The 57125-nt window shown below is 61.1% G+C and carries 53 protein-coding genes, 1 tRNA gene and 1 pseudogene (1 of these 55 running past the window's edge); 26 read left to right on the forward strand and 29 right to left on the reverse strand.

What is annotated here, in order from left to right; genetic code table 11:
- Positions 1–119: 119 nt before the first annotated feature.
- From ACW9IB_RS15730 to ACW9IB_RS15740, 3 genes and pseudogenes are all read left to right on the forward strand, one after another.
- Complete coding sequence (locus ACW9IB_RS15730) at positions 120–521, forward strand: YbaN family protein (protein WP_457414371.1); 402 nt, start codon at positions 120–122, stop codon at positions 519–521.
- Positions 522–800: 279 nt separating this feature from the next.
- Positions 801–1940 (forward strand): annotated as a pseudogene (locus tag ACW9IB_RS15735) (PDC sensor domain-containing protein); the annotation flags it as partial.
- Positions 1941–2042: 102 nt separating this feature from the next.
- Positions 2043–2798, forward strand: a complete 756-nt coding sequence (locus ACW9IB_RS15740) for a methyl-accepting chemotaxis protein (protein WP_457414413.1) — start codon at positions 2043–2045, stop codon at positions 2796–2798.
- Positions 2799–2933: 135 nt separating this feature from the next.
- Here the strand turns inward: ACW9IB_RS15740 and ACW9IB_RS15745 are convergent, their stop codons facing one another.
- Positions 2934–3497, reverse strand: a complete 564-nt coding sequence (locus ACW9IB_RS15745) for a nitroreductase family protein (RefSeq protein ID WP_457414373.1) — start codon at positions 3495–3497, stop codon at positions 2934–2936.
- Positions 3498–3636: 139 nt separating this feature from the next.
- Here ACW9IB_RS15745 and ACW9IB_RS15750 point away from each other — a divergent pair, with 139 nt between their 5' ends.
- From ACW9IB_RS15750 to ACW9IB_RS15770, 5 genes are all read left to right on the forward strand, one after another.
- The gene (locus tag ACW9IB_RS15750) at positions 3637–5064 is read left to right on the forward strand and encodes a di-heme oxidoreductase family protein (protein WP_457414375.1); all 1428 of its coding nucleotides are present in this window, start codon (positions 3637–3639) and stop codon (positions 5062–5064) included.
- A 31-nt stretch (positions 5065–5095) separates the two neighbouring features.
- Positions 5096–6160, forward strand: coding sequence for an imelysin family protein (locus tag ACW9IB_RS15755; protein ID WP_457366176.1), 1065 nt, complete (start codon positions 5096–5098; stop codon positions 6158–6160).
- A 2-nt stretch (positions 6161–6162) separates the two neighbouring features.
- Positions 6163–7260: a DUF1513 domain-containing protein gene (locus ACW9IB_RS15760; RefSeq protein WP_457414415.1), complete on the forward strand. Its 1098-nt coding sequence runs from the start codon at positions 6163–6165 to the stop codon at positions 7258–7260.
- 145 nt (positions 7261–7405) lie between these two features.
- Positions 7406–8536, forward strand: a complete 1131-nt coding sequence (locus ACW9IB_RS15765) for an efflux RND transporter periplasmic adaptor subunit (protein ID WP_457366175.1) — start codon at positions 7406–7408, stop codon at positions 8534–8536.
- A 3-nt stretch (positions 8537–8539) separates the two neighbouring features.
- Positions 8540–11575, forward strand: coding sequence for a multidrug efflux RND transporter permease subunit (locus ACW9IB_RS15770; RefSeq protein ID WP_457414377.1), 3036 nt, complete (start codon positions 8540–8542; stop codon positions 11573–11575).
- 61 nt (positions 11576–11636) lie between these two features.
- On the opposite strand, the gene ACW9IB_RS15775 is transcribed toward ACW9IB_RS15770, so the two are convergent.
- The 5 genes from ACW9IB_RS15775 to colR form a co-directional block, all read right to left on the reverse strand.
- Complete coding sequence (locus ACW9IB_RS15775; protein ID WP_457366173.1) at positions 11637–11864, reverse strand: hypothetical protein; 228 nt, start codon at positions 11862–11864, stop codon at positions 11637–11639.
- Positions 11861–12580, reverse strand: coding sequence for a lipopolysaccharide kinase InaA family protein (locus tag ACW9IB_RS15780; RefSeq protein WP_457366172.1), 720 nt, complete (start codon positions 12578–12580; stop codon positions 11861–11863). The genes ACW9IB_RS15775 and ACW9IB_RS15780 overlap by 4 nt, the downstream gene beginning before the upstream one ends.
- Positions 12581–12584: 4 nt before the next feature.
- Complete coding sequence (locus ACW9IB_RS15785; protein ID WP_457414379.1) at positions 12585–13265, reverse strand: class I SAM-dependent methyltransferase; 681 nt, start codon at positions 13263–13265, stop codon at positions 12585–12587.
- A 189-nt stretch (positions 13266–13454) separates the two neighbouring features.
- Positions 13455–14735, reverse strand: coding sequence for a sensor histidine kinase (locus ACW9IB_RS15790; protein WP_457414381.1), 1281 nt, complete (start codon positions 14733–14735; stop codon positions 13455–13457).
- The gene (gene colR, locus ACW9IB_RS15795; RefSeq protein WP_457366169.1) at positions 14725–15408 is read right to left on the reverse strand and encodes a two-component system response regulator ColR; all 684 of its coding nucleotides are present in this window, start codon (positions 15406–15408) and stop codon (positions 14725–14727) included. Before colR ends, ACW9IB_RS15790 begins: the two co-directional genes overlap by 11 nt.
- 254 nt (positions 15409–15662) lie before the next feature.
- On the opposite strand from colR, the gene ACW9IB_RS15800 reads away from it, so the two are divergent.
- The 3 genes from ACW9IB_RS15800 (at position 15663) to ACW9IB_RS15810 (ending at position 19163) form a co-directional block, all read left to right on the forward strand.
- Complete coding sequence (locus tag ACW9IB_RS15800) at positions 15663–16361, forward strand: response regulator transcription factor (RefSeq protein WP_457366214.1); 699 nt, start codon at positions 15663–15665, stop codon at positions 16359–16361.
- On the forward strand, positions 16351–17649 hold the full coding sequence (locus ACW9IB_RS15805) for a sensor histidine kinase (RefSeq protein WP_457414383.1): 1299 nt from the start codon (positions 16351–16353) through the stop codon (positions 17647–17649). Before ACW9IB_RS15800 ends, ACW9IB_RS15805 begins: the two co-directional genes overlap by 11 nt.
- 83 nt (positions 17650–17732) lie before the next feature.
- Positions 17733–19163, forward strand: a complete 1431-nt coding sequence (locus ACW9IB_RS15810; RefSeq protein ID WP_457414384.1) for a glycosyl hydrolase family 8 — start codon at positions 17733–17735, stop codon at positions 19161–19163.
- Positions 19164–19238: 75 nt separating this feature from the next.
- Here ACW9IB_RS15810 and groL read toward each other — a convergent pair whose 3' ends face one another.
- The 5 genes from groL to ACW9IB_RS15835 all read right to left on the reverse strand — a co-directional run bounded on the left by groL (position 19239) and on the right by ACW9IB_RS15835 (position 23866).
- Positions 19239–20885 (reverse strand): chaperonin GroEL, encoded by a 1647-nt coding sequence (gene groL / locus ACW9IB_RS15815; RefSeq protein ID WP_457366166.1) that lies wholly within the window; start codon positions 20883–20885, stop codon positions 19239–19241.
- 50 nt (positions 20886–20935) lie between these two features.
- The gene (locus tag ACW9IB_RS15820; protein ID WP_016971149.1) at positions 20936–21232 is read right to left on the reverse strand and encodes a co-chaperone GroES; all 297 of its coding nucleotides are present in this window, start codon (positions 21230–21232) and stop codon (positions 20936–20938) included.
- A 245-nt stretch (positions 21233–21477) separates the two neighbouring features.
- Positions 21478–21954 carry an FxsA family protein gene (locus tag ACW9IB_RS15825; protein WP_457414385.1) on the reverse strand — a complete coding sequence of 159 codons (477 nt, stop codon included), beginning with the start codon at positions 21952–21954 and terminating at the stop codon, positions 21478–21480.
- A 66-nt stretch (positions 21955–22020) separates the two neighbouring features.
- The gene (locus tag ACW9IB_RS15830; protein ID WP_457414386.1) at positions 22021–22752 is read right to left on the reverse strand and encodes a HugZ family pyridoxamine 5'-phosphate oxidase; all 732 of its coding nucleotides are present in this window, start codon (positions 22750–22752) and stop codon (positions 22021–22023) included.
- A gap of 106 nt (positions 22753–22858) precedes the next feature.
- Complete coding sequence (locus tag ACW9IB_RS15835) at positions 22859–23866, reverse strand: DUF481 domain-containing protein (RefSeq protein ID WP_457366162.1); 1008 nt, start codon at positions 23864–23866, stop codon at positions 22859–22861.
- A gap of 201 nt (positions 23867–24067) precedes the next feature.
- On the opposite strand from ACW9IB_RS15835, the gene ACW9IB_RS15840 reads away from it, so the two are divergent.
- From ACW9IB_RS15840 to ACW9IB_RS15855, 4 genes are all read left to right on the forward strand, one after another.
- A complete protein-coding gene (locus tag ACW9IB_RS15840; protein WP_457414417.1) occupies positions 24068–24382 on the forward strand; it encodes an MGMT family protein in 315 nt (104 codons plus the stop codon).
- 43 nt (positions 24383–24425) lie between these two features.
- Positions 24426–25958: an AmpG family muropeptide MFS transporter gene (locus ACW9IB_RS15845; RefSeq protein ID WP_457366161.1), complete on the forward strand. Its 1533-nt coding sequence runs from the start codon at positions 24426–24428 to the stop codon at positions 25956–25958.
- Positions 25959–26152: 194 nt separating this feature from the next.
- On the forward strand, positions 26153–27868 hold the full coding sequence (locus ACW9IB_RS15850; RefSeq protein ID WP_457366160.1) for a proline--tRNA ligase: 1716 nt from the start codon (positions 26153–26155) through the stop codon (positions 27866–27868).
- Between the two features lie 20 nt (positions 27869–27888).
- Positions 27889–28842 (forward strand): hypothetical protein, encoded by a 954-nt coding sequence (locus ACW9IB_RS15855; protein WP_457366159.1) that lies wholly within the window; start codon positions 27889–27891, stop codon positions 28840–28842.
- 67 nt (positions 28843–28909) lie between these two features.
- On the opposite strand, the gene dinB is transcribed toward ACW9IB_RS15855, so the two are convergent.
- Entirely contained in the window at positions 28910–29968 is a 1059-nt protein-coding gene (gene dinB, locus ACW9IB_RS15860) for a DNA polymerase IV (RefSeq protein ID WP_457414387.1), read from the reverse strand.
- A gap of 277 nt (positions 29969–30245) precedes the next feature.
- On the opposite strand from dinB, the gene ACW9IB_RS15865 reads away from it, so the two are divergent.
- The 3 genes from ACW9IB_RS15865 to ACW9IB_RS15875 all read left to right on the forward strand — a co-directional run bounded on the left by ACW9IB_RS15865 (position 30246) and on the right by ACW9IB_RS15875 (position 34524).
- Positions 30246–30322 (forward strand) — tRNA-Met (locus ACW9IB_RS15865).
- A gap of 279 nt (positions 30323–30601) precedes the next feature.
- Entirely contained in the window at positions 30602–33244 is a 2643-nt protein-coding gene (gene mprF / locus ACW9IB_RS15870) for a bifunctional lysylphosphatidylglycerol flippase/synthetase MprF (protein WP_457366157.1), read from the forward strand.
- Positions 33244–34524: a virulence factor family protein gene (locus tag ACW9IB_RS15875; RefSeq protein ID WP_457414388.1), complete on the forward strand. Its 1281-nt coding sequence runs from the start codon at positions 33244–33246 to the stop codon at positions 34522–34524. Before mprF ends, ACW9IB_RS15875 begins: the two co-directional genes overlap by 1 nt.
- A gap of 182 nt (positions 34525–34706) precedes the next feature.
- On the opposite strand, the gene recJ is transcribed toward ACW9IB_RS15875, so the two are convergent.
- Positions 34707–36416, reverse strand: coding sequence for a single-stranded-DNA-specific exonuclease RecJ (gene recJ / locus ACW9IB_RS15880; RefSeq protein ID WP_457414390.1), 1710 nt, complete (start codon positions 36414–36416; stop codon positions 34707–34709).
- 114 nt (positions 36417–36530) lie between these two features.
- Entirely contained in the window at positions 36531–37073 is a 543-nt protein-coding gene (locus tag ACW9IB_RS15885; RefSeq protein WP_457366154.1) for a YaeQ family protein, read from the reverse strand.
- Positions 37074–37219: 146 nt separating this feature from the next.
- On the opposite strand from ACW9IB_RS15885, the gene ACW9IB_RS15890 reads away from it, so the two are divergent.
- Positions 37220–38419, forward strand: a complete 1200-nt coding sequence (locus ACW9IB_RS15890; RefSeq protein WP_457414392.1) for a CaiB/BaiF CoA transferase family protein — start codon at positions 37220–37222, stop codon at positions 38417–38419.
- Positions 38419–39303 carry a TIGR02285 family protein gene (locus tag ACW9IB_RS15895; RefSeq protein ID WP_457414393.1) on the forward strand — a complete coding sequence of 295 codons (885 nt, stop codon included), beginning with the start codon at positions 38419–38421 and terminating at the stop codon, positions 39301–39303. The genes ACW9IB_RS15890 and ACW9IB_RS15895 overlap by 1 nt, the downstream gene beginning before the upstream one ends.
- A 170-nt stretch (positions 39304–39473) precedes the next feature.
- Here ACW9IB_RS15895 and ACW9IB_RS15900 read toward each other — a convergent pair whose 3' ends face one another.
- Positions 39474–39758, reverse strand: coding sequence for a DUF3509 domain-containing protein (locus ACW9IB_RS15900; RefSeq protein WP_457366151.1), 285 nt, complete (start codon positions 39756–39758; stop codon positions 39474–39476).
- 314 nt (positions 39759–40072) lie between these two features.
- Here ACW9IB_RS15900 and ACW9IB_RS15905 point away from each other — a divergent pair, with 314 nt between their 5' ends.
- A complete protein-coding gene (locus ACW9IB_RS15905) occupies positions 40073–40273 on the forward strand; it encodes a hypothetical protein (RefSeq protein ID WP_457414396.1) in 201 nt (66 codons plus the stop codon).
- A gap of 86 nt (positions 40274–40359) precedes the next feature.
- Here the strand turns inward: ACW9IB_RS15905 and thrC are convergent, their stop codons facing one another.
- The 9 genes from thrC to ffh all read right to left on the reverse strand — a co-directional run bounded on the left by thrC (position 40360) and on the right by ffh (position 48916).
- Positions 40360–41769: a threonine synthase gene (gene thrC / locus ACW9IB_RS15910; RefSeq protein WP_457414397.1), complete on the reverse strand. Its 1410-nt coding sequence runs from the start codon at positions 41767–41769 to the stop codon at positions 40360–40362.
- Between the two features lie 102 nt (positions 41770–41871).
- Positions 41872–43176 (reverse strand): homoserine dehydrogenase, encoded by a 1305-nt coding sequence (locus ACW9IB_RS15915; RefSeq protein WP_457366149.1) that lies wholly within the window; start codon positions 43174–43176, stop codon positions 41872–41874.
- 116 nt (positions 43177–43292) lie between these two features.
- On the reverse strand, positions 43293–44024 hold the full coding sequence (locus ACW9IB_RS15920) for a thioredoxin fold domain-containing protein (RefSeq protein ID WP_010207987.1): 732 nt from the start codon (positions 44022–44024) through the stop codon (positions 43293–43295).
- A gap of 155 nt (positions 44025–44179) precedes the next feature.
- Complete coding sequence (gene xerD / locus ACW9IB_RS15925) at positions 44180–45076, reverse strand: site-specific tyrosine recombinase XerD (protein WP_457366147.1); 897 nt, start codon at positions 45074–45076, stop codon at positions 44180–44182.
- 109 nt (positions 45077–45185) lie between these two features.
- Entirely contained in the window at positions 45186–45536 is a 351-nt protein-coding gene (gene rplS / locus ACW9IB_RS15930) for a 50S ribosomal protein L19 (RefSeq protein ID WP_003175895.1), read from the reverse strand.
- A gap of 45 nt (positions 45537–45581) precedes the next feature.
- A complete protein-coding gene (gene trmD, locus ACW9IB_RS15935) occupies positions 45582–46355 on the reverse strand; it encodes a tRNA (guanosine(37)-N1)-methyltransferase TrmD (RefSeq protein ID WP_177326528.1) in 774 nt (257 codons plus the stop codon).
- On the reverse strand, positions 46337–46873 hold the full coding sequence (gene rimM / locus ACW9IB_RS15940; RefSeq protein ID WP_457366145.1) for a ribosome maturation factor RimM: 537 nt from the start codon (positions 46871–46873) through the stop codon (positions 46337–46339). The genes trmD and rimM overlap by 19 nt, the downstream gene beginning before the upstream one ends.
- Positions 46874–46878: 5 nt before the next feature.
- Positions 46879–47130: a 30S ribosomal protein S16 gene (gene rpsP, locus ACW9IB_RS15945; protein WP_003209587.1), complete on the reverse strand. Its 252-nt coding sequence runs from the start codon at positions 47128–47130 to the stop codon at positions 46879–46881.
- A gap of 409 nt (positions 47131–47539) precedes the next feature.
- Entirely contained in the window at positions 47540–48916 is a 1377-nt protein-coding gene (ffh, locus tag ACW9IB_RS15950; protein WP_457366144.1) for a signal recognition particle protein, read from the reverse strand.
- Between the two features lie 234 nt (positions 48917–49150).
- Here ffh and ACW9IB_RS15955 point away from each other — a divergent pair, with 234 nt between their 5' ends.
- The 3 genes from ACW9IB_RS15955 (at position 49151) to ACW9IB_RS15965 (ending at position 52848) form a co-directional block, all read left to right on the forward strand.
- Positions 49151–49963, forward strand: coding sequence for a cytochrome C assembly family protein (locus tag ACW9IB_RS15955; RefSeq protein WP_457366143.1), 813 nt, complete (start codon positions 49151–49153; stop codon positions 49961–49963).
- Between the two features lie 12 nt (positions 49964–49975).
- Positions 49976–51214 (forward strand): transporter associated domain-containing protein, encoded by a 1239-nt coding sequence (locus tag ACW9IB_RS15960; RefSeq protein ID WP_457414398.1) that lies wholly within the window; start codon positions 49976–49978, stop codon positions 51212–51214.
- Positions 51215–51537: 323 nt separating this feature from the next.
- Entirely contained in the window at positions 51538–52848 is a 1311-nt protein-coding gene (locus tag ACW9IB_RS15965) for an MFS transporter (protein ID WP_457366141.1), read from the forward strand.
- Between the two features lie 108 nt (positions 52849–52956).
- On the opposite strand, the gene purT is transcribed toward ACW9IB_RS15965, so the two are convergent.
- From purT to ACW9IB_RS15990, 5 genes are all read right to left on the reverse strand, one after another.
- Positions 52957–54138, reverse strand: coding sequence for a formate-dependent phosphoribosylglycinamide formyltransferase (purT, locus tag ACW9IB_RS15970; protein WP_457414399.1), 1182 nt, complete (start codon positions 54136–54138; stop codon positions 52957–52959).
- A 69-nt stretch (positions 54139–54207) separates the two neighbouring features.
- Positions 54208–54675, reverse strand: a complete 468-nt coding sequence (locus tag ACW9IB_RS15975) for a VUT family protein (protein ID WP_016971941.1) — start codon at positions 54673–54675, stop codon at positions 54208–54210.
- A 180-nt stretch (positions 54676–54855) separates the two neighbouring features.
- Entirely contained in the window at positions 54856–55071 is a 216-nt protein-coding gene (locus ACW9IB_RS15980) for a DUF1289 domain-containing protein (protein WP_457414400.1), read from the reverse strand.
- Positions 55068–55592, reverse strand: coding sequence for a gamma carbonic anhydrase family protein (locus ACW9IB_RS15985; protein WP_457414402.1), 525 nt, complete (start codon positions 55590–55592; stop codon positions 55068–55070). The genes ACW9IB_RS15980 and ACW9IB_RS15985 overlap by 4 nt, the downstream gene beginning before the upstream one ends.
- A 35-nt stretch (positions 55593–55627) precedes the next feature.
- Positions 55628–56230: a CoA pyrophosphatase gene (locus tag ACW9IB_RS15990; protein WP_457366137.1), complete on the reverse strand. Its 603-nt coding sequence runs from the start codon at positions 56228–56230 to the stop codon at positions 55628–55630.
- Between the two features lie 126 nt (positions 56231–56356).
- Between ACW9IB_RS15990 and ACW9IB_RS15995 the strand changes: the two genes are divergently transcribed.
- Both ACW9IB_RS15995 and ACW9IB_RS16000 read left to right on the forward strand, forming a co-directional pair.
- Positions 56357–56905 carry an NUDIX hydrolase gene (locus ACW9IB_RS15995; RefSeq protein WP_457366136.1) on the forward strand — a complete coding sequence of 183 codons (549 nt, stop codon included), beginning with the start codon at positions 56357–56359 and terminating at the stop codon, positions 56903–56905.
- A gap of 28 nt (positions 56906–56933) precedes the next feature.
- On the forward strand, positions 56934–57125 hold the 5' portion of the coding sequence (locus ACW9IB_RS16000; protein ID WP_457414403.1) for a L,D-transpeptidase family protein. Its footprint extends 312 nt past the window's final position; 192 of the gene's 504 nt are visible here — the first part of the coding sequence; its start codon is at positions 56934–56936; its stop codon lies beyond the right edge, outside the window.

Here is a 57125-nt window from a genome sequence, read left to right on the forward strand (position 1 = left end):
TTGGTTGGGGAGTGGGGTGGGGAGGTGGGTAGTGCGTTGGTTGACACACTGTGTTTGCGCGCAAGCCCGCTCCCACATTTAGATCTCATTTCAAATCGATTTTCTGTGATCCCCCACCTATGACCGGCAAACCCCAACCCCCGTCGAAAATCGCGCAGCTCCTGTTCGGTCTGCTGGCCTACGTCAGCCTGGGCATCGGGTTGGTGGCGATTGTCGTGCCGGGCTTGCCCACTACCGAATTCATCCTGCTGGCCGCCTGGGCCGCCACCAAAAGCTCGCCACGCCTGAGTGCCTGGCTGGAAAACCACCGCTTGTTCGGGCCGATCCTGTTCAACTGGCGCAACGGCAAGATCATCGCCCGCCGGGCCAAGATCAGCGCCACGGTCAGCATGCTGTTGTGCGCCGGCTTGATGCTGGTGATGCTCGATCACGGCTGGCCCGTCTACCTGGCGATTGCCGGCATGGGCCTGGGCAACCTGTGGATCTGGTCACGCCCCGAGCGGCTTGCACGGCCCGTATAACGCCGCCTCCAGGGTTTTCCTACCACTCATCGCCTGCTCCTCATGAAACCCTCGCCCGCGCCGATTCCACAGACATGGCGCCGAACGGACTTGGCTCGCCCAGCTTGCATTCCAACAAGTCCATTCGCGAGTGAACCTATGTTCAATACCCTCTCCATCCGCTTGAAAATCGTGCTGCTGTCCGGGCTGTGCCTGCTGGGCGTGATTGCGTTGATCATCAGCATCAACCTCTACGAGACCAACCAGAACGACCAGTTGATCAGCGATTCGAGCTCGCGAATGCTCACCCAGAGCGTGCAGAACCTGTTGCAGGCCAAGGCCGCAGAGCAAGCCGTGCAGTTGCAGAAAACCTTCGGCGAAAGCCTGACCGTCATCACGGCACTGGCCGACCAGGTCAAAGACCTGCGCGCGACGGCGACCAGGCGCGGGCTGGAGGCCGGGGCGCTGCGTGAAGAACTCAACCAGCGCCTCAAAACCACCTTCGAGCGCAACAGCAAAGTGCTGGGCATCTGGCTGTCGTTCGAACCCAATGGCCTGGATGGCAAAGACAGTGAGTTCATCGACGACAAAGCGCGGGTCTCCAACGAGAAAGGCCGCTTCTCCAGCTACTGGAGCCGGGCCGGCGGCGAAGGTTTGAACACGATCATGGTCGAAGACGACCTGACCAAGACCACCGCCAACCTCAGCGGCACGCCCTACAACATCTGGTACACCTGCCCACGGGACACGCGCAATGTCTGCCTGCTGGACCCGTACGCCGATGAAGTGGCGGGCAAAACCATGCTCATGACCACCATTGCCCTGCCGCTGCTGGTGGATGGCAAGGTGATCGGCGTGGTCGGGGTCGACCTTGCGCTCAACACCCTGCAAGCGACCACCGACGTGGCTCAGAAAGAGCTGTTCGACGGCGCGGCGCACCTGGAAATCCTCTCCGCCACCGGCCTGATCGCCGCCTACAGTGGCCAGCCCGACAAGGTCGGCAAAAACCTGATCGACACCCTCGGCACCGAAGGCAAGGAAATCGTGCAGTTGCTCGCCAGCGACACCCGCATGATCCGCGAACAGGACGACACCATTCGCGCCGTTTACCCGGTCAAGCCAATTGCCGACGCCAAAGCCTGGGGGGTGGTGATCAAACTGCCCAAGAGCGTGATGCTCGCCGACAATTTGAAGCTGCAAGGTGTACTCGACAAAGCCCAGGCGGCGGGCATGCTCAAGGCCCTGCTGGTAGGTGCCGCGGCCGCCCTGCTCGGCCTGCTGCTGATCTGGCTGACCGCCACCGGCGTGACCCGACCGATCAACAGCGTGGCCACCATGCTCAAGGACATCGCCAGCGGTGAAGGCGACCTCACCCAGCGCCTGACCTACGCCAAAAACGACGAACTGGGCGCCCTGGTGAACTGGTTCAACCGTTTCCTCGACAAGCTGCAACCGACCATCGCCCAGATCAAGCAAAGCATCACCGAAGCGCGGGGCACCGCTGACCAGTCATCCGCCATCGCCCGCCAGACCAGCGAAGGCATGCAGGTGCAGTTCCGTGAAATCGACCAGGTGGCCACGGCCTCCAATGAAATGAGCGCCACCGCCCATGATGTCGCCAACAGCGCATCCAACGCCGCCAGCGCGGCACGCGGCGCGGACCAGTCGGCGCGCGAAGGCATGTCGATCATCGAACAGAGCACCCGCGACATCACCACCCTGGCCGAAGAAGTCAGCAAGGCGGTGCATGAAGTGGAGGCCCTGGCCGTCAACAGTGATCAGATCGGCCAGGTACTGGAAGTGATCCGCAGCATTGCCGAGCAGACCAACCTGCTGGCCCTCAACGCGGCCATCGAAGCGGCACGCGCCGGGGAAAGCGGCCGTGGTTTTGCGGTGGTGGCCGACGAAGTGCGCAACCTGGCCAAGCGCACCCAGGATTCGGTCGAGGAAATTCGCCTGGTCATCGAACGCATCCAGAGCGGCACCCGTGGCGTGGTCGCGACCATGCATTCCAGCCAGCATCAGGCCCAGAGCAATGCCGGGCAAATTCATCACGCAGTACAGGCACTGGGCAAGATCAGCGATGCGGTCACCGTGATCAGCGACATGAACCTGCAAATCGCCAGCGCCGCCGAACAACAAAGCGCAGTGGCCGAAGAGGTCAACCGCAACGTCTCGGCGATCCGCACCGTGACCGAAACCCTCACGGGGCAAGCGACTGAATCGGCAGCGATCAGCAGCCAACTCAATGCGCTGGCGACGCAGCAAATGAAGTTGATGGATCAGTTCAAGGTGTAGACGCTTACTCGAACCCCATGAAAAACCCTGTGGGAGCCGGGCTTGCCCGCGATGGCGGTGGGTCAGCAATAACTATATTGACTGACACACCGCCATCGCAGGCAAGCCAGCTCCCACATTTGGATCACCTGCAAATTAACGCCCGGGCCAGGCTTGAACGAACGCGGCCACATCTTCTTTAGGCGCCGTACGCGGCGGGTTCTGCGGCGTACCCAGGTACAGGAAGCCAATCACTTCTTCGTCCGCCGTCAGCCCCAGGCCCTCGGCAACGTGGGCCGAGTAGGACAACTCACCCGTACGCCACACAGCACCGATTTCCTGAGCGTAAGCCGCCAGCAGGATACCGTGCGCCGCGCAGGCCGCCGCCAGCCGCTGCTCGGACTTCGGCACCTTGAAGTGCTCTTGCAGGCAGGCAATCACCACCACCACCAGCGGCGCGCGCAGCGGGCCGTTCTGGGCCTTGTCGATGGCGGCTTGCGGGGCGTCGGCGTCTTGCAGGCGCGCAGCCTCGGCCAGCAGCGTGCCCATCTTCTCGCGAGCGGCGCCTTCCACCGTCAGGAAGCGCCAAGGCCGCAACTGACCGTGGTCGGGAGCCCGCATGGCAGCGGCGAACAGCACATCGCGTTGCTCCTGGGTCGGCGCCGGTTCCAGCAGACGCGGCACGGAAACACGATTGAGCAAAGCGTCGAGAGCCTGCATGGGCCACCTCCAGAAAAAAATGTGCGGCCATTCTAGCGGGATTGGCGCGCAATCCACCAAACGATAATTGCTCTTATTCATTGAGCCCCGCCCTGTTAGACTTTGCGACCTCATTTTCAGCTCTGGTTCAGGAAACTCGATGCTCCGTCCGCTTTTTCGCCTGTGCGCAGCGTTGCTGGCCTTGAGCCTGACCGCCTGCGATGACGCCCCTCGTTTCACCAAGGCTGAGCCGGGTGAATCGAAGTCCGGCGGCGCGACCACGGTGAACAAGCGCGACCAGAACGCGTTCTCCCTGCCCTCGGCCAACCTGGCCCCCACCCGCCGCCTGGATTTCAGCGTCGGCAACAGTTTCTTTCGCAGCCCCTGGGTGATCGCCCCCTCGACCACCACCGCCCGTGATGGCCTGGGCCCGCTGTTCAATACCAATGCCTGCCAGAACTGCCATATAAAAGACGGGCGCGGTCATCCGCCATTGCCGGACGCGCCCAATGCGGTATCGATGCTGGTGCGCCTGTCGATTCCCGATGCGGCGTCCCATGCCCGGCTCATCGAGCAAATCGGCGTGGTGCCCGAGCCGGTCTACGGCGGGCAGTTGCAAGACATGGCCGTGCCGGGCGTCGAGCCGGAAGGCAAGGTGCGGGTCGACTACACGCCCGTCCCGGTCACCTTCAAGGACGGCACCGTGGTCGAACTGCGCAAGCCCGACCTGCAAATCACCCAACTTGGCTACGGCCCGATGCATCCGGATACCCTGTTCTCCGCACGCATCGCCCCGCCGATGATCGGCCTGGGCCTGCTCGAAGCCATCAGCGACGCCGATATCCTGCGCAACACCAACCCCAGTACCGCCGACAAGGAAGCCATTGTCGGCCGCGCGAATTGGGTGTGGGATGACGCCCAACACAAAACCGTCCTCGGACGTTTTGGCTGGAAAGCCGGGCAACCCAACCTCAATCAACAAAATGTTCACGCGTTTTCTGGTGATATGGGCCTCACCACGTCCCTGAGACCCTTTGATGACTGCACCGACGCCCAAGTCGCCTGCAAACAGGCGCCCAATGGCAACGGCCCCGATGGCGAGCCCGAAGTCAGCGACAATATCCTGCGCCTGGTGTTGTTCTACACCCGCAACCTGGCGGTTCCGGCACGCCGGGGCGCCAATACGCCTCAGGTGCTGGCCGGCAAGAACCTGTTCTACCAGGCCGGTTGCCAGGGTTGTCACAAGCCCTCGTTCACCACGGCGGCCACTGCCGCCGAACCTGAATTGGCCAACCAAGTGATTCGCCCCTACAGCGACCTGTTGCTGCACGACATGGGACCGGGCCTGGCCGACCAGCGCAGCGAATTCAAGGCCGGTGGCCGCGACTGGCGCACGCCGCCGTTGTGGGGCATCGGCCTGACGCAAACCGTGAGCGGTCATACCCAGTTTCTGCATGACGGCCGCGCCCGCAACCTGCTGGAAGCCGTGCTCTGGCACGGCGGCGAAGCCCAGGCGGCGCAGCAACATGTGTTGTCCTTCAATGCCGAGCAGCGTGCCGCGTTGCTGGCGTTCCTGAATTCTTTATAAGCTTTGCCCCACTGACAGAAGGGAGCTCGACATGTTCCGTCCCAAGTTGTTGTTCACCAGCCTGGCCGCCCTCGCCCTCGGCGCCTGTTCACCCCAGGACCCGCAAGCCGTGACCTCGGCGGCCATCGCCAAGCAGGTGATCCTGCCGACCTACAGCCGTTGGGTCGAAGCCGACCGCCAGCTGGCCGTCAGCGCCCTGGCCTACTGCCAGGGCAAGGAGAGCCTGGAGACCGCGCGCGCCGATTTCCTCCACGCACAAAAAGCCTGGGCCGAGCTGCAACCGCTGCTGATCGGCCCGCTGGCTGAAGGCAACCGTTCGTGGCAGGTGCAGTTCTGGCCGGACAAAAAGAACCTGGTGGGTCGTCAGGTCGAGCAACTGGTCGCCGCCCAACCGCAGATCGACGGTGCCGCCCTGGCCAAGTCCAGCGTGGTGGTGCAGGGCCTGTCGGCCTACGAATACATCCTCTACGACGCTAAGACCGATATCGCCGACGACGCGCAAAAAGCCCGTTATTGCCCGCTGCTGGTCGCCATCGGCGAACGCCAGAAAACCCTGGCCGAAGAGATCCTGGCCAGTTGGAACAGCACCGACGGCATGCTCGCGCAGATGACCAAGTTTCCGAACCAGCGTTACGCCGATTCCCACGAGGCCATCGCCGATCTGCTGCGCGTGCAGGTGACCGCACTGGACACCCTCAAGAAAAAACTCGGCACGCCCATGGGCCGCCAGACCAAAGGCATCCCGCAACCGTTCCAGGCTGACGCGTGGCGCAGCCAGTCGTCCCTGCAAAGCCTGGAAGCCAGCCTTGCCGCCGCGCAAACGGTCTGGGTCGGCGTCGACAACAAGGGCCTGCGTGGCCTGTTGCCGGCGGATCAGAAAGCCTTGGCCGACAAGATCGATGCCGCCTATGCCGCGTCCCTGAAACTCTTCGCCAGCAACCAGCGCAGCCTCAACGAGCTGTTGAATGACGACGCCGGGCGCCAGCAACTCAACGACATCTATGACAGCCTCAACGTCGTCCATCGCCTGCACGAAGGCGAGCTGGCCAAGGCGCTGGGCATTCAATTGGGCTTCAATGCCAACGACGGTGACTGATGATGCTCAGGCGACAGGCTTTGGCCGTTGGCAGCGTACTGCTCAGTGCCCTCACCCTGGGCGGTTGGACGCTGTTCAAGCAAAAGGGCAAGGGCCCGCTGCTGCTGTCGGCGCGCGATGATGCGGACGGCAACCACTATGCCGTCGGCTATCGGCTGGATGGCAAGCCGGTGTTCGTCACCCAGGTCGGCCAGCGCTGCCACGACATCATCAACCACCCGACACTGCCGATCGCACTGTTCGTCGCCCGTCGCCCGGGTACCGAGAGTTACCTGATCGACCTGCGTGATGGCGCGCTGTTGCAAACCATCACCTCCCAACCCCATCGCCATTTCTATGGTCATGCGGTCATCCACAACAGCGGCGACTGGCTGTACGCGACAGAAAACGACACGTCCGACCCGGGTCGTGGGTTGCTCGGCGTGTATCAGTTCGAAGGTGAGCGGCTGGTGCACAGAGGCGAGATTTCCACCCACGGCATCGGCCCGCACCAGGTGTCGTGGATGCCCGACGGCGAAACCCTGGTAGTGGCCAACGGCGGCATTCGCACCGAAGCCGAAAGCCGCGTGGAGATGAACCTCGATGCCATGGAACCGAGCCTGGTGCTGATGCACCGCGATGGCACGTTGATCAGCAAGGAAGCCCTGGGCCAGCAGATGAACAGCGTGCGCCACATGGGCATCGCCAGCGACGGGACCATCCTCACCGGGCAGCAGTTCATGGGGCCGTCTCAGGAGCGTTCCGAACTGCTCGCGATCAAACGCCCGGGGCAACCTTTCGTGGCTTTCCCGGTGGCCGACGAGCAACTGCACGCCATGGGGCACTACACCGCCAGCGTTGCGGTGCACAGCGAACTGCGCCTGGTGGCGCTGACCGCTCCCCGAGGCAACCGCTTCTTTATCTGGGACATGGACAGCTTTGAGCTGCGCCTGGACGGGCCGCTGCCGGACTGTGCCGGCGTGGGCGCGGTGGCGGACGGGTTTGTCGTGACGTCGGGCCAGGGCCGTTGCCGTTTCTACGATTGCCGTCAGAAACAGTTGGTTGCAAAACCGCTGGAATTGCCGGCAGGGCTCTGGGACAACCATCTCCACCTGATCTGAAATGCTCGGCTGGCAGGAGCCGGTTGCCGGCCCCTGCCAGTGTTTTATCTGTCAACACTACCGGGTGGAAACCCCTCCATACTCGGAGTAATGTTCCGAGCTTGTCGGTCCCCCCTCTGTCTCAGGTTTTCCAAGGAAACGGAATATGCTGCGCCGTCGCATGCTGATCATGTTGGGTGTTGTCCTGTTAATCGTCCTGCTGCTGGGGGGCTACAAGGCCTTTTCCATCTATCAGCAGATTCAGGGCTTCTCCAAACCCAAGCCCCCCGTGAGTGTGGCCGTCGCCGTGGCGACCGAGCAGCCCTGGCAGCAACGCTTGCCGTCGGTGGGTACGCTCAAGGCTTTGCAGGGGGTCAACCTGAGCCTGGAGATCGCAGGGACGGTCAAGGACGTGCAGTTCGCTTCAGGGCAGAAGGTCAAGGCCGGGCAACCCCTGGTGCAACTGGACAGTGCCGTGGAAAGCGCCTTGCTCGAAACCGCCCAGGCCGACTTGGGCCTGGCCCAACTGGATTACGGTCGCGGCAGCCAACTGGTGGGAAGCCAGGCGATCTCCAAAGGCGAGTTCGACCGCCTCTCCGCGCAACTGCAGAAGAACAAGGCCACGGTCAACCAACTCAAGGCCTCCCTGGCGAAAAAACACATTGTCGCGCCATTCAGCGGCACCATCGGCATTCGCCAGGTGGACGTGGGTGACTACCTGGCCAGCGGCACGGTGATCGCCACCCTGCAAGACATCAGCAGCCTCTACGTCGACTTCTTTATCCCCGAGCATTCGGTGCCCAAGGTCGCCCTCGGCCAGGCCGTACAGGTGGAAGTCTCGGCCTACCCGGGCCAGCAGTTCCCCGGCACTGTCAGCGCGATCAACCCCAAGGTGGAGAGCACCACGCGCAATGTGCTGGTCCGCGCCACCCTGGCCAATCCGGACGGCAAGCTGCTGCCCGGCATGTTCACCAGCCTTGAAGTGCTGCTGCCCAACCCGACCGCGCAGATCGTGGTGCCTGAAGGCGCCATGACCTACACCCTTTACGGCAACTCGGTATACGCCGTGGCCCAGAAAAAAACCGCGAATGGCGACGTGGAAAAAGACGCCCATGGCCAGCCTGTACTGATCGCCGAACGGCGTTTTGTGGAAACCGGCGAACGTCGGGGCGGCCTGGTACTGGTGAGCAAGGGCTTGAAAGCCGGTGAGCAGGTGGTCAGCGCCGGTCAGCTCAAACTGGACAACGGCACCCCGATTGCCATCAGCCCGGACAAAAACCTGCCGGCAGGGCACTGAGCCATGAAGTTCACAGACGTTTTTATCCGCCGCCCCGTATTGGCCATGGTGGTCAGCCTGCTCATCGTACTGCTGGGTTTCCAGGCCTACAGCAAGTTGCCGCTGCGCCAGTACCCGAACATGGAAAACGCCCTGATCACGGTGACCACCGCCTACCCCGGCGCCAACGCCGAGACCATCCAGGGCTATATCACCCAGCCGTTGCAACAGAGCCTGGCCAGCGCCGAAGGGATCGACTACATGACCTCGGTGAGTCGCCAGAATTTCTCGGTGATTTCCATCTATGCGCGCATCGGCTCCAACAGCGACCGGCTGTTCACCGAGTTGCTGGCCAAGGCCAACGAGGTCAAGAACAAGCTGCCCCAGGACGCCGAAGACCCGGTGCTGAGCAAGGAAGCCGCCGACGCCTCGGCACTGATGTACATCAGCTTCTCCAGCCAGGAACTGAACAACCCGCAGATCACCGACTACCTGTCACGGGTCATCCAGCCCAAGCTCGCGACCCTGCCCGGCATGGCCGAAGCGGAAATCCTGGGCAATCAGGTATTCGCCATGCGTATCTGGCTGGACCCGGTCAAGCTCGCCGGTTTCGGCTTGAGCGCCAGCGATATCAGCGATGCGGTACGTCGCTACAACTTCCTCTCCGCCGCCGGTGAGCTGAAGGGCGAACTGGTGGTCACCAGTATCAATGCCAACACCGACCTCAAGTCGGCCGAAGCCTTTGGTGCGATCACGGTCAAGACCGATGGCGACAGCCGCGTGTTGCTGCGGGATGTGGCACGGGTGGAAATGGGCGCGGAGAACTACAACGCAATCAGCTCGTTTGGCGGCACGCCGTCGGTGTACATCGGCATCAAGGCCACGCCCAGCGCCAACCCGCTGGACGTGATCAAGGAAGTGCGCAAGATCATGCCGGAGCTGGAGTCCCAGTTGCCGCCCAACCTCAAGGCGGAAATTGCCTACGACGCCACGCTGTTTATCCAGGCGTCCATCAACGAGGTGGTCAAGACACTGTTCGAAGCCGTGCTGATCGTGATCGTGGTGGTGTTCCTGTTCCTCGGCGCCCTGCGCTCAGTGGTGATCCCGGTGATCACCATCCCGCTGTCGATGATCGGCGTGCTGTTTTTCATGCAACTGATGGGCTACTCCATCAACTTGCTGACCCTGCTCGCGATGGTGCTGGCCATCGGTCTGGTGGTGGACGATGCGATCGTGGTGGTGGAGAACATCCATCGCCACATCGAAGAAGGCAAGACACCGCTGGATGCCGCACTGGAAGGTGCCCGGGAAATCGCCCTGCCGGTGGTGTCGATGACCATCACCCTGGCGGCGGTGTATGCGCCCATCGGTTTTCTCGAAGGTCTCACCGGGGCGCTGTTCAAGGAGTTCGCCCTGACCCTGGCCGGGGCGGTGATCATTTCCGGCATCGTGGCCCTGACGCTGTCGCCGATGATGTGTGCACTGCTATTGCGCCATGACGAGAACCCATCGGGGCTGGCCCACCGCCTGGACCTGATTTTCGACAGCCTCAAGCGCCGCTACCAAAGCATGCTGCACGGCACGTTGAACACCCGCCCGGTGGTGATCGTGTTCGCCCTGATCGTGCTGTGCCTGATCCCGGTATTCCTCAAGTTCACCCAGTCACAGCTCGCACCGGACGAAGACCAGGGCATCATCTTCATGATGGCCAGCGCCCCGCAGCCCGCCAACCTGGAATACCTCAACACCTACACCGACGAGTTCATCAAGATCTTCAAGGAGTTCCCCGAGTACTACTCGTCGTTCCAGATCAACGGTTTCAACGGTGTTCAATCGGGCATCGGCGGTTTCCTGCTCAAACCGTGGAACGAGCGCAGTCGCACTCAAATGCAGATCCTGCCCCAGGTGCAAAACCGCCTGGAGCAGATTCCCGGCCTGCAAGTGTTCGGCTTCAACCTGCCGTCCCTGCCGGGTACCGGTGAAGGCTTGCCATTCGGCTTTGTAATCAACACCGCCAACGACTATGAGTCGTTGCTGGACGTGGCCAACCGTGTGAAGAAACGCACCATGGAGTCGGGCAAGTTCGCATTCCTCGACATTGACCTGGCGTTCGACAAACCCGAAGTGGTGGTGGATATCGACCGCGCCAAGGCCGCGCAGATGGGCGTGTCGATGCAGGACCTCGGCAGCACCCTGGCGACGCTGCTGGCGGAAGCGGAAATCAACCGTTTTACCCTCGACGGACGCAGCTACAAGGTCATCGCCCAGGTCGAGCGCGCCTACCGCGACAATCCCGACTGGCTGAACAACTACTACGTGAAAAATGCCAAGGGCGAACTGCTGCCGTTGTCGACCCTGATCACCCTCAGCGACCGCGCACGCCCCCGGCAGTTGAACCAGTTCCAGCAACTGAACTCTGCGCTGATCTCCGGCGTTCCGCTGGTGAGCATGGGTGAGGCGATCAGCACCGTACGCCAGATTGCCGACGAAGAAGCGCCCCCGGGCTACGCCTACGATTACAGCGCCTCGTCCCGGCAATATATCCAGGAGGGCAGCGCGCTTTGGGTGACGTTCGGGCTGGCACTGGCGATTATCTTCCTGGTGCTGGCCGCACAGTTCGAGAGCTTCCGCGACCCGCTGGTGATCCTGGTAACGGTCCCGCTGTCGATCTGCGGCGCACTGATCCCGCTGTTCCTGGGCTGGTCAACGATGAATATCTACACCCAGGTGGGGCTGGTGACACTGATCGGGTTGATCAGCAAGCACGGGATCCTGATCGTCGAATTTGCCAACCAGTTGCGCAAGGACAAGGGCCTGTCACCCCGGCAAGCGGTTGAAGAAGCGGCGGCGATTCGTCTGCGTCCGGTATTGATGACCACCGCCGCGATGGTATTCGGCATGGTGCCGCTGATTCTCGCCAGCGGCGCCGGCGCCGTCAGTCGGTTCGATATCGGTACGGTGATCGCGACGGGAATGTCCATCGGCACACTGTTTACGCTGTTTGTCTTGCCTTGCGTCTATACCTTGCTGGCCAAGCCGGACAAACCAGCCGCCGTTTGAGACACCTACGCAAAAAAAGGGCCTTGCATCGCAAGGCCCTTTTCTGGGGGTTTCAATAGTTTCAACTTTGCGGCCTCAACCCTTGAGACATTCCAAACATGAACAGCAACAGCTCGTGATCGGGCTTGGCCGCCACACCAACCTTGGCCACGCGTGGCAGCAGGCATTGCCCGCTACCTTGCGCCGCGCTGAGCACTTGGGTGCGAGGCAGTTCCCATGCCGCCAGGCTCAGGGCGGCAACGCCCAAAGCCCCCAGCAGGAACAAACCTCGTGCTATTTCTAGCTTCATCTGGTTAAACCCTTGATAGCGCTGCCAAACGCCGTCTCGTAAAAGTAGCTGAGTTTTTTCCAGTCAGTGTCGTTCCACGACGAATGGCGACGCAGTTGCAGCATGTCGTGGGAAGCGGCCCGATAAGCGGTCAAGCGTTGGCGGCACTTTTCAAAATCCAGCAGCGCCACTTCCACATTGGCCGAATCGCCCTCGCCGGTCACCCGCACAAAGATATGCTTGATGTACAGGCAACCGTGCTGCCAGCGCCCTCGGTGCATGCGCGCAAGGGTCGAAGCCAACTCCTTGAGCAAGCGCTCGTGCACCTGTTCGCCATACTGTTCACGGCCACCGGCGGCGTACCAGTTTTCGATTTCGTCGAAACCGTCCAGCGCGGCCGTGACCAGCAACGCCTTCCACTGATGCTGCGGGTCGCGGCGGGCCTCGCAGAACACCAGTTCCGGCACCCGCACGTCCAGCAAACGCAAGCCCCGCAAGGCATCTCGTTCGCGCAGAACGGTGGGGCGACCGAAAGGGTGGAGCCAACTGCGGTAGATGTGTCCGGTCTGGCGCTTGCTGTAGAGCAGGCGGCCATTGGGGCCCTTCACCCGCTGTACCCCACTCTCGCCACCGCGTCGGCGGTTGGGCTCCTCGACCCATTCACCCTGCTGACGCCAGAAATAATCGAATCGTTCTTCAGGAGCTACGTGACTGCCTGCTACGCCTTCAAATGCCATCCTGTTACCTCTTACGCAATACATACACTCGCCACATGGCGTAGAGCGGTATGAAGTCCAGGGATTCCTGAACACGGAAACCGGCTTGCTCGAACTCTGCCTCAACAGTAGCAGCCGGTAACACAAACCGATTTTGGTAACCTTCCTGCTCACCTTTTTCGCGACGACGCTCCTCGGCGCGCTTGCGTTTCCAGGCCTTGAAATTGCCGTCCACCCACAACGAAAGGATCACACTGTCGCGGGTGACACGCTGAAACTCCCGCAGAATCGCCAGCCGGTGCGCTGGGTCACCAATGTGGTGCATCAGGCGCATGCAGAAAATGCTGTCGACCGAGTTATCCGGCAAGTTGATATCAAAGGCTGACGTGTGCAAGGGCCGTACCCGTTTCACCACTTCCGCCGGTTGGGCGGCCGTGGCGACCTTGAGCATCGACTCCGAATTGTCGGCGCCGATGATCATGCGGTTGGGCTTTTCGGCCAGCAGCGGCCAGAAACGTCCGGCCCCGCAGGGCAAGTCCAGCACCAGGCCAGGCTCGCCGGCCATGGCCAGTGCGCCGCGCGCCAATTGCTCGTCGCGTTTGTGGGACAACCGGCGTGCCAGATTGTCCTGATGTTTGAGCAAATATTTTTGCGCGTGCTGATCGTCGTACTTTTCGGAAAATTCGAGCTTGGTCGGGGTAGACATCAACGGATCTCCAGTTGCTGATGCCTACCACCTTAAATTTCGAACTGTGATCAACAGGTCAACCAGTTGTGAAAATCTTGTCCTGTCCAATCCCATACATTTCAAGACTTTACAGATACAAGCAGTGGCCTGGGGCCATCTTCGCCGAAAAGCGGGGGATCTGCCGCAGGATAGCGGCAGGCAGACCGGTCAGGCGTTGACCCGACTCAACTCGACATGAAAGCGGCAACCATTGGGCTCCATGGTACTGAGACTGACGCTCCAGCCCTGGTTTTCGCAGATGCGCTGAACCAGGGACAGGCCCAGGCCCAAGCCCTCGCCGCGCTTCTCATTGCCTCGCACGAAGGGTTCGAACATGGCTTCGCGCTTGTCTTCGGGGATGCCTACGCCGCTGTCCTCGACCACAAAACCGCTCGGTTCCAGGGTGAGGCGGATAAACCCCTGCTCGGTGTAGTGCAAGGCGTTGCGCAGCAGGTTGCCCATTACGGCATGCAGGAAGGTGGCGTTGTAACGCGTATCCAGCGGGGTGCCCGGCTGGTAGATCAACTCAAGCCCCTTGCGCTCGATGGGGTCCCGCCAGATGCCGAGCAAATCGTCGGCCACCTGCACGAGGCTGACCTGCGGCGACATGGTGCCGTCATCATGCTCGGCACGGGCCAGCATGAGGAAGGTTTGCACCAGTTCGCGCATTTCCTCGCTGGCACGGGCGATCCGCTCCACCTGTTTGCGCCCGCGCTGATCGATGGCCGGGTTTTCCAGCAGCAGCTCACAGGAACTGGCCAGCACCATCAGGGGTGTGCGCAACTCATGGCTCACATCGCTGGTAAACAGCTGTTCGCGGGACAGCGCCTGGCGCAACCGACCCAGGGTAGCGTCAAACGCCACAGCCAGCTCGCCCACCTCATCCGCCGCATAGTCGGGCGCCAGGGGCGGCGCCAGACCCAGCAACTGATCGCGATGACGCACCTGGCGGGCCAGACGCACCACCGGCGCCATCACCTTGCGCGCCAATACCCAACCGAGGAACACCGCCAGCGCCAGGCTGAGCACGAAGCCCACCAGCACCACGGCAAACAGCACGCGCTCGCGTTCCTCGAAATCGCTCTGGTCTTGCAGCAGCACATAGCGGCGGCCATCCACCACTTCGACCATGGCGTGGTACGACAGCGCTTCGCGAAACACCTCATGAAACCCCGGCTCCAGGTGCCGCAGGTCCTTGGGCAATTCGAAATCCCCACGGCCACCGCTGAAGTAGAACAACTGGTCCGGCTCGGGTCGGTGGCTCCAGTCCTCCACGCTGTCCATCAGCAGCAAGCGTTGCAGGTCGCCGCCCAGGCCTGCGGAAATCAGTTTTTCTTCCACCAGGTGCACCGTCGCGACGATCCCCATCGCGAAGGCCCCGGCCACCAGCGCACTCATCAGCGCAAAGGCGATGATGATCCGCTGGGCAAGGCTTTGCTTAAACTCCATCGCGGCCCTCGGCCAGGCGATAACCCACGCCGTGCACCGTATGCAGCAACGGTTTGGCGAATGGCTTGTCGATCACTTGACGCAATTGGTGAACGTGGCTGCGCAGGCTGTCACTGTCCGGGCAATCATCGCCCCACAGGGCTTCTTCAAGGATTTCGCGGCGCAGCACATGAGGACTCTTTTGCATCAGCACCGCCAGCAACTTCAGACCCACCGGGTTGAGCCTGAGCAGTCGCCCTTCGCGGGTGACTTCCAGGGTGTCCAGGTCATAACTCAGGTCGGCCACCTGCAACGTGCGGCGCCCACCGCCCTGGGCACGACGCAGCACCGCTTCGATGCGCGCGGCCAGCTCCGACAAGGCAAACGGCTTGAGCAGGTAGTCATCGGCGCCGGACTTGAAGCCCTGCAGCCGGTCATCCAACTGGTCACGGGCGGTAAGCATGATCACTGGCGTGTCACGGCGTGCGTCTTCGCGCAGACGCTTGCACAGGGTGTAACCATCGATACCGGGCAGCATGATGTCGAGTACGATCAAGTCGTAATGCTCGGTCGCCGCCAGGTGCAAGCCCGACAAACCGTCCTGCGCACAGTCCACGGTGTAGCCTTTGAGCCCCAGGTAATCCGCCAGGTTGGCCAGAATATCGCGGTTGTCTTCAACCAATAGAATTCGCATGGGCATTGTCTCCGTACGCAGTAACGGCCGTGATGGCTCGCGCAGCTTAAGGGCAAGTGTGGCTCAGGGATAGACCTGTGCGGCTTGCCGATAAGTATTTTCAACCAACTTTCAAAAATGACGAGATTTTCACTATAGCTTCACACCCTGACGACAGCGCACGCGCGAACATTCACTCCAAACACACGGCGCTTGCCTCGCCCCGGGCAAGCGCGTGACACTTGCGCCCTTCCTCCGGCAACGACGCTTCGTTCATGCCTGAAACCCTGCTACTGATTGAAGATGACCGCCCTTTGGCCGCGCTGACGGCCGAGTTCCTGCGTGCCGAAGGTTTTACCGTTGCGGTGGAGCACCGTGGTGATCGCGCCGCCCAGCGTATCCGCGACGAACAGCCGGCGCTGCTGATCCTGGATGTGATGCTGCCGGGCATCGACGGTTTCACCTTGTGCCGGCAGATTCGCGACAGCTACCCCGGGTTGATCCTGATGATGACGGCGCTGGATGAAAACGCCGAACAGCTCACCGGGTTCAACCTCGGAGCCGACGACTACGTGGTCAAACCCGTCGACCCATTGCTGTTGCTGGCACGGATCCGTTCGTTGTTGCGCCGCCACCCGCAGGCACCGCGAACGGTGTATCAGTGGGGCGGCTTCAAGCTGGAACTCGACAGCCATCTGGCCTGGCTCGACGAAACCCCATTGCAGTTCTCGGTTGCCGAGTTCGAACTGCTGGCGATCTTCGCCCGCCACCGGGGTGTGCTGCTCACCCGGGAAAAACTCCTGCAAAGTCTGCGCGGCCTGGCCTACGACGGGCTCAACCGTTCCATCGATATGCGCGTGTCACGCCTGCGCAAAAAACTGATGAGCCTGGCATGCCCGGTGACCATCCAGACCATCACTGCCCAAGGCTACCTGTTCGTCGAAATCCCCCAGGGAGCCGCACATGTTGAGTAAGGTGCGCCCATGGATGGCCGGCGTGACAGGTGTTGCCTGGGCGGGTGTGACGTTTTATCTGCTGTGGCTGTGCGCCAACGCGGCGGTGTATATCGGCGACTACAGCTTTTTGCGCTTGATGGCCGGGCCGGCATATCTGGTGGCGCAGGAGATCAGGGACCTGCCGCCCGAGGAACGCGAAACCCACATGGAAGCGCTGCGTACACGCTTCCAGTACCCGTTGACGCTGGTGGCGATGGAAGACCTCGAGCTGCCGCCGGAAGCGTTGGTGATGCTCAAGCACCAGCAGCCGGCGCAGAACAGCGATGAAGACACCACCTATTTTCCGCTGGACGATGAAACCTTGATCCAGTTCGGCCCGATGTGGAGTACGGCCACCGCCAAGGACCTGGTGCAACTGCCTGTCTATTGGGTGACGGCAGCCGTGGCAAGCCTGCCCCTGGTGATGCTGATGTGGGCCGCTGCACGCTCACATCGCAAACGGCGCACCGATCTCGCGGCGCTCAACCAATGCCTGGCGACCCTGGCGCACGCGCCCAATGCTTTGCTACCGCCCCTGGATAAGGAATGGACGCCGTTGCTGGTGACCTTGCAACAGCATGCCCAGGCGATCAGCGCCATGAACGATCGCCATCGAGAAGTCTCCCAGGCAGTGTCCCACGAGCTGCGCACGCCCCTGGCACGCATGCGTTTTGCCCTGACGCTATTGGGAAAAAGCGAGGATCTGGCCACTCGCACCCGCTTGCAGGAGCGCCTGCAAACCGACGTCGAAGAACTTGAAGCCCTGGTGCGCGCCAGCCTGGCCTTTGCACGGCTGGCCAGTGCGCCTGCCGACCTGCACCACGAACCGATCAACCTGCGCGACTGGCTGTATCAGGAGTTTGCCCTGCTGGACGGGCATCATCGACGGCTGAGCCTGGACACCGAACCCGCGCACCTGGAACTGATCGGCGACCGCGCGCTGCTTCACCTGATTGTGCGTAACTTGCTGAGCAATGCCATCACCTACGCCCGCGATCAGGTGTGCGTCAGCGCCAGTTATCAGGGTGAACAGCATCTGGTGCTGCATGTGGACGACGACGGCCCCGGGGTGCTGGCAGAGAACCGCGAAAAAATCTTCGAGCCCTTTGTGCGACTCTCCCAGGGTGGCGACGAGCCCGGCGGCTTCGGCCTGGGCTTGGCGTTGGCCAAACGCGCCACCCAGTGGCACCGTGGCGAACTTTCGGTCAGCCGCAGCCCCCTGGGCGGCGCACGCATGAGCCTGGTCCTGCCGCTGCGCCCCTCCTAGGCTGCGTGTTACAGCCTGTGACAGCCAGGCGCCTGAGCTGCTCGTAACCTCCCCAGCTGAATTTCAGGTTGGAGAGCCCACCCATGCGTCCCTCGAAGCAGCCTTTGTCAGGGCTGGTACTGTCGCTGAGCATCGCTGCCGGCGCATTACTCGCAGGCCCGGCTTCGGCGTTTAGCCAGGCCACGCCGTATTACCCTGGTTCGATCAGGCCCAATCACCTTTCCCAGGTGATCATGGACCATCAACTGCTCATGTTTTATCGCGCATGGAAGGCGCTTTACCTGTCCACCGAATGCGGCGACGGCCGATATTTCGTCAAAGTCAACGCCGATGGCAAGCCAGTCGGCGGGGGCAGCGCACCCGAAACCATCACCGTTTCCGAAGCCCATGGCTACGGCATGTTGCTCAGCGTGATGATGGCGGGCGAAGACCCCGACGCCCGGAAAGTCTTCGATGGCATGGTGCGCTACTTCGAGGACCACCCGGCCAAGTCAGACCCGGGGTTGATGGCCTGGAACCAGGTAAAAGGGTGCACCAACGCCACGGGCCGCTTCCGTGGCGAAGCCAGTGCCACGGACGCCGATCTGGACATCGCTTACGCCTTGTTGCTGGCGGACAAGACCTGGGGCAGCGACGGCGCGATCGACTATCGACGCCATGCCAACAGTGTGCTGGCCGCCATCCTCAAACACGAAGTGCACCCACGCACCCATCACTTGATGCTCGGCGACTGGGCGGGAATGGACGGTGACCTCGAGCTGGAATACACCACACGCACTTCGGACTTCATGCAATCGTACCTCTACAGCTTTTATGAAATGACCGGCGACAAGCGCTGGCGAGCGGTGCGCGACAAAACCTATTCGATCATCGATACCTTCACCCAGCGCTACACGCCCGACAGCGCACTGGTACCGGACTTCATCAGCCACCTCGCCACTGGCCCCACGCCTGCACGCGCCGAACTGCTGGAAGACAAACATGATGGTGACTACGCGTGGAATGCCGCCCGCTACCCTTGGCGCATCGGCCTGGATTACCTGATGTACGGGGACACCAGGGCCCTGCACACCCTGACCACATTCAATCATTGGGCTCGCACCACCACCCGCGACGACCCGAGCGAATTCAGCGATGGCTATCGGCTTAACGGCAAGCCTGTCGACGAGGCCTCAGGCGACCCGGCCTTCCTGTCGGCCCTCGGGGTCAGCGCGATGGTCAGCCCCGACAATCAACCCTGGCTTAATAATATCTGGGACAACCTGCAACATCGCTCGATCAAAGCCCATGACTATTACGCCAACACCCTGAAACTGCTGGGCATGGTGGTCATGTCCGGCCATTGGGAGCGGCCCAGGCCCACGGCCGCAAAGAAACTCGCTCACCTGCCTGTCGTTCGTTCACTCGGTCCAGTTGCTGCGCCGCAACCCCTGGCCGTCATGCCGAACACCCCACTGATGTTGGCTCGCGGTATGACTTTCAAGAAGCTGCTGCGGCGTGGGCCGCTCGGCTGAACGGTTCAAGGCGCATAAAAAAACCCCGCCTGCATCGCTGCAGGCGGGGTTTTTCAGTACAGGGGTAAGGCTGGCTTACATCATGCCGCCCATGCCACCCATGCCGCCCATGTCTGGCATGCCGCCGCCAGCTGGAGCATCTTTCTTCGGTGCTTCAACGATTCCGACTTCGGAGGTGATCAGCAAGCTGGCAACCGAAGCAGCTGCCTGCAGTGCAGAACGGGTCACCTTGGTTGGGTCCAGGATGCCCATTTCGATCATGTCGCCGTATTCGCCGGTCGCGGCGTTGTAACCGAAGTTACCTTGGCCGTTCTTGACTTCGTTGACGACAACGCTTGGCTCGTCGCCACTGTTGGCAGCGATCTGACGCAGCGGTGCTTCAACAGCGCGACGCAGCACAGCGATACCGACGTTCTGATCGGCGTTGTCGCCTTTCAGCTCCTTGATGGAAGACAGAGCACGGATCAGCGCAACGCCACCGCCAGGCACCACGCCTTCTTCAACGGCTGCACGGGTAGCGTGCAGGGCGTCTTCAACGCGGGCTTTCTTCTCTTTCATTTCAACTTCGGAACCCGCACCCACCTTGATCACCGCAACGCCGCCGGACAGCTTGGCCAGACGCTCTTGCAGTTTTTCACGGTCGTAGTCCGAGGAAGTCTCGGCAACCTGGGCACGGATCTGAGCGATACGGCCTTCGATGTCGACTTGAACGCCAGCACCGTCAACGATGATGGTGTTTTCCTTGGACAGGGTTACACGCTTGGCGCTGCCCAGGTTTTCCAGGGTAGCGCTTTCCAGGCTCAGGCCGATCTCTTCGGAGATGACGGTACCGCCGGTCAGAACGGCGATGTCCTGCAGCATGGCCTTGCGACGGTCGCCGAAGCCTGGGGCCTTGACGGCGGCGACTTTGACGATGCCACGCATGTTGTTCACAACCAGCGTTGCCAGGGCTTCGCCTTCAACGTCTTCAGCGACGATCAGCAGTGGGCGGCCAGCTTTGGCAACCGCTTCCAGCACAGGCAGCATTTCGCGAATGTTGGAGATCTTTTTGTCGACCAGCAGGATCAGCGGGCTGTCCAGCTCGGCAACCATGGTGTCTGGCTTGTTGACGAAGTACGGGGACAGGTAGCCACGGTCGAACTGCATGCCTTCAACGACCGACAGTTCGTTTTCCAGGCCAGTGCCTTCTTCAACGGTGATCACGCCTTCCTTGCCGACTTTTTCCATGGCTTCGGCAATGATGTCGCCGATGGAGTTGTCGGAGTTGGCGGAAATGGTGCCGACCTGCGCGATGGCCTTGCTGTCAGCGCAAGGCTTGGACAGGTTTTTCAGCTCTTTGACGATGGCCAGGGTGGCCTTGTCGATGCCGCGCTTGAGGTCCATCGGGTTCATGCCGGCAGCGACGGCTTTCAGGCCTTCGTTGACGATCGACTGGGCCAGAACGGTGGCGGTGGTGGTACCGTCGCCGGCGTCATCGTTGGCACGGGAGGCAACGTCTTTGACCAGCTGCGCGCCCATGTTTTCGAAACGGTCTTCCAGTTCGATTTCTTTGGCGACGGAAACGCCGTCCTTGGTGATGGTCGGAGCGCCGAAGCTCTTCTCGATGATCACGTTACGGCCTTTCGGGCCCAGGGTCGCTTTTACTGCGTCAGCCAGAACGTTGACACCAACGAGCATTTTCTTGCGGGCGGAATCGCCGAATTTAACGTCTTTAGCAGCCATGATCGATAATCCTTAAATACTTTGGAGTAACGGCAAAATGAGCGGGGAAATCAGCCTTCCAGTACAGCGAGAATCTCGTTCTCAGCCATGACCAGCAGGTCTTCGCCGTCAACTTTCACGGTGTTGCTGCCGGAGTAAGGGCCGAATACAACCTTGTCACCGACTTTGACGGCCAGAGCACGCACTTCACCGTTTTCCAGGGTTTTGCCCGGGCCGGCAGCGACGATCACACCGTGGTTGGCTTTTTCAGCAGCCGAACCTGGCAGAACGATCCCGCCGGCGGTTTTCTTTTCTTCTTCGCTGCGCTTGATAACGACGCGGTCGTGCAGAGGACGAAGCTTGCTCATTGTCGATCTCTCCTAATTGTGTTTTTCATCGGCCGGAGTCATTACCGGCGGGTTGTTATCCGGCTGTGCCGGTCGCGGTTCGCCGAGCGAAACGCGGAAGTCTGTTCGGTGTCGCCACCAGAAACCTTGCGGTGACCGATACATAAGGGCGCATAAGCTTATTACAAGGGGGCCCGGCAGATTTTTTTGTAGCGTATGGGGGTAAAAGCAACACGGCACCTCGAGGTGCCGTGCCAATGCAGCGATTATTTGCTGTCGCGGTGTTCGAACTCGCCTTCGATCACATCGCCTTCGCGCTCCAGGGGCTGGCGCGGAGCCGGGCCACCCCGGGGTTGCAGGTCGTCGGCGAACGCGCGCTGACGGATAGCGGCCTCTTCGGCGCGTTGGCGCATCTTGCCGGCCAGCAGTTTGCGGGTGAACGGCAGCAGCATGACCAGGCCGACCACATCGCTGATGAAGCCCGGCACGATCAGCAAGCCGCCGGCCAGGGCCATCATCAGGCCTTCAAGCATGGTCTGTGCGGGCAATTCGCCGCGGTTCAGGCTCTCACGGGCTCGCAGCGCCGTGGCCAGGCCGGCGACGCGCAGCACCAGCACGCCGAGCATCGAGCCGAGAATGATCAGCAACAGGGCCGGGAAAAACCCGATCGCACCGCTGACTTGAACGAATACGAACAGCTCCAACACCGGGAACAGCAGAAAGAGCAACAAAAAAGGGCGCATCAAATGGTTCCTCAACGCAAGAATGCCTTGCCAGTCCACCTTAGATGACGTCGCCGTTTCGTGAATTCAAGCGTCGGCAGACGCTTTTTTCGGCCAGACCTCGGCGCGGGCCAATGAAACCAGGGCTTCGCGCACTTGTGTCGGCGTGTTGCAAGGCTCTGCAAACGGTAGCCAGTGCAGCGCCTGGCCAATACGCAGGTGCATGCCTTCACTGTCAATGCCCGCCAGTTGTGCCGCCTCGCGGGTTGGCAGGCCGGCCAGGTCGACGTAATGGGCGATGGCCTTGGCGTGGTCGCTGTTCATGTGCTCGACCATGCTCAGCTCGGCCTTGCCGGCGAAGGGGTTGGCCAGGGTCAGTTGGTCGACCCAATGGATCGCTCCAAACCCGCCGATATAACGGTGGCGCACCGGCTTGAGCACCCAGAAATCAAAATCGTGGGCCTTGTGGTAGTTGGCCGACTCCGGGAAATAACGGTAATAGCGCTCGGCGGCCGCCTCGATGGCTGCCGCGTCTTCCAGCTTTTCGGCCTCGGCCAGGTAGGTCAGCCGCCCCACCGCCTGCACATCATCCGCCTCGCGCTCCCCCACCAGCAGTGAACACTTGGGGTCTTTCAGCAGGTTATGGGTGTGCTGGGCAATGCGGCTGATCAGAATCAGAGGGCGGCCCTGATCGTCCAGGCAATAGGGCACGACCGAGCCGAAAGGAAAGCCGGGCATGGCTTTGGACAATGTGGACAGCGCCCCACGGTATTCCTTGAGCAACAGCTCTCGGGCGTTCTTGGCAACCTGTGTGCTCAACCTGTGACTCCTCGGGTGTTCAGCCGCCCATGGCATATGGGAATGGATCTCAACACAAGGTAATCAATATCGGTGAGGGTTGCCAAGCGCGTTTTATCCGGCCTGGTTACCAGGCCACGCCAAAGCCCGCGGTGTAACGGGTCTTGCTCAAGCTGCTGTCCGAGTCGCCACTGATAATGTCGCGCTCGGCCTTGAGGTTGAGCGAGGCCCATTCGGTGACTTTGTAGCGCAGGCCCATCTCCGCATCGAGGGAATAGTCGACGGAGCCGCCAATGGGTTTGCCCAGTTCACCGGTGGTGAAGAACTCGACGGTCTTGCCCACCAGGTAGCGGTTGTAGTTCCACTTCATGGCTACGGAGTAGAAGTTTTCCTTGCCGCCGTCGGAATATTCGTAATCGGTACGGTTGACCAGCGAGCCCAGGGAGAACGCGCCCAGCTCATCATCCCAGAACTGGTAGCCGGGGCCGGTACCCACGGTGCGCTGACGTGACAGGTCTTCCACCTTGTCGCGTTTGTAGGTCAAGCGGCCCTGCCAGAACCAGTGTTCGGTGAGGAACCGGTCCAGATCGTATTCCAGGGCCCAGTTGTCGGTGGTGGTGACATCGTCCTGGAACTCACGGTTGTATTCACCCTGGCCAGTGTGACGCCATTGGCCATGACGGGCGGTGGTCTTGAAGTCGATGTCGTAGTCGTTGGTGTCTTTTTCGGCGCGTTTATAGTCCAGCGCCAGGTCGACGTTACCCTTCCATACCAGGTCTTCGATCACCGGTTTTGGCTTGATGATCTGCTGGATGCTCGCCAGCTCGACGGTCTTGGGCGCCTCGCCATTGGCCAGCACCACCTTGCCATCCTCCGCGGCTTTGAGGGACTTGGCCTTCTCGCCCGTGTACGCATCCTGCTTGACCAGCAGTTCCTGGTCGCTTTCCAACGTTTTCACCTGCTTCCAGTCGATGGGAATGGCACCCGCGTAGTCGGTCTGGACCAACAGCTTGCCGCCGTCGAAGACCTTGATCTTGCCGGTCAGGCGGTCACCGTTCTTCAACCAGACGGTATCGGCAAGCAAGGGCGTGGAGGCGCTGAACACAGCGAAGCACAGCAGGGTTCTGGACAACATAAGCAGATTCGGGGCTCGAGTTTGACAAAAAAGAAGGCATTATCGTGTTAGATGGCGTCTCAGGAAGGACTGACTCAAGGATTAGGGTTGAGTTCCCCTTTCATTACGATGCTTACAGACGTTTCTTACAAAAATGCCGACGTTTCAGACGGATGCCCCACAGTGAACCCATCAGCAGAAACCCCGCAAAGCCCCGCCGAGATGCGCCGCACGGCGTTGTACCTGACATTGGCCCAAGTGCCCGAGGGGTGCGTGGTGAGTTATGGCGAGCTGGCCCAACTTGCCGGTCTGGGCCGCGCGGCGCGCTGGGTGGGACGTACCTTGAGCCAATTGCCCGAGGACACCCGACTGCCCTGGCACCGGGTGCTGGGTGCCGGCGGTCGGATAAGCCTGCCCGTGGGCACGGTTTCGGGGGACGAGCAACGCGCGCGCTTGAGCAGTGAAGGCGTGACAGTACGGAACAATCGTGTGGATATTCGGCGTCATGGCTGGCGCCCGGTAGAGCACAGCGGTTAGAGTGCGCGCTTTGTTTCCGTAAATCTGAGGCAGACTCCAGCCCATGCCCCGTAAAACCTGGCGCGCCGCGCTCGCCGCTTATGCCAGCCCCTCGACGTTAGTGCTGTTGTTGCTCGGCTTTGCCGCCGGCCTGCCTTATATGTTGGTGTTCTCGACGCTTTCGGTGTGGTTGCGCGAGGCGGGTGTGGCCCGCGAAACCATCGGTTATGCCAGCCTGATTGGCCTGGCATATGCCTTCAAGTGGGTCTGGTCGCCGCTGCTCGACCAATGGCGACTGCCGCTGCTCGGTAAACTTGGGCGTCGCCGCTCCTGGTTGGTGCTCGCCCAGTCGCTTGTGATTCTCGGGTTGATCGGCATGGGCTTCTGCGACCCGCAGAAACACCTCTCCTGGCTGATCGCCATTGCCGTTATCGTCGCCTTCGCCTCCGCTACCCAGGACATCGCCGTCGACGCCTACCGCCTGGAAATCGCCGATGACAGCCGCCAGGCCGCCCTCGCCGCCAGCTATATGTCCGGTTATCGCATCGCAGCCCTGCTGGCTACCGCCGGTGCGCTGTTTTTCGCCGAGGGTTTCGGTTCCACCGGTTTCAACTATAAACACTCGGCCTGGACCGGCACCTACGTGCTGTTCGGCGTACTCATGGTGCCAGCCCTGCTGACCACCCTGTTCATGCGTGAACCCAATGTGCCGCTGCGCACCCAGTTGCAGGCAGGGCGCTACAGCTTCCTCCACCAATTGGTCTCGGTCTTCGTGCTGATCGTGCTGCTGGTGTCGGTACCGGCGACCTTTACCCAGCTGTACAACACCGATTTCGCCAGCGTGTTGTTCCACGGCGTCAGCCTGTGGGAACTGCTGATGGAAGACCGCGCCTTCCTGCGCGCCATTCTCTACATCACCCTCACCAGCCTGTGCCTGTCGGCCATGGGCCGTCGCGGGCTGGCGCCGGTGCTCACGCCGGTCAACGACTTTATCCTGCGCTATCGCTGGCAGGCGCTGCTGCTGCTGGGACTGATCGCGAGCTACCGCATGTCCGACACGGTCATGGGCGTGATGGCCAACGTGTTTTACATCGACCAGGGTTTTACCAAGGACCAGATCGCCGGGGTCAGCAAGATCTTCGGCCTGATCATGACCCTGCTCGGCGCCGGCATGGGCGGCCTGCTGATCGTGCGCTTCGGCATCCTGCCGATCCTGTTCATCGGCGGCGTGGCCTCAGCCGGCACCAACCTGCTGTTCGTGATGCTCGCCGACATGGGCCCGGATCTGCAGATGCTGATCTTCACCATTTCCCTGGACAACTTCAGCTCGGGCCTGGCCACCTCGGCCTTCGTGGCTTACCTCTCAAGCCTGACCAACCTCAAGTTCTCCGCCACCCAATACGCCCTGCTCAGTTCGATCATGCTGTTGCTGCCGCGCCTGATCGGCGGGTATTCGGGGGTCATGGTGGAAAAGTTCGGCTATCACAACTTCTTCCTGATCACCTGCCTGCTGGGTGTGCCGACGTTGTTCCTGATTGCACTGCATTGGTTTCAGGAGCATCGGCGGGCGAAGTTGAATCCGCCCCAGGTTGACTGACACGCCTCGATCAATGTGGGAGCTGGCTTGCCTGCGATGCAGACGACGTGGTGTATCTGAAACACCACGGTGACCCCATCGCAGGCAAGCCAGCTCCCACAAAAACACCCCACGACCTCACGCCTGTACTCCGACGGCAACCGCCCGTACAATCCCAAGTCATTTCAAGTCCAAGCAACCGACAACGGCCTACCATGCGTACCAGTCAATATTTGCTCGCCACACAGAAAGAAACGCCTTCCGACGCGGTCGTGATCAGCCATCAGTTGATGCTGCGCGCCGGCATGATCCGCAAACTGGCCTCCGGCCTGTACACCTGGCTGCCCATGGGCCTCAAGGTAATGCGTAAGGTCGAAGCCATCGTTCGTGAAGAAATGAACGCTGCCGGCTCTCTGGAAGTGTTGATGCCGAGCACCCAACCGGCTGAACTGTGGCAGGAATCCGGGCGCTGGGAAGAGTACGGCCCTGAATTGCTGCGCTTCAAGGACCGTCATGGCCGCGACTTCTGCGCCGGCCCGACCCACGAAGAAGTGATCACCGACCTGATGCGCAACGAGCTGAGCAGCTACAAGCAGCTGCCGCTGAACCTGTATCAGATCCAGACCAAGTTCCGTGACGAAATTCGCCCACGCTTCGGCTTGATGCGCGGCCGCGAATTCATCATGAAGGACGCTTACTCGTTCCACGCCGACCAGGCGTCCCTGCAGGTCACCTACGACCGCATGCACACCGCCTACTGCAACGTGTTCACGCGCCTGGGCCTGAAATTCCGCCCGGTTGAAGCGGACAACGGCTCCATCGGCGGCGCCGGCTCCCACGAGTTCCATGTGCTGGCCGAATCCGGCGAAGACGATATCGTCTTCAGCAACGGCTCCGACTACGCGGCGAACATCGAGAAAGCCGAAGCCGTGCCACGGGAAACCTCCCGCGCGGCACCTGCCGAAGAGCTGCGCCTGGTGGACACCCCGGACACCAAAACCATCGCGGCCCTGGTGGAGAAGTTCAATCTGCCGATTGAAAAGACCATCAAGACCCTGATCGTGCGCGCCGAAGAAGAAGGCAAGCTGATCGCCCTGGTGATCCGTGGCGACCACGAGCTCAACGAAATCAAGGCTGCCCAGCAACCTGGCGTGGCCAGCCCGCTGGTCATGGCCACCGATGCCGAACTGCGCGACGCCATTGGCGCCGGTGCCGGTTCGCTCGGCCCACTGAACCTGCCGCTGCCGATCATCATCGACCGTTCGGTCGAACTGATGAGCGACTTCGGTATCGGCGCGAACATCGACGACAAGCACTACTTTGGCGTCAACTGGGAACGCGACCTGCCGGTTCCGACCGTCGCCGACCTGCGTAACGTCGTGGCCGGTGACCCAAGCCCGGACGGCAAGGGCACGCTGGAAATCAAGCGCGGCATCGAAGTCGGGCACATCTTCCAGCTGGGCGACAAGTACAGCCAGGCGATGAAGTGCGAAGTACTGGGCGAAAACGGCAAGCCGATCACCCTGCAAATGGGTTGCTACGGCATTGGCGTGTCCCGCGTGGTCGCGGCTGCCATCGAGCAGAACAACGACGAGAAAGGCATCATCTGGAGCGACGCCCTGGCGCCGTTCCAGATCGCCCTGGTACCGCTGCGCTACGACAACGAGCAAGTGCGCGAAGCCACCGACAAACTGTATGCCGAACTGACGGCAGCCGGTTTTGAAGTGCTGCTGGACGACCGGGACAAGAAAACCAGCCCGGGCATCAAGTTCGCCGACATGGAACTGATTGGTATCCCTCACCGTATCGTGGTCAGTGACCGCGGCCTGGCCGATGGCAATCTGGAATACAAGAGCCGGACCGAAGCCGAAGCCCAACCGTTGCCGGTGGCTGACGTGCTGTCTTTCCTTCAGGCGCGTATTCGTCGCTGAAAACCAGATCAAGAGAAGTCATGTTCAAGCGAAACACCAAAGCCCTGGGGGGCGCCGCCTTGTGCGGCGCCCTGCTGGTCAGCGGCTGTGCCAACCAGATGTCGCAACGCAGCGAACACGAGGAGCGGGTCGAGCGCAAGTTGCTCGACCACAGCCTGCAGATCGATGTAGGCGAGCCCAAAGTGCTTGAACTGCCGCAACGCCGGGTTCGCATCCACGAACAGAAGACCTTCGAGGTCACCGAGTTCGAAGTCACTCGTCGCTACGATCGCTACACCCCTTACCAACCCTGGCGCAAACTCTATGAGATGCCCCTGGGGGTGGTTGCCCTGGTGGCGGGCGCGGGCGCCAACGTGGCGAATATCTTCGCCCTCGGCAACCTGCCCACCAGCATGACGCGTGACTGGCTTTCCTACGGCGTGGACGGCATCAACCCGTTCATGAACGTGCAATCCCATGGCCGTGCGCAACAGAATCTGGCCGGTATCGATGAAGTCCAGCGTGACAAACGCGTGGAGTACTCAAGCCTGCCCTGGAGCGAACGGCCGGTACAGGTCACCGCCGGCAAGCAGATCCATGAGCTGACCACCGACCGCAACGGCGTGCTGCGCCTGAACCTGTTGGACAGCCCCTTCGCAGAGCAGGACCTGAACCGCGTCACCACCTTGAAGATCAGCGTCGAAGACGGGCAGGACGACGTGCATTCGGACTCGTCCCTGGCCATCAGCAGCACCCTGCGCGGCAAGCTGCTGGAGGCCCATGGCCTGATCTACGACGACCTGGAAGATGACGAGGTGAACCAGTGGGTGCACCGGGTCAAACGCCTGTCGGAGCTGGGCCTGGAAGAAGAAGCCAGCGAGTTGGAACAAAGCCTGATCGAACTGACGCGCAACGATCCCGAGTTGCAGCAGGAATTTCTGCAGGCATTGACCAAGGATGCGGGTCGGCTGGTGGCAGATCCGGGCGCTCGCTGAAACCTCAGAAACGTTGCTGGTCAAATGTGGGAGCTGGCTTGCCAGCTCCCACATTTTTATACGGTTTCTACCAGGAGAACTCGAGTTGTTCGTTGCCGCTGCTGAGATCGAGCAAGCGCACGCCAATGCCCAGTAATCTCACCGGCTTCCCACCCCGATTGAACGCCTGCGTCAGCAACTGTTGATAACTCTCCAGATCCCGCCCGGCCCCCGCCTGCTCCAGCGTCGTTTGGGTAAAGTCATGAAACTTCACTTTGACGAACGGTTTGCCTGCGCGATAACTGCTGTCGATGCGCGCCATACGTCCGGCGAGGGTTTCCATCAGTTCGGGTAGTTTTGCCAGGCAGCTTGAGAGGTCCGGCAAATCCACGTCGTAGGTGTTTTCCACGCTGATGGACTGTCGTCGGCTGTCGTTGTGTACCAGGCGCTCATCGATCCCACGGGCAAGGCTCCAGAGCCGCTCGCCAAAGCTGCCGAACTCCCGCACCAGCGCCAACTTGTTCCATTCACGCAATTGCAGGCAGTCTTCAATTCCCAGGCGTGCCAACTTGTCGGCGGTGACCTTGCCCACGCCGTGCAGCTTGCTCACTGGCAGCATCGAGACAAAATCCTCCACCTGGTCCGGCGTGATCACGAACAGGCCATTGGGCTTTTTCCAGTCGCTGGCGATCTTGGCCAGAAACTTGTTCGGTGCCACGCCCGCAGACACGGTGATATGCAGCTGGTTGGAAACCCGGCGACGAATGTCCTGGGCGATGCGTGTGGCGCTGCCGCCGAAGTGCGGGCTGTCGGAAACATCCAGATAGGCCTCGTCCAGCGACAACGGCTCGATCAGGTCGGTGTAGTCACGAAAGATCGCCTGGATTTCCTTCGACGCTTCCTTATAAGCGTCCATGCGCGGTTTGACGATGGTCAGGTCCGGGCACAGCTTCAAGGCATGCCGTGACGACATGGCCGAACGCACCCCGTACGCCCGTGCCTCGTAGTTGCAAGTGGCGATCACCCCACGGCGATCCGCCGAGCCGCCCACCGCCAAAGGCTTCTGCGCCAGGCTCGGGTCATCGCGCATCTCGATGGCGGCGTAGAAGCAATCACAGTCGACGTGGATGATTTTGCGCTGCGTCATATAAAGGGTGCAGTTCAACGGGTGGCCAGTATCGCACTCACCCCTGTATATAGCACCAGTAGTTTGAATCTTCCGTCTGAACGGTAGGAAAATTCGTAGATGAATTCATTTTTTCAATCGAGTTTGCCTCAGCGATAGAGCTGAAACCCTTGCTCTGCCTGGGTCCGTGGGGTTTCAACGGCAGGCCGTCAGGTGCTAACCGATTGAACCAGAAGCGCTTTTCCATAAATAAACGGTTGACACCCCTGCGTTCCTCTGTAGAATGCCGCCTCACAGACGCGGGATGGAGCAGCCTGGTAGCTCGTCGGGCTCATAACCCGAAGGTCGTCGGTTCAAATCCGGCTCCCGCAACCAAACATCAAAAAAGGTCACTCGAAAGAGTGGCCTTTTTTGTATCCGTCGAAAAAGTTCTTCTGAAACAATGACATGGCATCTTTCATGAAACCGCACACGGTTTGTAGAGTCCATCTCATTGCAGGCTATGCTCAGTACTCAGGCACGACCCTCTACGACCAATGGCCGCTGTCGCCGCCCCCGGTGATACGCGTTAATATTTGCAATTATTTTGTCCATAGGGATTGGTAACTTGGCTGGATACCTCCATCCTGTCGCGCACAATCCACGAGGTGATTGATGCGCGCCGACTCGTCTGAACCACAAGACACCGTTACAGCAGAACAACCGATCACTCCCACCCGTTTGCGCTGGCTGGATCTGTTGAGCAAATACCGTCAGCCCATCGGGCTGGCCGTCACCCTGTTGCTGTTTGCAATCGCCTTGGTTGCCTGCCGACACCTGTTGCTGGAGCTGGACCTCTATGCCCTCCACGACTCCATCCTGGAAGTGCCCAAGCCCGCCCTGCTCGGCGCACTGGCAGCCTCTGTCGCCGGTTTCATCATTCTGCTGGGCTATGAGTTTTCCGGCGCGCGCTATGCCGGGGTAAAACTGCCTGCCAAGACCCTGGCCCTCGGGGGCTTCACCGCCTTTGCCATCGGCAATGCCATTGGCCTGTCGATGCTCTCGGGCGGCTCGGTGCGTTACCGTCTCTATGCGCGCCACGGCATCGGGGCGTCAGAAGTGGCCCATATGACCGTGTTCGCCAGTCTGGCCCTGGGCTGTGCGCTACCACCGCTCGCCGCACTGGCGACCCTGAGCAATCTGCCCGCTGCCTCCCTCGCACTGAACCTGCCCCAGGGCCTGCTGGGTGGCATTGCCGGTGCCGTACTGCTGCTGTCGGCGATACTGTGCATCGGCATCTACCGTCGACGTCTGCCGGAACAACCCTACCCGGACAATCTGCTGGTCAAGGCCGGACGCCGTACCTTGCGCCTGCCCGGCCGGCGCCTGACGTTCCTGCAGTTGATCATCACCGCACTGGACGTCGCTGCCGCCGCCACCGTCCTTTATATGCTGCTGCCGGAAGCGCCGCCCTTTGGCCCGTTCCTGCTGGTGTACCTGCTGGCCCTGGCCGCTGGCGTGCTCAGCCATGTACCCGGCGGTGTCGGGGTGTTCGAAGCGATCCTGCTGGCCGCTTTCGCCGACAAACTCGGTGCCGCGCCCCTGGCCGCGGCCCTGTTGCTGTACCGCATGATCTACGTGGTACTGCCGCTGTTGATTGCCTGCGTGTTCCTGCTGGTCAACGAAGCCCAGCGCCTGTTCCAGACCCAGCAAAGCCTGCGGGTCGCATCAGGGCTGGCGGCGCCGGTATTGGCCGTACTGGTTTTTTTGTCCGGCGTGGTCCTGCTGTTTTCCGGCGCCACGCCCGAAATCGACTCACGCCTGGAAAACATCGGCTTCCTGATTCCCCACCGCCTGATTGACGCCTCCCACTTCGGCGCCAGCCTGATCGGCGTGTTGTGCCTGTTGCTCGCCCAAGGCCTGCGTCGTCGCTTGTCGGCTGCCTGGATGCTGACCATGGTGCTGCTGCTGGTGGGCGCCCTGCTCTCGCTGCTCAAGGGTTTCGACTGGGAAGAAGCCAGCCTGATGACCATGACCGCGATTTTGCTGGCGATCTTCCGTCGCTCGTTCTACCGCGCCAGCCGGCTGACCGAGCTACCGTTTTCGCCGCTGTACCTGGTGGCCAGCGTTTGTGTGCTGGGCGCCTCGATCTGGCTGCTGCTGTTCGCCTATCAAGACGTGCCCTACAGCCACCAGCTGTGGTGGCAGTTCACCCTCGACGCCAACGCCCCGCGTGGCCTGCGCTCGCTGCTGGGCGCCGCCGTGGTGCTGGTGGTCGTCTCGCTGACCTGGCTGCTGCGCACCGCGCGTCCGGTGATCCACCTGCCGACCGCGGATGAGCTGGAACGCGCCAGCAAGATCCTGATGGCCTCGTCCCAGCCCGATGGCGGCCTGGCACTGACCGGCGACAAGGCGCTGCTGTTCCATCCCAACGATGAAGCCTTCCTGATGTACGCCCGCCGCGGGCGCAGCCTGGTCGCGCTGTATGACCCTATCGGCCCGACCCAGCCCCGGGCGGAGATGATCTGGCAGTTCCGCGACCTGTGTGACATCCACCATGCACGCCCGGTGTTTTACCAAGTGCGGGCGGAGAACCTGCCGTACTACATGGACATCGGCCTGACGGCGATCAAGCTCGGCGAGGAAGCCCGGGTCGACCTGAAGCGCTTCGATCTGGAAGCCAAGGGCAAGGAGATGAAAGACCTGCGCTATACCTGGAACCGTGGCACCCGGGACGGCTTGTCCCTGGAGATCCATGAGCCGGGCATGGCGCCGATGGAAGAACTCAAGGTCATCTCCGACGCCTGGCTGACCGGCAAGAACGTACGGGAAAAGGGCTTTTCCCTGGGACGTTTCAGCGATGACTACCTCAAGCACTTTCGCATGGCGATCATTCGCTTCGAGGGGCGCCCGGTGGCCTTCGCCAACCTGCTCGAGACCTACAACCATGACCTGGCCAGTCTCGACCTGATGCGCGCCCACCCGGACGCGCCCAAGCTGACCATGGAGTTCATGATGGTCGGCCTGATTCAACACTATAAGAGTCATGGCTACGCCCGCTTCAGCCTCGGCATGGTGCCGTTGTCGGGCCTGCAACCACGACGTGGCGCTCCGCTGACCCAACGCCTGGGCTCGATGGTGTTCCGCCGTGGCGAGCAACTGTATAACTTCCAAGGTTTGCGCCGCTTCAAAGACAAATTCCAGCCCGACTGGGAACCCCGTTACATGGCCGTGCCCGCAGGACTTGATCCGCTGGTGGCATTGGCCGATACCGCCGCCCTGATCGCGGGCGGCTTGACTGGATTGGTGAAACGCTGATGATTCGACGCTCCTGGCGGTATGTATTGGCCTTTGTTGTGCTGCTCGCCCTGATCCTGGGCGGTGGCTATTGGTACTGGAACCGCCCTGCCCCGCAGCCGACCCTGGAGCAACTGCCCCAGGCCGACGGCTCGGTCATGACCCGCGTGACGCCTGCCGGCACACCGAAAGCCCGGGTAGCCGTGGCCGTGCTGGCCGACGCCACCCTGAGCGACAGCCAGTTGATCGCCCTGAGCCAGGGCGGCAAGGCGCAGATCGTTCAAGTGATCCTGCCCAAGGACGACTGCAAGCTTCAGGAACAAGCGCTGCAAACCGCGCTTGGCCAGCTCAAGGGCCCGGCGACACTGGTCAGCGGCATCGGCCCGGGTGCTGCGCTCGCATGGCGCTGGCTCGCCGCACAGAACGACGACAAGGCCAACGCCATTTCCGTCGGCTTCGCCATGACCCAGGAAGGTTGCAACGACCCGTTGCCGAAAACCTCGGCACACGGCAACTGGCTGGTGGCATGGAACGACAACCCTGACGATGATGCCGCCAGTTTCGTACGCGATACACCGCGCGCCACCACCAGCATCAGCGACTACGACATTCATTACCCGCAAGTGCTGAACAACGAACTGCGCAAGCAATTGGTGGGTTCGGACAACGGCGGCCTGGCGATCCCGGTGGTCGAAGTGCCGGCCGGTCAGGCGAAGGACACCGTGACCCTGTTCCTTTCCGGTGACGGCGGCTGGCGCGACCTGGACCGGGACGTGGCCGGCGAAATGGCCAAGATCGGCTACCCGGTGGTCGGTATCGACACCCTGCGCTACTACTGGCAGCACAAGACCCCGGAACAGAGCGCCAAGGACCTCACGGAGCTGATGCAGCACTACCGGCAGAAATGGGGCACCAAGCGCTTCGTGCTGACCGGCTACTCGTTCGGCGCCGACGTACTCCCGGCCATCTACAATCGCCTGCCGGAAAACGAGCAGCAGCGTGTGGACGCAATCATCCTGCTGGCCTTCGCCCGCACCGGCAGCTTTGAAATCGAAGTGGAAGGCTGGCTGGGCAACGCCGGCAAAGAAGCCGCTACCGGCCCGGAAATGGCCAAGCTGCCGGCTGACAAAGTGGTGTGCATCTATGGCGCCGAAGAAGTCGACGAGAGCGGTTGCACCGACAAGACCGCAGTGGGCGAAACCGTGAAGCTGCCAGGCGGGCATCACTTCGATGAGAACTACCCGGCGCTGGCCAAGCGATTGGTGGATATCATCGTGAAGCACCAAACCAAAGCCGAATGATTTCCCCCCTGTAGTGAGCGGGCTTGCCCCGCGCTGGGTGGCGAAGCCGCCCTAAAACCAAACGCCGCATTCTGCCTGACAGAGTGCGGCGTTATTATTGGGGCGGCTTCGCCATCCAGCGCGGGTGTAGCCCGCTCACCACAACAGGCCAGCTCACCACAGGCAGCTCGCTCCTACAGTGTCTAGCGCGGTTCGATGTGGGCAATCATCAACTGCACCGTCTCGTTCCCGCGAAACTCGTTCACATCCAGCTTGTAGGCCAACTCTACCCACTTCACCGCCGGGTTCGGCCAAACCTCGCGGTCCACGCCAAAAGCGATCCCGTCCAGCTTCACCGATCCGCATTCGGTCTTGAGCACCACCTTGAGGTGTCGCTCCCCCACCACCCGCTGCTCCACCAACTGGAACACACCGTGAAACACCGGCTCGGGGAAGTGCTGCCCCCACGGGCCTGCATGCCGTAGCGCGCGGGCCAGTTCCAGGTGAAACTCTTCCACCGCCAGGGTGCCGTCGGACAGCAGGCGCCCGGTGAGATCTTCCTCCCGCAATTGCCGACGCACTTCGGCATCAAAGGCTTCGGCAAACAGCGGAAAATTCGCCTCGGGCAGGGTCAGGCCCGCCGCCATGGCGTGACCGCCGTATTTGGCGATCAGATTGGGATGCTGGCTGGCGACCACCGCCAGGGCGTCACGGATATGAAAACCCTGCACAGAGCGTCCTGAGCCCTTGAGCAGGCCATCACCGGCATCGGCGAAGGCGATGGTCGGCCGGAAGTACCGCTCTTTCATGCGCGACGCCAGAATGCCGATCACGCCCTGGTGCCACTCGGGGTCGAACAGGCACAGACCGTATGGCATCGATTCCACCGGCAAGTCCTTGAGCTGGGCCAGGGCCTCGCGCTGCATACCTTGTTCAATGGATTTACGGTCCTGGTTCATGCCGTCCAGTTGTGCGGCCATTTCCCGCGCTGCCGCAAAATCGGTCGTGAGCAGGCATTCGATGCCCAGGCTCATGTCATCGAGACGACCGGCGGCGTTCAAGCGTGGCCCGAGGATAAACCCCAGGTCCGTGGAGGTGATGCGCGCAGCGTCGCGCTTGGCCACTTCGAGAATCGCCTTGATCCCCGGCCGCGCGCGCCCGGCGCGAATACGCTCCAGCCCCTGATGCACCAGGATGCGGTTGTTGGCGTCCAGGGGCACCACGTCGGCGACGCTGCCCAGTGCCACCAGATCAAGCAATTCGCCGATGTTCGGCTGCGGTTTGTTTTCGTACCAGCCCAAACTGCGCAAGCGCGCGCGTAACGCCATCAGCACGTAAAAGATCACACCCACACCGGCCAGGGCCTTGCTGGGAAAGTCACAGCCTGGCTGGTTCGGGTTGACGATCGCGTCCGCCGCCGGCAGCGCGTCACCCGGCAAGTGGTGGTCAGTGACCAGCACCCGCAAACCCGCCGCCTTGGCCGCCGCCACGCCTTCGACGCTGGAAATGCCATTGTCCACGGTGATCAGCAACTGCGGTTCGCGCTGCAGGGCTACCGCGACGATCTCCGGGGTCAAGCCATAACCGTACTCGAAGCGATTGGGCACCAGGTAATCGACATGGGCCGCACCCAGCAAGCGCAGGCCCAGGGTACCCACGGTGCTGGCGGTGGCACCGTCCGCATCGAAGTCACCCACGATCAGGATGCGCTGACGCTGCTCCAAAGCCGTCACCAACAGGTCGACGGCCGCATCGATGCCCTTGAGCTGTTGATAAGGGATCAACCGCGCCAGGCTCTTGTCCAGTTCGGCCTCGGACTGCACCCCGCGTGCGGCGTAGAGTCGGGTCAGCAGTGGAGGCATTTCACCGAGAAAGGGCAGAACAGCGGGTAATGGGCGAGGATCGATACGCATGGGGTGACGGAAACTTCTCTTCTATTACAACGGTTAAACAACGTTGCTGAAAACAACCTGAATCAAATGTGGGAGCGGGCTTGTCGGCTCCCACATAAGCCTGTTTCGGCAGAGTCAGCCGCGCTCACCGACCAGCCATTGCAACTGCACTTCATGCTGGCCACGGTCATCGGTGACGAACATTGTGCCTTCGCTGATCATCACGTCCCACTTGATCACACGGGGCATGTCCTGGGCGAGGGTCTCGAGGACTTCCTGCGGCACGGCGGCGATGTGCACGTTTTTCAGGTTGTTTGCCACCGGGACCACCTTGCCCTCCCACACGCGCAAGCTGCCGTAGGCCAGCAGGCTGGTACGCTCGGTGCGACGCGAACACCAGGTCAGGCGGTCAGCGTCGGGCTGGCCCACTTCGATCCAGTGCAACACTCGGTCATCCAGACTTTTTTCCCACAGGGCTGGTTCGTCTACATCCGACAGGCCGCGCCCGAACGAAAGTTGCTCGTTGTACCAGAGGGCGTAGGCCAACAGGCGCACGGTCATGCGCTCTTCGGTTTCCGAAGGATGGCGGGCGATGGTCTGTTTGACGTTCTCGTACACCGAGCGATCGAGGTCGGTGAGGTTGAGTTCGAATTTGTAAGTCGTGGACGGCTGGGCCATGAACGGGCTTCTAGAGACAGGAAAAGGCGGTCAGTCTAACCGATGGCGAGGGCATTCAACGAATACTGAACGGCATCCTCCTTCTAGGGGGCGTGCACCTATGTTAAAAGGCTTCACACTCCAGCCCTGCGCAGACAAGGATCCCCATGTCGTTTAATGCCAAACCGCTTGCCGGCCTGAAAGTCATCGAACTCGGTACGCTGATCGCCGGCCCGTTCGCCTCACGCATCTGCGCGGAGTTTGGCGCCGAGGTGATCAAGGTGGAATCGCCGGACGGCGGCGACCCGCTGCGCAAATGGCGCAAGCTGTATGAGGGCACTTCGCTGTGGTGGTTCGTGCAGGCGCGCAACAAGCAGTCGCTGACCCTGAACCTCAAGCACCCCGACGGCCTGGCGATCCTCAAGCAATTGCTGGCGGACGCCGACATCCTGATCGAAAACTTCCGCCCCGGCGTACTGGAAAAACTCGGCCTGAGCTGGGAAACCCTGCATGCGCTCAATCCAAAACTGGTGATGGTGCGCCTCTCGGGTTTTGGCCAGACCGGACCGATGAAAGACCAGCCTGGATTTGGCGCGGTAGGCGAGTCCATGGGCGGACTGCGCTATATCACCGGGTTCGAGGATCGCCCCCCGGTGCGCACCGGGATTTCCATCGGTGACTCCATCGCGGCCCTGTGGGCGGTGATCGGCGCACTGATGGCACTGCGTCACCGTGAGGTCAACGGCGGACTGGGCCAGGTGGTGGATGTGGCGCTGTACGAAGCCATTTTCGCAATGATGGAAAGCATGATCCCGGAGTTCGATGTATTCGGGTTTATCCGTGAGCGCACCGGTAACATCATGCCCGGCATCACACCCTCTTCGATTCACACCAGCGCCGACGGCAAACACGTGCAGATCGGCGCCAACGGCGACGCAATCTTCAAGCGCTTCATGTCGGCCATTGGTCGTGATGACCTGGCCAACGATCCGCAACTGGCCAGCAACGATGGGCGCGACAGCCGTCGCGATGAGTTGTATGGCGTGATCGATCGCTGGGTCAACTCGCTACCGCTGGAGCAGGTGGTGGAACAGCTCAACCAGGCCGATGTGCCCGCCAGCCGCATCTACAGCGCCGAAGACATGCTGGGCGACCCGCAATTCCTGGCCAGGGAGATGTTCCTCAAGGCGCAATTGCCGGGCGGCAAGGACTTCAAGATGCCAGGCATCGTGCCCAAGCTGTCGGACACTCCCGGCAGCTGTGAATGGGTCGGGCCGCAGTTGGGTGAGCACAACGCCCAGGTGCTGGCGACATTGGGCTATGACTGTGCTGCCATCACCCGTCTGCGCGAGGATGGCGCCATTTGATGGCCCGTTACCGCCGCGCGCACTGGCTGCCTCGCTTGTGCATCGCCGGCCTGCTGTCGAGCGGGTGTTCGCTGCCGGCACAGGCCGGGGACACCTTGATCTGGCTATTGCGCGACCTCCCCCCTTTGACCATCTTCGAAGGCCCGCGCAAGGGTCAGGGGGCACTTGACCAGCTACTGCCGATGCTGATCGAACGCCTGCCGGAATATCGGCACCAGGTGCTGCACGTCAACCGCGCACGGGGCATGCAAATGCTGCGCGAACCGAGTTTCACCTGTGATCCGTCGCTGCTGTGGACCTCGGAGCGGGCCCGGTACATCGTTTTTTCCAGCCAGGCCTTTGTGGTCGCCAGCAACGGCGTCACCCTTCGGCGCAGCCATCTGAGCGAACTGGCGCCGTTCATCGACGAGGGGCAGTTCGACTTGCAGGCCTTTCTCGAGGGCCGCAAATCACGCGTAGGCGCCATCGCGGAACGCAGTTATGGACCGATCATCGATGAGCGGCTCAAGCAGGCCGATCCGCACAAACTGGCGCTTCATTACGGGAATGATGCCTTGGGCAGCCTGCTGCAGATGCAACGTCTGGGAAGACTGGAAGCCGTGCTGGGCTACTGGCCGGAAATCCGCTATCACGCGATGCAGCAGGGAATCGCGACGGATGACCTGAGTTTCTACCCCATCAAGGGCTCGGCGCCCTACCAGCGCACGCACATCGGATGTTCGGACACCCCTCAGGGACGCGAGGCAATTCAACGGATCGACCAGGTGATCCGGGAAATTCCACAGGAACAGGTACAACAATCCTACGCGTCGTGGCTGGATCCAACTATGCGGGAAGAGTATCTGCGGGATAACCCAAGCTTTTTCCAGGACCCGCAACCCTGACAAATCGCGGGCAAAAAGAAACCCCGAGCAGTGGGGAGACAACTCGGGGTTAAACGTGGTCCACAAAGACCAGTACAACAAGCCACAAACACCGGAGCACAATGTTTGCTCTTGCTGTTACGAAATCTGACCGACCACCACGTAGGAAGGTTCCGAAGAAAAATAATTCTTCATGCCAATGCGGCGCCGCGGGTCTGGGCGGCATTGCGCAACGCGGCAATCACGGAAGGCTCCAGACGCCCCTCGGCGATTTTCAGATCGCGCAGCAGGCAGTCCACTACATCCACCAACGCACGCTTGTCGAGCAATTGCGCCTGGTCGACTTCACGCTCGACCACGATGGCACCGGCAGGACTTTTCACGGTTACCAGGCGCTCGCCCTGCACACCGCAGGTGGTCAACGTAACCTGATAAGGGCTCAGCGCTTCTTCGAGCAATAGGCTGATACTTTCCATTTCGATCACCACTCAATAGTTCGGGAACAATCGTTTCAACGGGGGCAGCTTCTATCCTAAGTGACTGTTTGTGACGTAGGAAAGTTCGCTTTATCGTCGCTATGGGGGCGTCAGGGAGTGACTTGATCCAGCATGCGCTTGCAACATGACAGGCAAAAAACGGGCGCACATAACCGCTTACGCAATGGATGGGTGTTTTGGGGGTTGCCGGCGGATGCGGCAGAAGGTGAATCCTATACTCGGTACGCGCGGGCAGTGCTGCCAGGCAGATAAAAGCGCATGTCAAAAGGCCCTTATTGCGAAGGAGGAAGATGATGTTGGAACACGAAGAGCGGCAGGCAGCGATAGAGAAAATTCACGCAGATATTTCCCGCATCTATGCAGAACAGCGCAAGCTCAACGCAGAAGTACACAAAATCACACGTGAGAATTTCTGGTATCCCGTCGGCATTGCAGTGGGCTTCTTTACCGCCGTCGGCACCGTAATGGCGATAGCACAAAAACTACTCAACTAACTGAAACGCCTACCCTATTCACCAGAAACAAAAAACGCCGCTGACCCAAGGAAGGGAAAGCGGCGTTTTCGTTTACGAGATTCGCCTTACAACGGCTTGCCCCGGTTGCCATGCTGGCTCACAAACCCCTGCACCGCCTTCAGGTCATTGGCCAACACGGTGCAACGCTCTTCGCGCTCCAACAAATCGACCAGGTGCACCGGCAGTTCCAGCGCCTTGCCAATGCCTGCCTTTACCACCGCCTCCGGGAATTTCACCGGATGTGCAGTCCCGAGGATCACCATCGGCGTATCCAGGCTGCGACGGCATTCCCGAGCGGCCTTCACGCCGATGGCGGTGTGCGGGTCCAGCAGCTCGCCGGTCTGGGCGTAGACTTCAGCGATGGTTTCGCAGGTCTGCGCGTCGTCCACGGCCAGGGAGTCGAACAGCTTGCGGGTTTCGGTCCAGCGCTCTTCATCCACGCTGAAGCCGCCGCCACGCTTGAAGCTGTCCATCAAGCCGGCAATCGCCGCGCCGTTGCGACCATGCATGTCGAACAGCAAACGCTCGAAGTTAGACGACACCATGATGTCCATCGATGGCGACAAGGTAGCGTGCAGGGTTTCCTTGACGTACTGGTTGCCGCTCATGAAGCGGTGCAGGATGTCATTGCGGTTGGTGGCGACGATCAACTGGTTGATCGGCAACCCCATGTTGCGCGCCAGGTAACCGGCGAAGATGTCGCCGAAGTTGCCGGTCGGCACCGAGAACGAGACCGAACGCGCCGGGCCGCCCAACTGCAGGGACGCATGGAAGTAATAGACGATCTGGGCCATGATCCGCGCCCAGTTGATCGAGTTCACCGCCACCAGCCGCGTGCCCTTCAGGAAGCTCTGGTCGGCGAAGCTGGCCTTGACCATTTCCTGGCAGTCATCGAAGTTGCCTTCGATGGCGATGTTGTGGATGTTCTCACCGAAAATGGTGGTCATCTGGCGTCGCTGCACTTCCGATACGCGGTTGTGCGGGTGCAGGATGAAGATGTCGACGTTTTCGCAGTGCTTGCAGCCTTCGATGGCCGCCGAGCCGGTATCCCCGGAAGTCGCACCGATGATCACCACGCGCTCGCCGCGCTTCTCCAGCACGTAGTCCAACAGCCGGCCGAGCAGTTGCAGGGCGAAGTCCTTGAATGCCAGGGTCGGGCCGTGAAACAGCTCCAGTACCCATTCATTGCTGTTCAACTGACGCAATGGAGCAATGGCGTTGTGGGAAAACACGCCGTACGTCTCTTCAAGGATCTTCTTGAAGTCCGCATCCGGAATGCTCCCGGTGACGAACGGGCGCATCACCCGGAACGCCAGCTCGTGGTACGGCAGGCCGGCCCATGAGGCGATTTCTTCCTGGGTGAAGCGGGGCAGGTTTTCCGGCACGTACAGGCCGCCGTCAGTGGCGAGGCCCGCCAGCAGGACGTCTTCGAAATTCAGGGCCGGTGCCTGGCCGCGGGTGCTGATATAACGCATGGGGGCAAACCTTCGGTTTGGGCTCAAGCTTCAAGTGACAAGCTTCAAGTTAAAGCGGATCTGCTTCTGCTTGAAGCTTGCAGCTTGGCGCTTGCAGCTGAATTAATTCAAATGTTCGACGCGAATACGGACTACCGGCCCAACGACGCCCTGAAGCGCTTCCAGGGCCCGGATAGCATCGTTGATGTGCTGCTCGAGCACGCGGTGGGTCAGCAGGATCATCGGCACCTGGCCGTTTTGCTCCTCGACTTCCTTCTGCATGATCGATTCGATGTTGATGCCGCGCTCCGACAGGATGCTGGCCACCTGGGCCAGGACGCCCGGATGATCCTTGGCCTGGATCCGCAGGTAGTAGGCGCTTTCGCAGGCTTCGATCGGCAGGATCGGGTGGGCCGACAGCGAGTCCGGCTGGAAGGCCAGGTGCGGCACGCGGTTTTCCGGGTCGCTGGTCATGGCGCGAACCACGTCCACCAGGTCGGCGATCACCGACGAGGCAGTTGGCTCCATGCCGGCCCCGGCGCCGTAGAACAACGTCGAACCGGCGGCATCACCGTTGACCATCACTGCGTTCATCACGCCATTGACGTTGGCGATCAGACGATCCGCCGGGATCAGCGTCGGGTGCACGCGCAACTCGATACCGGTCGGAGTGCTGCGCGCCACGCCCAGGTGTTTGATGCGGTAGCCCAGGGCTTCGGCGTAGTTCACGTCAGCGGTGGTCAGCTGGGTGATGCCTTCGGTGTAGGCCTTGTCGAACTGCAGCGGGATACCAAAGGCGATGGATGCCAGGATGGTCAGCTTGTGGGCGGCGTCGATGCCTTCCACGTCGAACGTCGGGTCGGCTTCGGCGTAACCCAGAGCCTGGGCTTCGGCCAGCACGTCTTCGAAGGTACGGCCCTTCTCGCGCATTTCGGTAAGGATGAAGTTGCCGGTGCCGTTGATGATGCCGGCCACCCAGTTGATGCGGTTGGCGGACAGACCTTCGCGGATGGCCTTGATCACCGGGATACCACCAGCGACGGCGGCTTCGAACGCCACGATCACGCCCTTCTCGCGAGCCTTGGCGAAGATCTCGTTGCCGTGCACGGCGATCAGTGCCTTGTTGGCCGTGACCACGTGCTTGCCATTCTCGATGGCCTTGAGCACCAGCTCGCGGGCCACGGTGTAGCCGCCGACCAGCTCGATGACGATATCGATTTCAGGGTTGGTCGCTACGGCGAAGACATCGTTGGTAATCGCAATACCGGTCGTCTGGAACTGGGGTTTTGGCGAACGCGTGGCAATTTGCGCCACTTCAATCCCACGGCCTGCGCGGCGGGAAATTTCCTCTGCGTTACGCTGAAGTACGTTGAAGGTGCCGCCACCGACGGTCCCTAAACCACAGATGCCTACTTTGACCGGTTTCACTGCAGAACTCCCCATGAAACGGCCGACACTAGGTCGGCCGTGGAAAACAGCCGCACGACTGCGGCTTTCAATTAACCACCCGTCGACGGGTCGACAGGCTTTGATTCGATACGGGCTTACTTGGCACTCAGCGCCAGTTTGGCAACTTGCGGGGCCGGCTGGTAGCCCGGAATTACCTGGCCGTCAGCCAAAACGATGGCCGGTGTACCGTTGACGCCGATGGACTGCCCCAAGGCAAATTGCTTGGAAACCGGGTTGGCACATTTGGCCGCCTTGATTTCCTTGCCATCGACCATCTTGTCCATGGCCGCTTTCTTGTCGGCGGAGCACCACACGGCTTGCAGTTGCTCGTCACCTGGCGAACCCAGGCCCTGGCGCGGGAACGCGACGTAGCGTACTTCCACACCCAGTTTGTTCAGCGCCGGCACTTCGGCATGCAGCTTATGGCAGTACGGGCAGGTGGTGTCGGTAAACACGGTGATGTGGGTCTTGGTCTCGCCAATAGCCGGATAAACCACGGTTTCAGCGACCGGGATGCCATTGATCAGCTTGGAAACACCCAGCCGCTCGGCTTTCTCGGTCAGGTTGACCGGCTTGCCGTCCTTCAATTGGAACAGGTAGCCCTGGACGATGTACTGGCCGTCCGCACTGGCGTACAGCACGCGACTGCCCTTGAGCTTGACCTCGTACAGACCGGCCATGGGGCTCGCGCTGATGCTTTCGATCGGCGTGTCCAGTTGCAGGTTGGCCAGGCTCTTGCGGATGGTCTGCTCAGCCGCGTCATCGGCAAAGGCAAAGGTGGAAACCAACGCAATGGCTGCGGCGGCAATAATCTGGGTCAAGCGCATGGGAACTCCTGAAGGCAGATGCAGGGACGGAAGCAGTCGCACCGATGCGGAAACCCGGGCATGGGCCGTCCCCTTTGCTAACCGGCAAAGCCTACCACAGTTGGGCGCAAGGGCAGCCCGTGGCGGGCAAATTGGCCGTATTGAAGGGTATATTTTCAGCCGCGCGGGTGATGTTTGGCGTGCATGTCCTGCAAACGTGCGCGCGCTACGTGGGTATAGATCTGGGTGGTGGATAAATCACTGTGGCCCAGCAGCATCTGGACGACACGCAAATCTGCCCCGTGATTGAGCAAATGCGTGGCAAACGCATGACGCAACGTGTGTGGCGAGAGCGCTTTGCCGATCCCGGCCACCTTGGCCTGATGCTTGATTCGGTGCCAGAAGGTCTGGCGCGTCATCTGCTCGCCGCGCAGACTGGGAAACAGCACATCACTGGGTCGCCCACCGAGCAATTCGCTGCGGGCATCACGCATATAGCGCTCGACCCACACGATCGCCTCCTCCCCCATCGGCACCAGACGCTCCTTGCTACCCTTGCCCATCACACGCAACACGCCCTGACGCAGGTTGACCTGCTCCAGGGTCAGGCTGATCAACTCGGTCACCCGCAGGCCGCAGGCGTACAACACTTCCAGCATCGCGCGATCACGCTGGCCGATGGGCTCACTCAGGTCGGGAGCCGCAAGCAACGCCTCAACATCGGCTTCCGACAGGGATTTGGGCAGCGGCCTGCCAAGTTGTGGCATGTCGACTTGCAAAGTCGGATCGAGAGCGATCAGCTTTTCCCGCAGCAAGTAGCGGTAAAAACCCCGCACACCTGAGAGAAATCGCGCCGTGGAGCGTGGCTTGTAATTCTGCTCCAGACGCCAGGCCAGGTGATCGAGGATCAACTCGCGGCCTGCGTTGACCAGTTCGAGGTTTTTCTCTTGCAGCCAGCCATTGAACAACGCCAGGTCGCTGCGATAGGCCTGTCGCGTGTTGTCCGACAAGCCTTTCTCCAGCCACAGGGCGTCGAGGAAGCGGTCAATCAGGGGATGGTCGATGGCGGGCATAGGCACTCAGCAAAAAAGGTGGCATCGGGCAGATCCTATCCCGGACCTTAAATCACAGGCACAAAAAAGCAGCCCGTAGGCTGCTTTTTTCTGCATCGGAACGCTGGACTTAAGCCAGTTTTTCCTTGATGCGAGCTGCTTTACCGGACAGGTCACGCAGGTAGTACAGCTTGGCTTTACGTACGTCACCGCGACGCTTGACGGCCATGCTGTCGATTTGCGGGCTGTAGGTCTGGAAAGTACGCTCTACGCCAACACCGTTGGAGATTTTACGAACAGTGAAAGCACTGTTCACACCACGGTTACGCTTGGCGATTACCACGCCTTCGAACGCTTGCAGACGCGAACGGTCGCCTTCCTTCACTTTCACCTGAACGACGATGGTGTCGCCCGGGGCAAAGGTAGGGATCTCTTTGGTCATCTGCTCTGCTTCGAGTGCAAGGATGATTTTGTTAGTCATGCTGTGCTCCTAAGGTAAGTCAATGGACCTACCATCGATACGTTGTTAACTATCGTCCCGCGCGAGGATGTATTCCTCGAGCAGCTTCTTCTCTTCTCCAGAAAGCGAGCGGCTTTCCAGAAGATCGGCGCGTCGTTCATAGGTCCGACCAAGGGACTGCTGTAAACGCCAACGCCGGATGTGTGCGTGATTGCCACTTAGCAATACGTCGGGAACACGCTGATCCGCATACACCTCCGGACGGGTGTAGTGCGGGCAATCCAGCAAACCATCCGTGAAGGAATCTTCCTCCGCGGAGTCCGCATGCCCTAAAGCTCCAGGCAGCAGCCGTGTAACCGCATCTATCAGGACCATCGCCGGCAGCTCACCGCCAGACAGGACATAGTCCCCAATCGACCACTCTTCATCGACATGAGCATCAATAAAACGCTCGTCAATGCCTTCATAGCGACCGGCAATCAGGATCAATGCTTCCTCATTCGCCAGTTCGCGTACCGCCGCCTGTTTCAGCTGACGGCCTTGAGGGGACAGGTAAATAACCTTCGCCTTCTCCCCGGCGGCTGCCTTGGCCTGAACCAACGCGTCTTCCAGGGGCTTGATCTTCATCACCATGCCCGGACCACCGCCAAATGGGCGATCATCCACAGTGTGATGTCGATCCGTCGTGTAGTCTCGCGGGTTCCAACAGGTGAGCTGCAACAGCCCCTGTTTCACCGCCCGACTGGTGATGCCGTATTCGCTGATGGCGGAGAACATCTCGGGAAACAAACTGATCACTTCAATGCGCAAATTAGCCACGCTTAGAAGTCCGCGTCCCATTCCACCTTCATCTCGCCCGCTGCCAGGTCAACGGCCAACACGCATTGCTCCGTATAGGGCAACAGGCGTTCGCGATCATCCAGGCTGCCAGCGCAAGGCTTGACCACCATTACATCATTGGCGCCGGTTTCCAGAAGATGATCGATTTTCCCGAGCAATTGCCCGAGTTGATCAACAACCTTCAGACCTTCCAGCTGGTACCAGTAGTACTCGCCGTCGGTCAATTCAGGGAACAGGTTGCGCGGCACGCAGATCTCATAACCGGCCAGAAGACGAGCTTCATCACGATCATCGAGACCCTTGAGCTTTGCGACCAGGAACTTGTCGCTCCCGCGTCCACTGACCAGCTCGACCTGTTTCACACTACCTTCGCGCTTGAGCGTCCAGGTTTTGTACTGCAACAGGTTTTCAGTCGGATCCGTAAAGGAATACACCTTCACTTCGCCGCGAACGCCATGAACAGAGTAAATCTTGCCGATAACGATCAAATCATCAGCAACAGCCGGCGTCGCGTTCATATCGCTCAGGCCGCAGCCTTAGAAGCGTCCTTCAACAGCTGAGCAACACGCTCAGATGGTTGTGCACCAACGCTCAGCCAGTAGGCTACGCGCTCTTGGTTCACGGACAGACGAACTTCTTGACCACGAGCGATCGGGTTGAAGAAGCCAACTTGTTCCTTGTGAGAGCCGTCACGTGGGTTGCGGCTGTCAGTTACGGTCAAGTGGTAAAACGGGCGCTTTTTGGAGCCGCCAAGGGCAAGACGGATTGTTAGCATGTGAACATCGTTCCTGTAGTCGGTGCTGCAAATCTAAATGCACAGCGGGCATGGGTGCCCGAAAGGCCGCATATTCTAAGGAATATCCGGACTTTTGCAAATGCCTTTTTCTGGCGCCTATCGGCGTGCCATTCAGATCTGCTATAGGGCCGTCGGTTAAAACGGCGAGTCAGCGCCCGCCAATGGCGGGTTTGCTGGAGATCCCACATCCCTGTGGGTCGGAGCACAAGCGGGCTTGCGCTCGAATTCTTGTGGCCTGTTTCGTGGATAGCGCTCGATTTTGGCGAGTGGCTGTTGTTCTCAGGCAAGGCGCCGCGACGACTCATAGCTGGCTATGGGGAGGAGCGGCAACGCAGCATGAGGACAACAGACGCCGCCATAATTGAGCAGCTATCCTCGAAACAGGTCACTATATTTTGGGCATGCCGCCGCCGGGCAACATACCGCCCATGCCGCGCATCATCTTGGCCATGCCGCCCTTGGCGGAAAACTTCTTCATCATCTTCTGCATCTGCTTGTGCTGCTTGATCAAGCGACCGATGTCCTGCACCTGGGTACCGGAACCCAAGGCGATACGGCGCTTGCGCGAACCGCTGATCAGCTCCGGGTCACGGCGCTCGGCCGGGGTCATGGAGTTGATGATGGCTTCCATCTGCTTGAACTGCTTCTCTGCCGCACCCTGGGCGTTGCCCATTTGCGCCAGGTTCACACCACCGATATTCGGCAGCTTGTCCATCAGGCCGCCCAGACCACCCATGTTCTTCATTTGTTGCAGCTGGTCGCGGAAGTCTTCAAGGTCGAAGCCCTTGCCCTTCTTCAGCTTTTTGGCCAGTTTGTCAGCCTTGTCCTTGTCGAGCGTGGCTTCGGCCTGCTCGATCAAGCTGAGCACGTCACCCATGCCGAGGATGCGCGAGGCGATCCGTTCAGGATGGAACGGTTCGAGCGCTTCGCTCTTCTCGCCCATACCGATGAACTTGATCGGCTTGCCGGTAATGGCGCGCACCGACAATGCAGCACCGCCACGGGCATCGCCGTCGACCTTGGTCAGGATCACGCCGGTCAGCGGCAAGGCATCGCCAAACGCTTTCGCGGTGTTGGCGGCGTCCTGACCGGTCATGGCGTCGACCACGAACAGGGTTTCGACCGGGTTGATCGCGGCGTGCAGCGCCTTGATCTCGTGCATCATCTCGTCATCGATGTGCAGGCGACCGGCGGTGTCGACGATCACCACATCGATGAACTTGAGCCTGGCTTCCTTAATAGCAGCGGTGGCGATGTCCACCGGCTTCTGGCTGAGGTCGGACGGGAAGAACGTCACGCCGATGTCGTTGGCCAGTGTTTCGAGCTGCTTGATCGCCGCCGGGCGATAGACGTCGGCGGATACAACCATCACCGACTTCTTCTTGCGTTCTTTCAGCAGACGCGCAAGCTTGCCGGCGGTGGTGGTTTTACCCGCCCCCTGCAAACCCGCCATCAATACGACGGCCGGCGGTACGGCGCTGAGGTTCAAGTCTTCGTTGGCCGCGCCCATCAGGCTTTCGAGCTCGGCCTGAACGATCTTCACAAAGGCCTGGCCCGGCGTCAGGCTGCGGGACACCTCGGTGCCCACCGCGCGCTCTTTGACCGAGTTGACGAAGTCCTTCACCACCGGCAAGGCGACGTCGGCCTCCAGCAGCGCCATGCGCACTTCGCGCAGGGTGTCTTTGATATTGTCCTCGGTCAGCTTGGCCTTGCCGGTAACGTGGCGCAGCGTCTGCGAGAGACGGTCAGTCAAGTTTTCAAACATGCGCGATCCTTTCAGGCCCTAATCAGCGAAGTGCATTGGTAGACCGAGGTAATGGCGGCCCAGGCTGTAATCAATCGCTGTTAAAAACAGCGCTCGGCGAGCCTGCGGCATGGGCAGGTCGCGGATTATAGCGAAGACTGCCGCCGTGCACACCCGCTGTCTGGCCCGGGAGTCTTTCGTGGAACGCGGGGGTATGCCAAACTCAGCGCCTTTCGGGCTTGTCTATCAGGATTTATGGTCCCCTTGTCACCCAGTTTGCTACCCAGCCTCGCCGCCGCCATTTTGTATGCCGCTGCGACCCTCTACCAGGGCACTCGTCTGGCCAAAGGCGCCAAGGCGGACAAACGCCTGCTCGTGGGCCTTGGCGTGCTGGCCCTGCTGGCCCATGCAGCCAGCCTGTTCACCCACCTGCTGACACCGGTCGGCCTGGGCCTGGACTTTTTCAGCGCCGCCAGCCTGATCGCAGCGGCGGTCATCGCCCTCACGTTGCTGGCCTGCTACCGGATTCCTGTCGAGAACCTGCTGGTGCTGCTGTTCCCGCTGGGCATGCTGACGGTGCTGCTGGCACAGTTCGCCCCCACGGGCACCGTGCAGGTCATCGATGAAGAACCAGGCATCCTTGCCCACATCCTGCTGTCGATCCTCGCCTACGGCATGTTCACCATCGCAGTGTTTCAGGCCTTGCTCCTGCTGCTGCAGGACCACCAGCTCAAGCACAAGCACCCGTCCGGGCTGATCAAGAACTTCCCGCCCCTGCAAACCATGGAAAGCCTGTTGTTCGGCTTCCTCTGGGCCGGCTGGACGTTGCTGTCGCTGTCGCTGATTTCCGGCTGGCTGTTCGTCGAGAATCTCTTCGCCCAGCACCTGGTACACAAAACCTTGCTGGCGTGCCTGGCCTGGGTGGTGTTCAGCGTGCTGCTGTGGGGCCGCAACCGCCTGGGCTGGCGCGGGCACAAGGCGATCCGCTGGACCCTGGCCGGTTTCTGCCTGCTGATGCTGGCCTATTTCGGCAGCAAGCTGGTCCGCGAATACATCCTGCATATCTGACGGGCGGCGAACATGGACAACCTGCCCCTGGGGCCGATGCTCGCGGTAATTGCCCTGCTGGTGTTGTGGGCGGCGCTGTTCACCGCCATCGAAGCGGCCCAGCAGCACCTGCTGGCCCTGCGCCCCGGCACACGTCAGGGTGACAAGGCTGCCGCCCGCCTGAGCTTTCCGCGTAACAGCCTGATTCTGTGCAACACCCTGTGCCGCGGGGTGGTGGTGATTCTCTGCACCCTGCTGGCGATCTATGCCTGGGCGCAAAACGGCCCCTGGCTGGGCTGGCTGATTTCCTCCGCGATCCTGCTGGTCCTGGCCGATTACCTGCCCCGCACCCTGGCCACTCGCTACCCACAGGCGGTGTTGGGTTTTGGCAACGCGCTGCTGGGCGTCCCCCTGAAAATCCTGTACCCCTTCGCCTGGCTGCTCAATGGCGCCAGCCTGTTGTTGCTGCGCCCGTTCGCACGCAAGGCCGGGGTCGTGAAAAACAGCGACGAACCCCTGCCGGAACAGGGCGATGAACCCGAGCCTGAAGCCGACGACGGCCGCACCCCGGGCATGCCCGGCATCCACGCCCTGGACAACATCACGGTCAACGACATCCTGGTCCCTCGCAGTGAGGTGGACGGGATCAACCTGGATGACCCGGTCGAAGACATCATTGAACAGTTGCGCACGTCCCAGCGCACCCGCCTGCCGGTGTTTCACAGCGATATCAATCAGGTCGAAGCCGTGCTCAACACTCGGCAGATCCAACACCTGCTGCCCGATGCCAGCCTTACCAAGGAGGCTTTGCTCGCCGCCTGCCACGAGCCCTACTTCGTCCCGGAAAGCACACCCCTGCAACTGCAATTGCTGAACTTCCATAAACAGCAGCGCCGGCTGGGCATGGTGGTGGACGAATACGGCGAAGTGCTGGGCATCGTGACCCTGGAAGATATCCTCGAAGAAATCGTCGGTGAGTTCGAAAGCGAACAGAATGCGGACAACCCACATGTCGAAGCGCAGCCGGATGGCCGTTACATCATCGACGGCGCCGCCTCCCTGCGCGAACTGAACAAGAGCCTGGGTTGGCACCTGCCCAGCGACGGCCCGAAGACCCTCAACGGCCTGGTGACCGAAGCGCTGGAAACCATCCCCGATTGCGCGGTATGCCTGAAGATCGGTCGCTATCGCCTGGAGATCCTCGAGACCGAGGACAACCGCGTAAGCAAGGTGCTGCTCTGGCACACCAGCCACATACCTGCCGCGACATAAATTACCGCTCCAGGGTTGCATTTGCGCAACGCGAAGCCCAACAAAGGCTGCAGCCCGCAAGATGGATCCCATTTCTCGCTAAAATTCGCCGTTTTCCCCTCTTGTTGAATACTTAGCTCCCTTCCTATAATCCCTGCGGCTTACCCAAGCTTCGCCCGACCGCGTGCTACCCGCACTCCACGAGTCCCGGCACTGCTTTACCCTGCCTGACCGGCGTGCGCTCTTATCCCCGAGCCCTCCCCGTGCATTGCCCATGACCCATGGGTGTTCGGCCCCACAACCATTTCGCGTTCACACGCGCAACGACCGTCAGGGATTTCTCCATGAGCACCACCTACACCGAGGCCGCCGCCGCGCCGCCGAGCAATTCGACAAGTCGGGTTGCCACCGCGAGCATCATCGGCACCGCCATCGAGTTCTACGACTTCTATATCTACGCCACCGCCGCCGCTCTGGTGATCGGGCCGGTGTTCTTCCCGCAGACCTCGGGCACCGCGCAGATGCTGGCGTCGTTCCTGACCTTCGGGATCGCCTTTATCGCCCGACCGCTGGGTTCGGCGCTGTTCGGGCACTTTGGGGACCGTATCGGTCGCAAGTCGACCCTAGTGGCCTCGCTGCTGCTGATGGGCGTGTGCACCACCTTGATCGGCCTGCTGCCGGGCTATGACAGCATTGGCGCCTGGGCGCCGATCCTGTTGTGCGTGCTGCGTTTCGGCCAGGGCCTGGGCCTTGGCGGGGAATGGGGTGGTGCGGCGTTATTGGCCACCGAGAATGCACCCAAGGGCAAGCGCGCCTGGTTCGGCATGTTCCCCCAGTTGGGACCTTCCATCGGGTTCCTTGCGGCGAACGGTTTGTTCCTGATCCTGGCCATGGGCCTGAGTGACGAGCAATTTCGCAGTTGGGGTTGGCGCATTCCGTTCATCCTCAGCGCTGCACTGGTGATGGTCGGCCTGTATGCACGCTTGAAACTGCACGAAACGCCGGTGTTCGCCAATGCCGTGGCCAAACAAGCCCCGGTGAAAGTGCCGCTGGTAGAGCTGTTCAGCCAGCACTGGGTGCCGGTATTGCTGGGCGCCGCCTCAATGGTGGTGTGCTACGCCTTGTTCTACATCACCACTGCGTTTTCCCTGAGCTACGGCGTCTCGACACTGGGCTACAGCCGTGAAACCTTCCTGGGTCTGCTGTGTTTCGCCGTGCTGTTCATGGGCCTGGCCACGCCAATAGCCGCCTGGGCCAGTGACCGTTTCGGACGCAAACCGGTGCTGATCGTCGGCGCGATCCTCACCATTCTGTCGGGCTTTACCATGGAGCCGTTGCTGACCCATGGTTCGACCTGGACGGTGGCACTGTTCCTGGCGCTGGAGCTGTTCCTGATGGGCGTGACGTTCGCACCGATGGGCGCCATGCTGCCGGAACTGTTCCCGACCCGTGTGCGTTATACCGGTGCTTCGGCGGCGTATAACCTGGGCGGGATCGTGGGCGCCTCGGCGGCACCGTTCTTCGCGACCAAGCTGGTGGCGATGGGCGGCCTGAGTTATGTCGGCGGGTATGTGTCGGCGGCAGCGGTGCTCAGCCTGATCGCTGTGCTGTGCCTGAAAGAGACGCGGGACAATGATTTGAATCGCGTCGCCTGATAGACCGGCTCGCGAGCAAGTCGAATCGTCGCACCGCCGCTCCCACAGTTTGAATTGTGAATACCTTCAAATGTGGGAGCTGGCTTGCCTGCGAAGGGCGCGCCGCGGTTACAGCTCGACCACAACAGCCTTGGAAGCCCGCGTGGCCTTGGCCCGGGCCGCTTCGATCGACTCGTCGCGCGCCAGCGCCACACCCATCCGACGCTGGCCATTCACTTCCGGCTTGCCAAACAGGCGCAGCGCCGTATCAGGCTCGCTCAAGGCCGCGCCCAGGTTGGCGAATGCAGTCTGTGTCGACTGCCCTTCCACCAGAATCACCGCCGACGCCGAAGGCCCGAACTGACGGATCAGAGGAATCGGCAGGCCGAGAATCGCGCGCGCGTGCAAGGCAAACTGCGACAGGTCCTGGGAAATCAGGGTCACCAAGCCGGTGTCATGGGGACGCGGCGACACTTCGCTGAACCACACCTGGTCACCCTTGATGAACAACTCCACGCCAAACAGACCACGCCCACCCAGGGCTTCGGTCACGGCCTTGGCCACGCGCTCGGACTCGGCCAACGCGACCGGGCTCATGGCCTGCGGCTGCCAGGACTCCTGGTAGTCGCCCTTCTCCTGACGGTGACCGACAGGCGCACAGAACGTGGTGCCCCCCACGTGACGCACGGTCAGCAGGGTGATTTCGTAGTCAAAGTCGATGAAGCCTTCGATGATCACACGGCCCTTGCCGGCACGCCCGCCTTCCTGGGCGTAGTCCCAGGCTTTCTGCACGTCATCCGCGCTGCGCAGCAGGCTCTGGCCCTTGCCCGACGAACTCATCACCGGCTTGACCACGCACGGGAAGCCCAGGTCCTGGACAGCCTGGCTGTAGTCTTCGAAGGTGTCGGCGAAGTGGTACGGCGAGGTCGGCAGGTCCAGCTCTTCGGCGGCCAGGCGACGGATGCCTTCACGGTTCATGGTCAGCGAGGTGGCGCGCGCGGTCGGGATCACGGTGAAGCCTTCGGCCTCCAGTTCCACCAGGGTGGCAGTGGCGATGGCTTCGATTTCCGGCACGATGAAATGCGGCTTCTCGGCCTCGATCACCGCACGCAGGGCGGCGCCGTCGAGCATGTTGATCACATGGCTGCGATGGGCAACCTGCATGGCCGGTGCGTTCGCGTAGCGATCCACGGCAATCACTTCAACGCCCAGGCGCTGCAGTTCGATTACCACTTCCTTGCCCAGCTCACCGCAGCCACACAGCAAAACGCGGGTCGCGGTTGGCGACAATGGAGTTCCGATTCGGGTCATCTCAGGTCCTCAGGGGAGCGGATCATAGGGAGAAAGGCCGGCATTTTACATGAACCGCAAGAATTGGCCTCAGTTGGCGACAGCCCGTTTGCGCAGGCGCCAGGCCATGATCAGCCACACCACCGTCACCCCGGCGAACTTGGAGACCAGCGCCGTGCCCGCCACCGCGGGTGTCAGCGCACCGATGAGGCCAAAGAAGATAAAGGTGTCGAGGGGGATGCTCAGCGCCGAACTGATCCACAACCGGTCGTGCAACGGACGCTTGGTGATGCTGAACACCAGCCAGTCAATGCACTCGGACACCGCGAACGCCGTGGCGCTGGCCAGCGCAATGGCCGGATCGGACGTGACATACGACAGCACCAGCGCCGCCAGCATCGCGATGATCGCGCCGTGGCCGAAGCGGGTCTGCACCATGTCGCGCAGGATGAAAACCAGGCCGCCCCAGGCGGACCAGATGACATCCAGGTGTGGGGCGGTGGAGAAAGCGAAGTTGATCAGCACGACACTGCTGATGTAGGCGATCAGGAAGAGCATGAAGGGATGGACCTGTGGGTAATGCCACACAGGGTACTTCACATTTGGAAATATGTCGTCCGGGCGGGCCTCATCGCAGCGATGCGGCGGCCCGACAAGCCAGCTCCCACATTCGACCGCGTTTATCCTGTAGGAATGCGGTCAAATTGTGGGAGCGGGCTTGCCCGCGAAAGCGATCTATCAGGCGCCCGATTTCCCCGAAATCATCCACACCAACCCACTCGCCTTCGCCCGCTCATGGCACAACCCCAACACCACCCGGCGCTCGGTGTTGTCCATGCGGCTCCAGCGCGTGATCTCATCCACGGTGCGCTGGCAGCCGGTGCAAATGTCGTCGTCATCCAAGGCGCAAATGCTCACGCACGGCGAGGCGACGGGGCGTTCAGTCGGGTTCATTCTTGCTGCTCAACCAAGTCGCGCGCATACCGCTGCGCGTTATGCACATAGTGCGCGGCGCTCGCTTCCAGCATGCGTTTTTGCGCATCCGTCAGCTCACGCACCACTTTGCCCGGCGAGCCCATCACCAGCGAACCGTCAGGGATTTCCTTGCCTTCGCCGATCAGCGAATTGGCGCCGATGATGCAGTGCTTGCCGATCTTCGCGCCGTTGAGGATCACCGCGTTGATGCCAATCAAGCTGTAATCGTCGACGGTGCAGCCGTGCAGCATGGCGTTGTGGCCGATGGTCACGCCGGTGCCCAGGGTCAGCGGGTAGCCCATGTCGGTGTGCATCACGCTGCCGTCCTGCACGTTGCTGTTCTTGCCGATCAGGATCAATTCATTGTCACCACGCAACACCGCGTTGAACCAGACGTTGGCGCCCTCCTCCAGCTTGACCTTGCCCACCAGCGTGGCATTCGGCGCCACCCAGCTGTTCGGATGCGTCTCGACGCGGGCATCGCCCAGGCGATATTTCATGGTGTTTCCTCACGGCAGGCCATTTAGGTGATGGCTTAGATATTGATGAAGCTCTTGGGCGGCTGGTGCAGGCTGATGTTGGAATCGTCATAGAGCAGGTTGATCAGCTCGACGATCATGATCGCCGTCAGCCCCCAGATCTTGTATTCGCCAAAGCGATAACTGGGCACGTACCAACTGCGGCCCTGGTAGTCGATACGGTGGGTATGCTCGCGCGGATCCTGGCGGAAGAACTCCAGGGGGACGCTGAAAACGGCGGCGATTTCCGCATCGTTGGCCAGGTATTCCACATAGTCGGGGATAACGCCGACATAAGGCGTGACACGAATGCCGTGCTTGGAGATCAGCGGACTCAACGGACCGATGACCTCCACCAGGCCGGGGGGCAAGCCGACTTCTTCTTCGGCCTCGCGCAACGCCGTGAACACCAGGTCCGGGTCTTCGGGGTCGCGGCGCCCACCGGGAAAGGCCACTTCGCCGCCATGGGTCGACAGGCCGCTGGCACGCAGGGTCAGGATCAGCTCGGGTTCGTCACTGCGGGTGATCGGCACCAACACCGCCGCTTCCGGGAAACGATCGTCGGTTTCCAGCGTGCGTGGCGTATGATTGCGTACCCGGCGAAGTAGCTCGTCCAGCATGAGGCATCTCGATCTGTTGGCTACCCCGCATCATGCACCAAAGCGTGCGGGCGCCCAACCCCAAACACAACTTGCGGGCACGGCAGCCGCCACGCCAAGATAGGCGCAGTCCCCAGGAACCCCAGCATGAATTTCTGCAGCCAGTGCGGTAAACCGGTCACCCAACGCATTCCCGAAGGCGACGGTCGCCTGCGTTTTGTCTGTGACCATTGTCAGACCATTCACTACCAGAACCCCAACATCGTTGCCGGCACCTTGCCGTTATGGGGCGACAAGGTGCTGCTGTGCCGCCGCGCCATCGAGCCGCGCCTGGGCTACTGGACCCTGCCCGCCGGCTTCATGGAGAACGGTGAGACCGTGGAACAGGCGGCCGCCCGAGAAACCCTGGAAGAAGCCTGCGCCCGCGTGCGCAACCTGAATATCTACACCCTGATCGATGTACCGCACATCAACCAGGTGCATATCTTCTACCGCGCCGAACTGGTGGACCTGGATTTTGCCGCCGGCCCCGAAAGCCTTGAAGTGAAGCTGTTCGACGAGGCGGACATCCCTTGGTCCGAGCTGGCTTTCCGTACGGTCGGACGTACCCTAGAATACTTTTTCGCCGACCGTCGGCAGCAGGCGTACCCCGTACGCAGCGAAGCCGTTGCGCCCATGGGCAAGCCCACCCAATAAGAACCCGGCACACAGGGATACCGTTTTAATGCGTTGGTTGCTTGCTCTTATCTGTTTGTCGTTCGCTGCCCTGTCTTGCGCCTCCACGGTGGAAACCATCGGCGGCAGGCCCGTCGAGAAAATCCTGGTGCTCAAGTCCGCCCATCAGTTGCAACTGATCCACGACGGCAAACCGTTCAAGACCTACCGCATTTCCCTGGGCAAAAACCCCAAGGGCACC

Source organism: Pseudomonas sp. SDO524_S393 (assembly GCF_054071875.1).

Coding starts and splice junctions, on each gene's coding strand:
- ACW9IB_RS15730 (WP_457414371.1), top strand. CDS start 120: ATGACCGGCAAACCCCAACCCCCGTCGAAAATCGCGCAGCTCCTGTTC.
- ACW9IB_RS15740 (WP_457414413.1), top strand. CDS start 2,043: ATGCAGGTGCAGTTCCGTGAAATCGACCAGGTGGCCACGGCCTCCAAT.
- ACW9IB_RS15745 (WP_457414373.1), bottom strand. CDS start 3,497: ATGCAGGCTCTCGACGCTTTGCTCAATCGTGTTTCCGTGCCGCGTCTG.
- ACW9IB_RS15750 (WP_457414375.1), top strand. CDS start 3,637: ATGCTCCGTCCGCTTTTTCGCCTGTGCGCAGCGTTGCTGGCCTTGAGC.
- ACW9IB_RS15755 (WP_457366176.1), top strand. CDS start 5,096: ATGTTCCGTCCCAAGTTGTTGTTCACCAGCCTGGCCGCCCTCGCCCTC.
- ACW9IB_RS15760 (WP_457414415.1), top strand. CDS start 6,163: ATGCTCAGGCGACAGGCTTTGGCCGTTGGCAGCGTACTGCTCAGTGCC.
- ACW9IB_RS15765 (WP_457366175.1), top strand. CDS start 7,406: ATGCTGCGCCGTCGCATGCTGATCATGTTGGGTGTTGTCCTGTTAATC.
- ACW9IB_RS15770 (WP_457414377.1), top strand. CDS start 8,540: ATGAAGTTCACAGACGTTTTTATCCGCCGCCCCGTATTGGCCATGGTG.
- ACW9IB_RS15775 (WP_457366173.1), bottom strand. CDS start 11,864: ATGAAGCTAGAAATAGCACGAGGTTTGTTCCTGCTGGGGGCTTTGGGC.
- ACW9IB_RS15780 (WP_457366172.1), bottom strand. CDS start 12,580: ATGGCATTTGAAGGCGTAGCAGGCAGTCACGTAGCTCCTGAAGAACGA.
- ACW9IB_RS15785 (WP_457414379.1), bottom strand. CDS start 13,265: ATGTCTACCCCGACCAAGCTCGAATTTTCCGAAAAGTACGACGATCAG.
- ACW9IB_RS15790 (WP_457414381.1), bottom strand. CDS start 14,735: ATGGAGTTTAAGCAAAGCCTTGCCCAGCGGATCATCATCGCCTTTGCG.
- colR (WP_457366169.1), bottom strand. CDS start 15,408: ATGCGAATTCTATTGGTTGAAGACAACCGCGATATTCTGGCCAACCTG.
- ACW9IB_RS15800 (WP_457366214.1), top strand. CDS start 15,663: ATGCCTGAAACCCTGCTACTGATTGAAGATGACCGCCCTTTGGCCGCG.
- ACW9IB_RS15805 (WP_457414383.1), top strand. CDS start 16,351: ATGTTGAGTAAGGTGCGCCCATGGATGGCCGGCGTGACAGGTGTTGCC.
- ACW9IB_RS15810 (WP_457414384.1), top strand. CDS start 17,733: ATGCGTCCCTCGAAGCAGCCTTTGTCAGGGCTGGTACTGTCGCTGAGC.
- groL (WP_457366166.1), bottom strand. CDS start 20,885: ATGGCTGCTAAAGACGTTAAATTCGGCGATTCCGCCCGCAAGAAAATG.
- ACW9IB_RS15820 (WP_016971149.1), bottom strand. CDS start 21,232: ATGAGCAAGCTTCGTCCTCTGCACGACCGCGTCGTTATCAAGCGCAGC.
- ACW9IB_RS15825 (WP_457414385.1), bottom strand. CDS start 21,954: ATGCGCCCTTTTTTGTTGCTCTTTCTGCTGTTCCCGGTGTTGGAGCTG.
- ACW9IB_RS15835 (WP_457366162.1), bottom strand. CDS start 23,866: ATGTTGTCCAGAACCCTGCTGTGCTTCGCTGTGTTCAGCGCCTCCACG.
- ACW9IB_RS15840 (WP_457414417.1), top strand. CDS start 24,068: ATGCGCCGCACGGCGTTGTACCTGACATTGGCCCAAGTGCCCGAGGGG.
- ACW9IB_RS15845 (WP_457366161.1), top strand. CDS start 24,426: ATGCCCCGTAAAACCTGGCGCGCCGCGCTCGCCGCTTATGCCAGCCCC.
- ACW9IB_RS15850 (WP_457366160.1), top strand. CDS start 26,153: ATGCGTACCAGTCAATATTTGCTCGCCACACAGAAAGAAACGCCTTCC.
- ACW9IB_RS15855 (WP_457366159.1), top strand. CDS start 27,889: ATGTTCAAGCGAAACACCAAAGCCCTGGGGGGCGCCGCCTTGTGCGGC.
- dinB (WP_457414387.1), bottom strand. CDS start 29,968: ATGACGCAGCGCAAAATCATCCACGTCGACTGTGATTGCTTCTACGCC.
- mprF (WP_457366157.1), top strand. CDS start 30,602: ATGCGCGCCGACTCGTCTGAACCACAAGACACCGTTACAGCAGAACAA.
- ACW9IB_RS15875 (WP_457414388.1), top strand. CDS start 33,244: ATGATTCGACGCTCCTGGCGGTATGTATTGGCCTTTGTTGTGCTGCTC.
- recJ (WP_457414390.1), bottom strand. CDS start 36,416: ATGCGTATCGATCCTCGCCCATTACCCGCTGTTCTGCCCTTTCTCGGT.
- ACW9IB_RS15885 (WP_457366154.1), bottom strand. CDS start 37,073: ATGGCCCAGCCGTCCACGACTTACAAATTCGAACTCAACCTCACCGAC.
- ACW9IB_RS15890 (WP_457414392.1), top strand. CDS start 37,220: ATGTCGTTTAATGCCAAACCGCTTGCCGGCCTGAAAGTCATCGAACTC.
- ACW9IB_RS15895 (WP_457414393.1), top strand. CDS start 38,419: ATGGCCCGTTACCGCCGCGCGCACTGGCTGCCTCGCTTGTGCATCGCC.
- ACW9IB_RS15900 (WP_457366151.1), bottom strand. CDS start 39,758: ATGGAAAGTATCAGCCTATTGCTCGAAGAAGCGCTGAGCCCTTATCAG.
- ACW9IB_RS15905 (WP_457414396.1), top strand. CDS start 40,073: ATGTTGGAACACGAAGAGCGGCAGGCAGCGATAGAGAAAATTCACGCA.
- thrC (WP_457414397.1), bottom strand. CDS start 41,769: ATGCGTTATATCAGCACCCGCGGCCAGGCACCGGCCCTGAATTTCGAA.
- ACW9IB_RS15920 (WP_010207987.1), bottom strand. CDS start 44,024: ATGCGCTTGACCCAGATTATTGCCGCCGCAGCCATTGCGTTGGTTTCC.
- xerD (WP_457366147.1), bottom strand. CDS start 45,076: ATGCCCGCCATCGACCATCCCCTGATTGACCGCTTCCTCGACGCCCTG.
- rplS (WP_003175895.1), bottom strand. CDS start 45,536: ATGACTAACAAAATCATCCTTGCACTCGAAGCAGAGCAGATGACCAAA.
- trmD (WP_177326528.1), bottom strand. CDS start 46,355: ATGGGACGCGGACTTCTAAGCGTGGCTAATTTGCGCATTGAAGTGATC.
- rimM (WP_457366145.1), bottom strand. CDS start 46,873: ATGAACGCGACGCCGGCTGTTGCTGATGATTTGATCGTTATCGGCAAG.
- rpsP (WP_003209587.1), bottom strand. CDS start 47,130: ATGCTAACAATCCGTCTTGCCCTTGGCGGCTCCAAAAAGCGCCCGTTT.
- ffh (WP_457366144.1), bottom strand. CDS start 48,916: ATGTTTGAAAACTTGACTGACCGTCTCTCGCAGACGCTGCGCCACGTT.
- ACW9IB_RS15955 (WP_457366143.1), top strand. CDS start 49,151: ATGGTCCCCTTGTCACCCAGTTTGCTACCCAGCCTCGCCGCCGCCATT.
- ACW9IB_RS15960 (WP_457414398.1), top strand. CDS start 49,976: ATGGACAACCTGCCCCTGGGGCCGATGCTCGCGGTAATTGCCCTGCTG.
- ACW9IB_RS15965 (WP_457366141.1), top strand. CDS start 51,538: ATGAGCACCACCTACACCGAGGCCGCCGCCGCGCCGCCGAGCAATTCG.
- purT (WP_457414399.1), bottom strand. CDS start 54,138: ATGACCCGAATCGGAACTCCATTGTCGCCAACCGCGACCCGCGTTTTG.
- ACW9IB_RS15975 (WP_016971941.1), bottom strand. CDS start 54,675: ATGCTCTTCCTGATCGCCTACATCAGCAGTGTCGTGCTGATCAACTTC.
- ACW9IB_RS15980 (WP_457414400.1), bottom strand. CDS start 55,071: ATGAACCCGACTGAACGCCCCGTCGCCTCGCCGTGCGTGAGCATTTGC.
- ACW9IB_RS15985 (WP_457414402.1), bottom strand. CDS start 55,592: ATGAAATATCGCCTGGGCGATGCCCGCGTCGAGACGCATCCGAACAGC.
- ACW9IB_RS15990 (WP_457366137.1), bottom strand. CDS start 56,230: ATGCTGGACGAGCTACTTCGCCGGGTACGCAATCATACGCCACGCACG.
- ACW9IB_RS15995 (WP_457366136.1), top strand. CDS start 56,357: ATGAATTTCTGCAGCCAGTGCGGTAAACCGGTCACCCAACGCATTCCC.